The following is a 57,671-nucleotide window of genomic DNA, read 5'->3' on the forward strand; positions in this document are numbered from 1 at the left end:
GCCAGATTTGGGTGGAAAGCGAGCCTGGTAAAGGTGCAACGTTTAATTTTTCTTTACCATTAGCATAAACTATCAGTGCTTAAATAAATGAGGGGGCTTAGCGCCTGTTTAAAATTAAATAAAATATTTCATATGTCATTCTGAGGGATAATTTATTGTATAAAATCAATATAAGTGACGTAGAATTGTTTTCTCTTGTCCTACGGCGCAGTCTTGCCTCGGCTCACCGCCGCCAAAGGGCTCTTTCTTTTTGGCATCAAAAAGAAACAAAAACTGCCGGCTGAAAATTTTTCTTTCGAAGCTAGTAGTTTGGCTTAGGCAGTGCAGCCCGAAAAATTTGTTAGGCCGGATTTAAGTAGAACGGGGATACCGTGCTATGGCCTAGCTGTATGGAAATGCAAAAATAGTTAAATGCCGATTAATAATAATTTATAAAATAACGTCAATTGTAGCGTAATCGAGGACCATTTCAACTCCCAAAAAAGGTCGTCATTATAAGGAGGAACGACGAAGCAATCTATCATGCTAGTAATTTTTGCTATAAAGATTGCTTCGTCGGCTGAAAAAGCCTTACAGCAATGGCAGCGCAATAATAACTAGCGTAAGTGTAACCAATCATTTGTATTAGTAGTTGCCAATTAATTATAATCAAAGGGTTATTTGGTTTTGAGTCAAAGCTAACAAAGCCTTAATCACTTAAGATGTAATTATAAAGTGAAACCTACAGTATAAACCTGTTTTTTATAGACACTGGGAGACATGCCCGTAATTTTTTTAAAGGACTTAGAAAAGTAGGAGAGATTATCAAATCCGGTTTGTGTTGCAATATCCGAATAGGCAAGCCTGCTGGTGGCTAATAAATATTGTGCCCGTTCAATCCGTTTTTCAAGAATATAGGTAACTGGCCGCTGGCCGGTAAAAGTTTTGAATAAACGGGAGAAATAATCAGGGTGCTGATTAACACGCGAGGCCAGACTGGTTACAGATAGTTCCTGCTGTAAATTTACAAGGATATAACCTACTGTTTCAGCTATTTTGGCTGGCGCATGTCGTTCCTCATGTTTTCGATGTAACTGTGGTTGGAGTAAACGTCCCATCAATTGAAGTAATATGCCCTGTGTTTCAAGGTAACTGGCTAAGCCCTGCATATTGTTCAATTCCTGGTATTCTTTATAGAAAATATTTTTCTCGTAAATTTTTGGGTCATCAGATCGGTTAATGCCACGACCAGGATTTATTTCGAGCAGCCGCTTAAAAAGATCAATGTCCATCTGTGTTGCCTTAATTTTTGAAACATTGCGGCTTCGCGCAAATAGAGAAGTGCCATTTGCAGATTCTTCAAAAAACTGTACAAAATATTGGCTCAAATATCCGTTGCAATGCAGATTACAAAGTGTGAAACTGGGTATTATATACAGATATCCCGGTTCGAGTTTTAAAGATCCCGACGGGTCAGATACCTCACCATTTCCATCATCTATATAATAAATCCGGAAATATGGACTGATCACGTTCAGGTAATTCCATTTTTCAGTTAATTTCACATAATCTACATTGAGCAGCGAAAAGGTATTTTGCAGGACTCTTTTGATCATTTTCTAAATGTCGGATTTTTACAATAAAAAGTCTAATTTATTCAAAAATAGGTCGGATAAGATGTTTATTTTTGATTATAATACCAAGTATAAACCTTTAGGGAGGCAGGAGTCTTGCAATTATCATCATCTGATTATTGCTGCCAGATATTTAGCAGCCCGATCTTCACAATATTGAAACCGGAATAGTAGCTTTTAAATGATCACACAATGAAAAAAAGAATATTCTTAAGCATCATTACAATTTCCATGTTGTTAAATGCACAAGCTCAGCAAAAGACCACTACTACTGAGCAAGGTAAATTCAGCCCTACCGATGAATCCTTACAACAGTATAAATATCCCGACTGGTTCCGTGATGCCAAATTTGGTATCTGGTCGCATTGGGGTCCTCAGGCGGTTCCTCGTCAGGGCGATTGGTATGCCAAAAACATGTATTTACAGGGTAATAATCAAAATAAATATCATGTAGAACATTATGGAACACCATCCAAATTTGGTTACAAAGATATTATTCCGCTTTGGAAGGCAGAAAAATGGAATCCTGAACAATTAATGGCGCTTTATAAAAAAGCGGGTGCCAAATATTTTGTAAGCATGGGTTCGCACCATGATATGTTCTTTTTGTGGAATTCGAAGATACATAAATGGAATTCGGTAAATATGGGGCCACATAAAGATGTAGTTGGACTTTGGCAGAAAGCAGCAAAAAAAGAAGGTCTCCGTTTTGGGGTTTCTGAGCATCTTGCTGCAAGTTTCAACTGGTTCCAGCCCAGCCATGGGTCGGATACAACCGGCCAGTTTGCCGGTGTTCCGTATGATGGCCGCGATCCTCAATATTCAGACCTGTATCATTTACCTGCCGACTCGAGCAATATCAAAGAATGGTTGACCAATAATCCTGCATGGCATAAAAAATGGTTAGAATATGTAACTGAACTTATTGATCTCTATCACCCTGATCTGCTTTATTCTGATAGCAAAGTTCCTTTTGAAGAATATGGACGTAAAATGGTGGCACATTATTACAATCAGGATATGGTTAAAAATAAAGGTAAACTGGAAGCAGTTTACACGCCTAAAGAAGCTTCCGGAGGTAAGTGGGCCCAGGATGTAGAACGTGGTGTGCTGGATTCAATCAGCCCTTTTCCGTGGCAGACCGATACCTCAATTGGCGATTGGTATTACAGAACCGGACAACGTTACAAGAGTGCAAATGGAATTGCCCAGCTTTTAATTGATGTAGTCAGTAAAAATGGAAATTTACTGATTAATGTTGTACAAACACCGGAAGGAGATTTAGAGCCTGATGTAATCAAAATAGTAACGGAAATAGGCGAATGGACCAAGACTTATGGAGAAGGAATTTATGCTACAAGGCCTTGGAAAGTCTACGGCGAAGGACCATCTACAATTAAATCGAACCAGAAAAAAGGCGTTTTCGGCGGATTGACAGACACCCGTGAATACGAGGCTACAGATATCCGTTATACAACAAAGGGCCGCGACCTTTTTGCATTCTGTTTAGCTGTTCCCAAAACCGATATAAAAATGGAATTGTTGGGAAAAAATTCTAAATATCTGGATAAACCGATCAGTTCGGTTACCCTTTTGGGTAGTAAAGAAAAATTGGACTGGACACAAACAGATGGTTCACTGGTGATCAAAAAACCGAAAAATTATCCAGCCTGGGCGGTAACAGGATATAAAATAGAATTTAAGAAATAACACTATCATATTAAATCCGCTTTGGTAGAAACTGAACGCTGCATATTGGTGAGCTTGGAAGTAGTTTAATTATCATGTCAATAATTAACCTAATGGAAATTTTATAATTACAAATGAAAAGATACTGTTTGGCCCTTGATCTGGTTGATGATGAAAAACTTATCGCAGAATATGAAGCGTACCATGTTAATGGATGGCCTGAAATTAAACGAAGCATAACTGACTCTGGAATACTGGATATGGAAATCTACCGCATTTCCAACCGCTTATTTATGGTGATGGAAACACAAGACGATTTCAGTTTCGAAAAAAAGGCACTTATGGATGCTTCTAACCCACGGGTTGAGGAGTGGGAAATGTTAATGTGGAAATATCAGCAGGCACTGCCTTTTGCAAAACCAGGAGAAAAGTGGGTGTTGATGAAAAATATATTCCAGCTAAAAGGCTAACGATAATAAAAACGAACCGAGGGCCTAATTTGCCCCTCTTTATTTTCGGGACCAGTAGTTTAAGATCTCTATCAGGCGGTATGATTAAGGTGTTAACCTTTAAGCATTCCTACAAATGCCAAATCGAATCCAATAAACTTAATTTAGAGTAGGAGGAGGGTTTTAAGCGTTAATTTCAAGCCTATATCCTTTAGACCGTATCACAACAATGTTGATCGCAGGATCGGCCTCTAGTTTTTTTCTAAGTTTTGATATAAACATATCCAGGCTACGCCCTACAATAACACCTTCGTCTTCCCATATTTTTTTCTGCAGCCGGCTTCTCTCTATAAGTTCGTTAGGAGACCGCGCGAAGATGAGCAGTAACCTGGTTTCAGTTCCGGTTAATTCTATCATCTTTTCGTTTATGGTGAGTTTACGATTTTTCGCATCAAATAAAACCGACCCCAACGTAATCATGTTTGGATGCTGATCATCAATGGGTAAAGCTCTTCGCGGTTTAACAGATCTGAAAAAAATAAAACCAACAAAAGCTAAAAATGGCAGGCTGCCCAAAAGATATCCATTCTTTGTGGTATTTATGCCTGTCGGTTTCAGTTTAATGTCAATCATGTAACGTGCTTTTGGCTGTTTTCTTCCTATGCAAGCTATAATTTCATCTTTTTTATTTTTGGATATCGCGTAAGCATAGGCTACGCTGGAGTCGCTAAAGTTCAAAACTTTAACAACATAATCATCCGCCAGCGGGTCATTGGCCAACAAACGTTTAGTGGTATTCACCAGGGAGATGGGGTCGAAAGTAAACTCCTTCTCAAATCTGATCAGGTACTCATTTTCAGCGACCTTTTTTATCGGAAGTACCCTTGATGTGCTGTCGCCCGACTGCAAAAGTAGTTCATGTCCGATCCTGCGTAGCAAAACTTCTCTTCTGGCGAAATCAAAGTCCTCGCTGCCAGTCATACTGAAAGCTGCACCGGTGACAGCGATAAATAAAACCAGCATGAATCCAAATAGATATTTACCTTTCCCGTAGAAGTAATTTCGGCTATCAAGCATAGTGTCAGCTTTTTATTTACAAAGTTTACATTTTTATTTACAATTCAAATGTCTCAAGCCGGAAAATGTCATAGTAATTTTGCTGCATCAACTTTGGTAGCATATGAAAAAATAAAAGTATGTTATCTGATTTGACTTATCAACAGAATCTATATGTTATTTAGTAAACCCCAAAAATCATGAAAAAATTAATTTATGCATTGATGTTACCACTGGTTGTGGTGAGCGGACTAGTATTTGCTAATCGTGAAATCAAGACTGAAACTGCTAAGAAGCCGTCCTCAAAGTCGCTTTCTGTTGCGGAAAGGAAAGCCGAAAGGAAAAAATGGGAGGCTACACCTGACGGTATAAAGTACAAAAAATGGGAAGCTTCTCCAGCAGGTAAAAAAGTGCTTGCCGGTGCCGCTAAAATAAGGAAGCATATAAATACTTTCACCAATATGGAGGCAGTTGTAAGCTCTCTTTCTCTTCCGCCAGGATCAAGATTAGGTTTTGGTGTCATGGCCAGGATTAACGGTGAGGATTATATTGTAAAATTTGAGCCGGAAAAGTCTCAACTCGAGCAATTGCATAGTCTGAAAGTTAACGACAAAATAATAATTAGAAGCCACAACGTATCTCATGCACCTAAGTATTCATATCCAATAGTGTCGTGCGAATATGTAGAGCGTGATAATAAAGTGATTTTTAAACGTGTTCCCCGAAAAGGAGGTTGCTGAGTAAAATATCTACATTGTTGTTAATGATTGCTTTTAATATTTCTTCTATGGGAAAGCTCAGCAAAAGCATCCATAAAAAGTAATTACATAAGATTTTGAACGGAATTGTTTTAGATTAAAGTTAACATCGTGTACATACCGGGAAGAATGTTTTGAAAAACTTTCTTCCTGGTTAACCTATCGAATGGGACACATCTGTGCATTTTAGAGCACAATTATCTAAAACGCTTTGCTGTTTTCTGTTCTGTAGATGAAAAATAATCGTGCTGGAAAATTGCCAAATCAATTTTAAATATTTTTATCTCATATTCGTGATATATTGTATATTTGTTCAGCCATATCATGTATCCCAACATTTGTGCTTCAGATTATTAACCAGACTAACAATATGAAAAAAGTAATTCCACTTACCGAATTATCTAATGAAGAATTATACAAGAAAAAACAGAGCATAAAGGGCGCATTAATTGGGCTTGGTTTGGTAATGCTTGCCGCATTTCTGGTTTTAATTTATCTTGTTATTACGGCTAAAACGCCAAAAGTTCTGGCAGCTATTCCCATATCCTGCATGCTGGCATTGTTACCAGCCTTTATTAGCCTTCGCCAGATTAATACTGAAATTAAAAACCGCAATTCAAAATAACCAATTCTATGTCATCCGATTGCCTGAATTGTACCGCTCCGGTAACTCAGAATTTCTGCCCTAACTGTGGGCAAAAATCTTCTACGCACCGCTATTCCATTAAACATTTCCTGGCTCACGATTTTGTTCATGGTATATGGCATGTTGATAAAGGTATTTTATTTACCCTTAAAGCGCTTTTTACCCGGCCTGGCCACAGTGTACGCGAGTTTATCCAGGGTAAGAGGGTTCCTTATTTTAGTTTTGTTACGCTCATCTTGCTTATCTTGACGGCATCAGGTCTAATTGCACCGTATAGCCATTTTAATATGTCTGATCTGATGCCTGAGGGAGGCAAGGCCGCGATGAGTAGTACTGAAAAATTTATCTCCGAACATCCAAAGCTGATATTGATCGTAACCATTCCCATTTATTCCCTTTTATCTTTTTTATGGTTCAGGAAAGCGAAGCTTAATTATTCCGAGCACCTGGTGTTAAATTCAAACCGTGTTATTGTAGAACTGATTATGGGCCTGCTTATTTCGGTGGTTACTATTTTTTATACCGATACCAAAGTGATTGTTTTTTTACTTATGGTGTTGGTTTGGTTTTAGGGCTTTTTTATAGCATCTGGTTTTATTATCAGTTTTTTTCTACTTTTAGCTATAGTAAAACAGCCTTGATTTTAAGAAGTATCCTTGTTCCGGTATCGTACAATTTATTAACCTTTATAATTGGAATCGTTTTAGCCATCATTTCAAAGCATTGAATTTATTTCAGCATCTTTCCTGCTAAATAGAAACCTCTTTCAGGCTAATAATTGGTCCATATTTTGATAGCTTAATTTATGATTAATGTTAGCCCCGAAGTAAAGCAAAAAGCGCAATTATTTCTCTCAAGGAACCAGAAAATTGCTGCTGTTAAGATAGTTAAAGATCACAGTGGCTGTGGTTTAAAAGAAGCAAAAGATTATGTAGATGCTTTGGAAGAAGGAGTACAGCAACCAATAAACAATCCGGCAGATCTGGATGCAGAGCTATTGGTTATTTTAAGTCAGGGCAATAAGTTAAATGCCATTAAACATTATAAGGATGCAACGGGCGCAGGCTTGGCCGAAAGCAAAGATTATGTTGAAAAGCTAATGCAGTTTAAGCCTGGCAGCAATACGGTGCAACAAAGCAGGGACACCGATATTAAAAATATCATCTCTGATAATTCCGGAAATAACCAAAATCCACTCAAAAATTTTTTGATAAAACTGGCGCTCATTATTTTGATTGCAGCAGCTTTAACCTATCTCATGTTTAAAATTTAGCAGCAACATAGTGCAATATTTCTGTTAGAATTTAAATGTGGTGCTCAGAAATCTTATCTTGATTTCACACACACAAATAAATCTTAAAAATATGAAAATCACATTAGACACAAAATCCCTTTTGCTGGGATTCTTGGGCGCTGGCTTAATGTTTACGGCCATCAGTTTTAAAAACGGACAAGATCAAACCGGGGGTAGGTACCACACAGAAGTAAATGCCAATAATATGGTCGTGATCCTGGATAGCGAAACCGGAAATTACATTATTGCCCCTCCGGTAGAGCAAACTGGAAAAACGACTTGGATAAAAGGCGAGTTTAATAAAACATTTAGTACGGCGGTAGACAATAAAAGAGAGCCGAAACAGTAAAAGTTTTATTGTCGCAATAGATCGTCATTGCGGGCGAACATTCAGCAATCTTTATCTTAAAGTCGTCATTTCGACCGTAGCGGAGAAATCTATTTCACAATAGCTTAGATCTCTCTGCTCTGCGGTGCTTCGGTCGAGATGACGATTTTTTATTGGTATCTTATCAATGCGCTGTGGCTCGCAAACCAATTTTTTATTTCACCATTTATGAAACATAAGTTCATTTAAGCTTATATGTTCTTAAATGTCTTATATGGTTAGCTTGTATTTGTTTTTTAGTAGATATTCACTAAGGCGATCGTCATGCAGGTTTAGAACACTACATCAGGTGATAATGATCATCAAAAACCTCCATCACCGATGCTTTTATACCAAAGAATGCCAGTTTTTCACAAAACTCATTGCTGATATCTTTTGCAGAAACAATGCGGATTACTTTGTCGCAATCTTCCAGATCGATAGACCATTCTGAAATATTCTGCAACCCTGCAACGGCCAAAGCAATTAAATTGGTATCGCTGCCCGATTCTATAATGGTAGAAATGATGGTGATGTATCTGGACATATTTAGGAATGATTAAGGATTTCAGGATCAATTCATAGCTGAAACTGATCTTTTGTAAATGCAAACGTAAGAATAATTTGCAAACAAACCAAACGTTCGGTATCTTTGTTTGATGGAAAATCCCTATAAAAGAAAAAAAGAGCCTGAGGTAAGCAAACAGCTTATTTTAGCAGCAGCTGTAGAAATCGGCGCGTCAGATTGGCATCGCGTTACGTTTCAGTCCATTGCCAATAAAACGGGTTTGAGCAAGGGGGGGATTATCCATCATTTCCGAAACAAAGAAGATCTGCTAAAAGAATTGATGAACCAAAGTTTGGCAGAGCTTACCGAGTGGATTATAGAAGAAAAAAAATCATCGGGCAATGAGGAAGGGAGTTTGGCTTACCTGCGCTTTATTATTGATAAAAGTAACGATTTACATTATCGGAGAACCATGAAAATTGTGATGCAGGTTGTACTCATTAACGAGGAGTATCGCAAAACATGGGATGAATGGTCTAATCTGTATATTGGAAATGGCGACGATACCGGACAGGGCATAAAACATCTGATTATGATGCTTGTTGCCGATGGGTTGTGGTATTCGGATAATCTTGGTATTTATAACATCAGCGATAAAAATAAGCAACAAATACTGGAAACCCTCATTAATCTTTAAACTGAAATATCTTTTGCTCCCCCAGTTATCAAACTATAATTTTATGGAAGAACCCATCGAAACTACCGTTCACCAAAATAAAACTTTTACCGATATCAATTATGCTGGTAAACAGCTGCTAAAGCGAGAATTTATTAAATGTGAATTTATAAGATGCGATTTTTCTAAAAGTGATCTGAGCCATAACGACTTTGTGGATTGTGAATTTAGCCATTGTGATTTCTCTCTCACTCAGGTAAAAGGCACAGGTTTTAGTAACATTACCTTCAAAGACTGTAAAATATTGGGTATTGATTTTTCTACCTGCAATAAATTTATGTTCTCTTTTTCTTTTAGTGGTTGTATTTTAGATTATTCTGTTTTTTATGGTGCCAAGCTCTGGAAAACAAATTTTATTAACTGCTCGCTAAAGGAAGTAGATTTCGAATCAGCCGATTTAACTTCAGCTGTTTTTAATAACTGCGACCTTACCGCAACATCTTTTAATCGGACAATTCTGGAGAAAACTGATTTCCGCACGGCAAGTAATTTTTCTTTCGACCCTGCGCTGAACAAAATGAAAAAGGCCAGATTTTTGTCTGCTAACCTTTCTGGTTTATTGGATCACTTCAAACTGGATATTGAAGATTAGTCCGCTAATTTTGAATTGATTAACCAATTTCAATAATTTACCCGTTAACCAAGCTCCAAGGCATAGGCTGTTCCGGCCTTTGATTGATTCAGTACCAAAAAGCTCTGGATATTTCCTACATAAGCCATTGCACCTATATTGTCTCTGAGGAAATTATTATAAGAAACCATATCGGGCATGGCGTCGAGCAGGATTATATGCATTGGCTGTAAAGCTGTTATATTGATTTTAAGAATGGCGGTATTTCTTTGTTCTGGTCAATCAATTTACCTGTATGTAGAGCAAGTTTTATCTTTAATGATGTCTTTGTTGGTTGATTATAACAATTTCATTATCGTTAAATTTTATACTTTTGGATTATTAACCAATTACATCTGATATGTTTATGAAATTGCTTTTTAAAGCTTGCATACTTTCTGTTTTAATCTGTTCATCTATTCTGGCAAGTGCACAAACTGTTACTTTAGATTATTTTTTTAATCGTGAAACCCGAAAAAATAAAGCGGGAGAGGTAGAGCGTTTTCATTACTTGTGGAATGAGCAGGCAATGAGTGGTTTTTCCATTTTTGGTAATGTATTTAAAAAAGAAGGATTTAAATTGGATTCGCTTGAAACAGCACCAACAATAGCTAATTTAAAAGGAAGTGATGTTTACTTAATTGTAGATCCCGATCGTCCGAAAGAAAATCCTAAACCGAATTACATAGAAGCTGACCATATTGCTGCAATTTCTGCCTGGGTAAAGCAGGGTGGGGTATTGGTGATGTTTGCTAACGATAGTGCAAACGTAGAGTTACCACACTTTAATAAATTGGCTAATGTATTCGGCATGTACTTTACCAATGAAATGCAAAATCATGTTATTGATGATGCACATTTTGAAGATGGCGGCATCGTGATCAAAAATAATCCGGTGTTTAAAACGGCAAAAAAAATATTCATGAAAGATGTATGCTCGATCGACACCAAAAACGGTGCAAAACCGGTATTGAAAAATGCAGCTGGTGCAACGGTTATTGCCACTACCAGATTTGGTGAAGGAAATGTAATTGCCATTGCCGACCCTTGGTTGTACGATGAATATGTTAATGGCCGTTTACCAAAAGAAATGGGCTTCGAAAACGATAAAGCTGCCTACGATCTGGTGGTTTGGTTAAAAAGCCTCGTTAAAAAATAATCGCTTAAAGTTTATCCAGCTTAAAATAGCCCAAATGAATCTCATCTTCAGGTAATCCTGAAGATGATTTTATTTCGATATGGTATTTCTGTTTAGCCTCCTCACTTAAAATATCCTCAATTTTGTAAATATCATCTACATCAATGCCATATTTTTCGTCGATATGCGAATTGGCACCTTTTATTGAATTGGTTTTAAAAAACACCGTTTTTTTGGCATCCTGAATGGCTTTGGCCCTTTCATCATGCACTGATAGTACAATATGGTGCTGTTCGTATAATTTGTTGGATAAATATCCCCCCAGGTTGATAAAGAACAATTTATGTAGCGATGGCAGCGTATGCTCATCCCTTAATTTAATACTGATTCCGTAATCATCAACTTTGGTTACTTCCCGCCAGCCATCAATATGCAGGCTTGTACCTGTTCCTGGCCAAAATGCTTTAATTTCGGGCACAAGATCTTTTAGTGAATGGGCGATACCGAAGAAATAGTCGTGCTGCTCTACGTTTCTTTTTGGGGCTTTTGAGCCCAGTAAAATCATATATAGTTTTAAATCGTTCATAAGGTTTAATTGTTCACTGGTACATTAGTTCGATTGGTCATTCGTTCATTTAACATTGTTGATTGATTCCAAACTCCTAACTCACTCACCTTTTAACAGCATTAATCAAAATAGGTTCTTGGAGTTTTGATATTTTCTTGTTTTTAACCACAGAGAACACAAAGAAAGGCACAGAGGGCAAAGAGTTGAAGACATACTCCAATAATGTTCGTCATCTCGACTGTAGCGCAGCGAAATGGAGAGATCTATCTAGACAGATTTCTCGACTGCGTTGCACTCCGCTCGAAATGACGGTAACCCGAGGGGATTTACGAGGAGAAAATAAACTATGCTCAGGATGACAACCGGGAAAGAGTATTCCCTCGCGTTTCGTGCCTCCATGGCAATCAATTCCATCATCTCTCTTACATTTTCCATCGATTTAAAACAATTTCCTTTTTTTAGGATTGTATAAATTATAAATGGATATAGAAACATCAAAAAAGAAAATTGCCATTATTGGTGGCGGCCCGAGCGGTCTGTTCATGTATAAAAGATTAATTGAATCTAAAGCTCTCAATTTCGAAATAGAGATATTCGAACGTAAAGATTATTTAGGAGCGGGTATGCCTTATAGTGCTGAAGGAGCAAATGTAGAACACATTACTAATGTGTCTGACAATGAAATTCCAATCATATATAACTCCATTGAAGAGTGGGTGAAAATAGCACCTAAAGAAATTTTAGAAAAATTCGATATTAACGCCGATAAATTTAACGAGTATAAGGTATTGCCCAGATTGTTTTTTGGCGAATATCTTTCCGCTCAGTTTAAGTTATTAAAAGAGGTTGCAGAAACTAACGGGATTAAGACCAATGTGCATTTAAATTGTATAGTAGAGGATATTATCGATTTACCTGCCGATAATCAGGTAGCGGTAAGTGTTAAAGGACGTGATCAGGCTCATTTCGATCATGTAATTATCTGCACTGGTCATAATTGGCCAAAAAAATATGAAGGTAAAATTCCTCATTATTTCGATTCACCATATCCACCTAAAAAAATTGCTTTAGAACTGAACCACGCCGTTGGCATTATGGGCTCTTCGTTAACTGCCATTGATGCCTTAAGAACCCTGGCGCGACAAAACGGAAATTTTTCCGATAATGAAGATGGAACCTATTCGTGCCATTTAAAGAATAAAGGTTTTAAAATCGTGATGCACTCCAGGAGCGGGCTTTTACCAGCGATTAGGTTTCACCTGGAAGATTCGCATTTAGGGAAGGACGAAACGCTAAGTAAAACCGAAATCCAAAAAAGCATTAAGGTAAATGAGGGCTTTTTGCCTTTAGATTTTGTATTTGAGAAGAATTTTAAAGAGATGTTCATTGAAAAAGATCCTGTTTTTTATGAAAAGATCAAAAACATGAATCTTGAGCAGTTCGTAAGTACGATGATGGACTATCGCGAAAAAATGGAACCATTTGATCTCTTCAAAAAGGAATATGAAGAAGCAGAAAAATCGATTGAGAAGAGAAAATCAATCTATTGGAAAGAGGCACTTGCCATTTTAAGTTTTGCGATGAACTATCCGGCAAAATACCTTTCAGCAGAAGATATGGAACGCTTGCAAAAAGTGTTAATGCCACTTATATCCATTGTAATTGCATTTGTACCCCAAAGTTCGTGCAGGGAACTGTTGGCCCTGCATGATGCTGGAGTATTAAGTATTGTAGCTGTTGGCGATGATGCAGAAGTAAAACCCTTAAAAACCGGGGGGGCAGATTACCATTACAAGGTAGATGATAAAAAGGTTACTGTCCATTTCGATACCTTTATTGATTGTATTGGTCAACCCCATCTTTCTTTTGATGATTTTCCTTTTAAAAGCTTAATTAAAAATGGCACCATAAGTCCGGCAAGATTAAAATTCCAGTCGGCTGCTATTGGAAAGGAAGAAATGAAGCATAATGATTTAGTGACCAAAAAAGGCGATAATTACCTTTTAACTGTTCCAGGTATCACCATCAACGATTATTTTCAGGTGGTTGATGATACTGGGCAGGCGAATAAAAGAATCTATATCATGGCCGTTCCATACATTGGTGGTTATAATCCCGATTATTCCGGTATCGATTTCTCTGAAGCAGCATCTGGAGCGGTGTTGGATCGTATTTTGAGCTAAAAATCCTTATCTATTTGATGTGTTCTTTTATAAATGCCTGAGGATTATAAAACCTTTCGTTAAGCTGTTTATTATTAAAGGTTAACCAGCTTGCGCAACCATAATCATCAAATTTTTTCCTGATTTCTAAATGGAGATGGTGATAATCGCCGCCATACTTTTTACTTTCCTGTGGTGTAAATAACCTGGCGAGTTTAGTGTTTTGATCAACATTTTGTCCGTTGCTAACATAAACCTCTTTAAGGTGTTTGTAGGAGGTAAACATCGTTTGGCCATTAGGGAGTTTATGCTTAACGACCACAGTGCGTTGATTTTCGCCTAAATGTACAGAACAAACTATTCCATTCGCCATAGCGTAAACATTAACCAGTTTCGCTTTTGGCTGGGCAGGATTAATATCAATGGCGGTATGGATATGACCTTTAACATAACTATCCCGATGATCGCCAAAAATGCTGATGATTTTAATGTTATTTACTTTTTTTCGGTTAGTCACATCAAAAGGTAGAAACCATTGATCGGCTGTTTTTGCAGGAGCAGTATCGGTATAATAGGGTTTCCAGCGATCCCGATCTTTTTCAATGGTCGGTGTTTCGAATAATAGTGTCGATAAAAAGATAAATAATAATGTTTTCATACCAGGGAGTAATTTAATGGCAAGATAATGATTTTATTGATATAAACTATTTTTATAGTTTAAAATAATTAGACCGTCATTGCGAGGAGGAACGACGAAGCAATCTTAATGCTCACGCTAGTAGCGATGGTTGTAAGATTGCTTCGTCGGCTGAAAAAGCCTTCTCGCAATGACGAACCTTTTCGTGGTGGCAGATGTTACCATCTGTCACGGAGAGAAATTTATTTGATCGTCTGGATTTACTCAAAGTCAGATGGAAACCTCTGACTTCACATTACGCCAAAAGATTCTCTTTCAAAGCTTCTGCCGTAGGGTTAACCAACGTACCAATCAATTCCGGTACCGGAACATCGGTGCTTTCGCTATAGCCATGGGTTAACAGTCTAACACGGTTAATACACACCCTGATAAATTCGGGTACAAACAAATCGAATTTTTGAAATTTAGGAGCAAGCTCGGGGTTTTCCTCTTGAAATGCTAAAATTACATCTGCCACCTGGCGCCAGAATTGCTTTTCATCCATGCCAACATAACTGTGGAAAATATTGCTTAGGTATCTGAAAAGGGCATCAAATATCCCCGATAGGATAAATAAAGGCGCCAACTCATCGTTAATTTCCCTTAAAACATCTACCAGATCATTCGGTAATTTTGCTTTCGATTCTTCTGTTAACACAATTTCTTCTACAAAATCTTTAATGATAATCCGCTCCGGTACACTGTTTTTCATTACCAAAATGGTGTTTTCGCCATGTGGACTGAAGAAAAAAGCATGTTTGTAAAAAATCCTTAACACTGGTTTAAGATAAGCCGATAAATAAGCGTTTAACCAGGTTTCGGCAGTTAAACCCGATTTTTCGATCAGGGCCTCAACCATGCTTTTTCCATTATCATCTACATAAAGCAAACTCGCCATAGTCATGATGTTTTCGCCTTCTAACAAGTAGTTTTCAGCACTCTCTCGCCAGATTGCACCTAAAAACTCCTGGTATTGATATGGTGAATCGGGTATTTCGCTATATTGGGGATGCGTGTAAGCAACTGTAGCCACCTCGCCTAAGAGTACAACGCGGGTTTGTTTTAAATATTCATCACCCAGTAACATGTCTTTTGCCCACTGTGTTACCTTTGGTGCAATAGCCAGTTTTTTAGGCGAAAGTCCTCTGAAAATGGAGGTGTTTAAAATAGAGATGGCCATTTTTACATAATGTTTTTTAGGTTCACTTACATTAAAGAAAGTACGGATACTGTTTTGACACATGTATTCATCCTTCCCAATACCAACTGGAATAATCAATTGATGGGCAATGTCATGTGCAAGCTGCAATACTATTTTGTTATTCCATTGCCATTCGTGCACGGGGATGAAAAAATAATCTTCAGGCTGCAGCTGCTGTTGGATTAATACCTGATTAAAGTCGTGAACCTGTTTTAAACTCAGTTCTTCATTGTAAAAGGAAAATGGAGAAATACTTTCGATACTTTTAAAGGCTGCCCTTGATTTATGAACAGCCAACCAGGCCAATTGTGTTTTCTGTCCTGCTTCTGGCGCATATTTACCCTGATCGCTATGGTTAAAACCGATGCGTCCTTTATTAATGGTGGCCCATGGATGACCGTCCATCTGGTGTTCGATGGTCTGGTAATCGGCGTTGGCCAATTCATCAGCAGTTAAACGACCTTTTTCGTGAATATATGCATCCGCATATAACGTATTTAAAGTTTCTTCCACAAAATGGGCCAAGGTAAAAGGTTTAATTCCAAAAGTTTGCTGTAGTTCTGTATAAAATGCCGGGGCGTTGTTAACGATTACACTTTCTCCGTTTACAAACTTTTTGATGCTTTGTTTGTCGATGTGCAAATAATCTAAAGTACGTTGCTGACCTGAAAAAGTATAATAGATCTCCTCAGAATCTGTTGCAAGATGGAAATCAGAATTTCCTTGCTCGTCTGTATTGATCAGCGTTGGTTCTGCTAATTTCTCGTGCATCAACTCCACGATTGATTTTGCAATATAGTTTAGGTTTACCTTATCCCAAACTTCTTTTTTTAAAGGTTTTATATGATTGAAATTGTTGTAATTCATGGTATTTAATTTTTTAATAAATGTTGGTCCCGATTTGCAATCGGGATCTAATGTGCTCCGGATTTTAAATCCGGTTCTCTATGGTCGGGATTACAAATCCCGACCAGCATGCGTACTAACCTAAAGTTTAAGGCGTTTCGACAGGCTCAACGTGACAGTCACGGATGAAATCCTGAGCCTGTTCAAGAACCTCTTGCTCGCCATTTACGCTAAACTGTTGAAAAGCAATCCTTTTTTCAACAGGATAAATTTCGAAACCTAATATTGCATTAATAATAGATGCATTGCGGTAGGCACCCATACCCAAATCAGGGGTTACAAAACCATGTGTATGCAATTCGGCATTTTGAACAAAAATTTCGTTCCCGTTTACATCGATAGCGTAGTTGCGGTGTACCTGAAAAAGCCCTTCTGCATTACGTGCGATGCGATCATTTATTGCGGATAAGAAACCTGGCTCGTTGTACTTGTAACCGGTTGCCAATACAACAAAATCTGTTTCAACAGTAAAATCCTTTTCGCTTTCGATATGAAAAAAATCGAGCTCGTATTTGCCATCTGCTTTTACCATTAAATTGTTCAGCTGGCAATTGGGCATCAATTCGGCATTGATTTTCTCGCCATCAACACTCAATTCGTACAGTTTATCGAAAATCTGGTTAATCAGTTCGAAGTTTATTCCCTTGAATAAGGAATTTTGCTTACCCAATAATTGTTTGCGTTTGGCATCGCTGAGGTTGTAAAAATGGTCTACATACTCTGGAGAAGTAAGTTCCAGTGTCAATTTCGAATATTCCATAGGAAAAAAGCGATCTGGACGTGTAAACCATTTCAGTTTTAAGCCATTTTCTGTTTCAGGCAAAAGATCGTAGAAAATTTCAGCGGCGCTTTGTCCTGAACCAATAATCGTTACCGTTTTTTGATTCAACAACGTGTGTTTGAACTTTAAATATTCTGAAGAATGTATGGTATTTTTATGCTCAGCTGGCCTAATAAAATCAGGCACTTTCGGTGTTGTGCCTGTTCCGAGTACGATTTTTTTAGCCAAAATGATCTCTCTGGATCCTGTTGCCTGATCAGTTTTTTCTACCTGATAAACACCATCAACGTAATTTACACTGATTACTTTCTGTCCGAATTGGCAGTTTTGCAGATGGTTAATCGCCCATTTACAATATGCATTATATTCCTTGCGTAATACAAAGAAATCTTCTCTGATATAGAATTTATATAGACGATCTGTTTGTTTAAGATAGTTTAAAAAGCTGTACGGACTGGTTGGATCGGCCATAGTAACGAGGTCGGCCATAAATGGAACCTGTAAGGTTGCATCGCTTAGCATCATGCCCGGATGCCAGTTAAATTCGCTTGCCTGATCTAAAAATAAGGTAGATAAGCTATTGATTGGGGCACATAAAGCCGCCAAACCTAAATTGAAAGGACCGATTCCGATCCCAACAATATCGTATATTTTCTGTTCCTGCATTATATTTCCTCCGTTTCAAATTGTGCTGTTTTCATCATGGCATAAGTTTTGGCTTCAGGAAATTTATCCCAGTACCAATCGCGGTAACAGAAAGTTAGGTTGGCCATTTTATAAGGCATTTGGATCACTTTTTCTAATTTAAAACCTAGTCTGGTTACAAAAATGTGCATCGCACGACTTTCCACTGCTGCTTCACCGATGCATTTACCTACTTCGGGTTGTTCAAAAATGAAATCCATTAAGGCCTGGCCTGTCTCGAAGCTGAATTTTTTATCCTTATCGGTTGGGGCAATCAATAAATGTGCTCCGTAATCGGTAGTTAACGCATCGTAGCAGGCACCCACACCATCACGCATTGGCCAATAAGGCTCAATCGTAAAGGTGGGTTCGCCATTTATTTCGCCAATAAAACTGTGTGATGAATCGTTTGGCAACAAAGTTCTATAGAATAGTTCCAAACCGCTAATTGGCCCATCCATTTTCCAGATTGGTTTCGCATGCTCCTGGTTAAACCAATCGTGAACCATTTCCAGATCGCGGTCGATATTAAAGGGGCGGATGTTGATCGTCACATTTTCCTTTGGAAAAAACCTGCTGTACAATACCTCATTGGTTTTTGGTTTGATTAGATTTTCGGAGAAGAAATATTTAGACAGTGGATTTGGAAACTCACGGTAAATAGCCGGATTATCGATTGGCGCACTGGCTTCATCAATATTGCAAAGATTGGTCAGCAGGTTACCTTTTACTTCCCAGCTGCGGCGGTTGATGATATAATCAACTAAACCTGTAGTATCGCTGTTTTCGAATTGTTTAAACTCCAGATAAACGAGATCGATTAAGGTTTTTTCATCTGCGAGGTCGTTGCTTGCAAGGGCATTTACTACACCTAATATATTGTTGATGAGTAGATAATAGGTGAGTTTAGGGATAATGTATTCGTTTGGCACAATCGAACCACTTTCTGCGGCTATACCTGGATAAACAGCTTTTAGTTCCTCCGCTTTGGCTTCACTAAAGAAATAACCCTGGTTATCCCTGAAATAAAGTTTGGCAGGATAATAATCTTTATCTAGTTCTACCATCACATTTTGCTGGTGGAACTCAAAAGCCATCCCAAAATTGTTGTACAGGCCAACAATCGGAGTTACACAAAGGTGGAGGTATTGTTTAAACCAGTTTACAGCCGTATGGGCAAGCGCTTTATTTTTGCTGATGGATGCCTCCTCGATTACATGGACAATCCTCGGTTTTTGGCCCAATAAACCATCCTGACAAAGCGCCGCCAATAAACTTACATTTTTGCCAGCATCTTCTCCTTTGAATGGATTATGCCTGATGCTGATGTTAAATCCATCAATGGTTTCACCTTTATAATTTACGGTGATAAAAGCAGGGTCGGTAATGAATTCAATTTCAGGGAACTCGGCTTTGGCTGCTTTACCGTATTCGGTTTTTAACAATTTGCTTACATCGTAACCACGGTGAAGTTCCCGGAACAGGTTAACCCGTTCTGAGTTGGTTATTTTTACGTGCAATGAAAATTTAAGCATCCAATCACTCGATGCATTGTAGACCGTTCTTACGGAAGATGTCGGAGTATACAATTCTCCGAAATGCCCCAAAAAGAACAGCAGGTTTTCTTCCTGCATCGCTATTACCGTAGGGAGGGTAAGCAAATATTCAGCTTCCCAAGGGTGCATGGGCACTACTTTATAATTTGGGTGTTGATCCAATAAAGCTATGACCTCAGCATTTTCGCTATCTAAAAGCTCAATCCTGAAAAGATCGGTCATATCGAAACCTTCTGCATTTTTCTCACTGATGTTATCTGCTACTATTAAAAAATACGCCAGCTGGAACTTTCCCTGTGTTTCTGGTGAATATTTAAAAAGTTCATCCTTTTTGTTAAACCCAGATCTTCCTTTGGGTAGGGGATGGGCGTTGTGACCTAAAATTAAGGACTGCTCGGCCTCAATAAAGCTCATTTTTGCAAAATTTACAGGTTTACCGTTTTGCTTAAAATAAGAGAGAAATGCTTCAAGGTTTTCTACACTGTTGGCTAAACGTTGATTTACGATATCAGCATCTGCATGCGGAAATTCGTCTGCACTGAATTGAATGGCCAGTTCCATAAACCTGTAAATACTGATCGGCTTGATCACATCAGTAGTAATATTCCGCTCAATTACCGGAAAATTAAATACATGGCGGCCACTATCGGCATAAAATTTTAAAGGTGCATATACTTCGAAGCCAATTGCCGTAAAGTCAAACCTGATATGCAAACGATCGCTTGTTGTAACCAGGTAACTGGCTAAAGATTCGTCATATTTAGGGATACCTACATAGCGGCTCCAGTTGGTAAATTCTCTACAGTAACTGTTTAGAAGCGCATTAAAATTAGTTTCTTCTGAAATCTGCTGAAGCTTGATTGAGTCTAACGTATTCGTTTCCATGTTTTTTAATGATTTTAATAATATTTTCAATATCGCTGATGGTAGTTAGCGGGTTAAGTAGGGTAAATTTGAGGTAGAACTGTTGGTTAATCTTGGTGCCGGCAACTAAAGCTTTGCCTTCATTGAACATTGCTTTTTTGATATATTGATTCATAGCACACACATCTAAACGCAGGTTTTTTGGGCGGTAACGGAACACCAGGGCACTGATGTCTGATTCGTTCATCAACTCGAAATCGCTATCTGAATGTAACAGACAGGCAATTTCGGCTGCGGTTTCTATAATCGTATCAAAATAGCCACCCAGTTTGTTTCTGCCCATCATTCTGAGTGTAAACCAAAGTTTTAAAGCATCAAATCTGCGGGTGGTTTGTATTGATTTGTTCACTTGGTTCGGCAAACCATCTTCATCATGGTCCTTTGGGTTTAAGTAATCAGCATGGTGCGTAATCAGGTTGAAAAAGTTTTTATCGCGTACTAGAAAACCGCTGCTGCTTACGGGCTGGAAGAATGATTTATGATAATCAACCGTGACCGAATGGGCCAGTTCGATCCCGTTCAACAGGCTTCGGTATTTATCAGTTAGCAGCAAGCCACAACCATAAGCTGCATCGATATGGAACCAGGCGTTGTATTTTTTGCTTATCGACGCAAGTTCTTTAAGCGGATCAATATTGCCGAAGTCGGTGGTGCCTGCCGTACCTACAATGGCAATAGGAATATTGCCCAGAGCAATTTCCCGTTTAATGGCATCTTCCAGTAAAATGGTATTGATCCTGAAACTGCGGTCGGTTTTAATCTTGATCACCGATTTTTCGCCCAAACCTAACAGTGCAGCATTTTTCTGGATGCTGAAATGTGCCTTTTCTGAAACAAAAATCCTAAAGCGTGAGGCTTCCGGTGGCAAACCATTTAATTTGATATTGTGGTTCAGGGCGGTAATAGAATAATGATCCCTTGCCAATAAAAGCCCCATTAAATTGCTCTGTGTACCGCCGCTGGTAAAAATACCGTCGGCTTTTTTGCAGTAACCAATTTGATCGCAGGTCCATTCGATTAGTTTTTGTTCAATTAAGGTACCGCCGGCACTTTGATCCCAGGTATCAATGGACGAATTGATGGCCGAAATCATCACCTCGGCAGCTACTGCCGGGATCACAATAGGGCAGTTTAAATGGGCAATATAAGCTGGGTGGTGAAAGGCAACCGCATGGCTGGTATAAAGCTGTTCAACTTCTTTAAGCAAAGCATCGTAGTTGTCGTGTGTTTTTTCAAATTCAATCGAATCAAACAGCGGCCTTAATTCCGATGGCGATATGCCACTAAAAGGTTGTTGATTATTGTTGAGAAATTTTTTTACCGCCTGGGTAACTTTTCCTACTGCATGCAGGTATTCTGCTTCATTTTCGTGGTGAAAGATTTCCTTGTTCGGACTTTCCGTAAGGAAATCAATTAGTTCATGTTTTTCTAGGTCTGATGTAAACATTAGTTTTTCAATTTTTCAAGGATTAAAGGTTTAAGTGGCAATAAACATCTGATCTTTTTAAGCCGATATTTCATTAATAACTCTGGTTAGGTGAAATTAAGCATGAGCTGTTTTTTATTAAAAACTCCGATTGCTAAGGTATATTTTTATTTAGATTGATTAAAAATAATATTCTAAATATTTTCAACATGTTGTTAGTAAGTAGGTAATGGATAGTTTTTGAAATATTTTAAAAATCTATACAAATAAATTTTTAATTAAGTTTATTTGGATTTGATCTAAATAAATGATTGCTTTGCGCAAAAAAATAATAACCCTTAATAAAACCAAATAAATAAAAATGAAAAATCTATACTTAATTGCAATCTTAATCTGTGGATTTATCTTTAGCGGTAAAGCACAAACGGTTACCGGAAAGGTAATTGGAGAAACTGCACCGCTTGCGGGAGCAAATATTAAAGTTGAAGGCAAAGATGCCTCGGCTACAACAGGTGCCGACGGTAGTTTCGAACTGAAATTAACCGAAGGATCTTACAAATTACAGGTAAGTTATGTAGGTTATACCACCATATTACAAAAAGTGAGTTTGGCTAAAAATCAAACAGTTAACTTAACCCTTAACTTAAGTCCTACATCAAACATGCAGGAAGTAGTCGTGGTATCGTCACGTAAACCGACCAGAATCAGCGAAATACCGGGTACTGTTTGGGTAGTAGATGGCGCTAAAATCCAGGAACAGGCCAGAGCCGGAATCCCACTTAAACAAGCTTTGGCGCAATTGATTCCGAGTTTGGATGCAGGTCCAGAAGGGCGTACTAACTACGGACAGAACCAACGCGGCAGAGATGCATTGGTGATGATTGATGGGGTATCGTTAAACAGTACCCGTGGCGTAAGTCGCCAGTTCGAATCAATAGATCCTTTCAATATCGAAAGAATTGAGGTTTTATCCGGAGCAAGTGCGGTTTATGGCGGTGGTGCAACAGGGGGTATCATCAATATCATTACCAAGAAAGGACAGGATAGTCAGCCAAGTTTTACTACAGAGCTTGGTGTTCGCAGTGGTCTGAAAGAAAAAAGCGATCACGATGTACGTGTGGCACAAGCTATTTCTGGCGGGAGCAAGGATTGGAATGGGCGCATTGGTATGGCTTTCCAAAAAAACAATGCAGCCTATGGCGCCGATGGAAAGCAGATTTTTACCGACATTACGCAAACCGATTTACAGTATAACCAATCGTTTGATCTTTTCGGGAGTACCGAATTTAAATTAACTGATTACCAAAAGTTATCGGTGAATGCCCAATATTACAATTCAGGTTACCGTGGTGATAAAGATCTGTTTTTAGGAGCCAATTATGCAGGACTGAGAACAACACCAGCCCTTTTGGAAATGAGAAATGGCTACTCATCAGACGTTGATCCAAAAACAAGCAGGGCGAATATCAATGCCAATTATCAGGCAAGCGACATTTTAGGAGGACAAACGCTTTACATACAGGCAGCTGCTAGAAATGAGCAGTTCAGCTTTCACCCATTTCCAGGACAAGCGTTAATACCTGGCGCACTTTATAGCGGTTCATCTATCCAAAATACTAATTATAGTGCTTTAAAACTGGTATTGAATAAAGATTGGAACAGACTGAATCTTACTTACGGTATTGATGCGGATAACGAGAATTTTAACGCACAGCAGGCTTTGTTTGATAGAGCAAAAGCCTTCGCATCTGGTGGTTTAAACAATACTACCGTGGCTACTATTACACGTTACCCAAACTTTAGGGTAAATGGTTTATCTGGTTTTTTACAGGCGCAGGTTAAAGTAACCGACTTCTTAAGCCTTTCGGGAGGTGTGCGTCAGCAACGTATGTTTGTTAAAGTTGGCGATTTTGTAGGCACCACTGCTTCTGTGCCTTTGGCTTATGGTTTTGGCAGAACTGCTACGGCCATTGCTGGTGGTGAAAACCATTACGATGTAAACTTATTAAATGGAGGTTTAGTATTTAAAATTAATACTGCTCAACAGGCATGGGTTAATTTCTCGCAAGGTTTTAACTTAGCAGATCCGGCTAAATATTACGGACAGGGTACTTATACCTTAGTAGGTACCAACTATAATTTAGGCAACTCAATTAATGTTGGAAGTTCTCCTTTAACAGGTATCAAAACAGAACAGTACGAAGCAGGTTACCGTTACCGCACAGGTGTATTTAATGCACAGGTAGCTGGTTTTTATGCCTTATCTGATAAAAACGTAAAAACCAATAGTACATTCAATATTGAAGTTTTCGATGAAAATGTTAGAAATTTAGGTGTTGAAGGTTCATTATCATTAAACCTGAAAAATGGTTTTGAAGTTGGCGTAAACGGTTTGTACATCAAAACACAAAAACAAAATGCTGATGGTACCTGGTCATTACAGGATGTAACTGTTGCAAGTCCATCAAAAATTGCAGGTTATCTGGGTTATAACGGAAAAGTTTTTGGTATAAAAGCCCAGGCTTTCCACTCATTTGATTCGAAAGGTTATGCTACAGTTGGTAATGTTGTGGTGCAAAATGAGTTAAAAGGCTTCACTACCGTTGATTTATTGGGATCTGTAAAGTTATTTACCGGAAGTTTATCATTCGGTGTGCAAAACCTGTTGAACAAAAATTATCAGACCATTTGGAGTCAACGTTCGGTATTTTTATACCAGGCTTTGGCTAAACCGGAAACATTTTATTATGCTGGCCGCGGCCGTACGTATAATTTAACGTATACGCTTAATTATTAGATTCGATTTTTTTCGGTCGTCATCTCGACTGGAGCGCAGCGAAATGGAGAGATCTATCTAGGCAGATTTCTCGGCTTCGTTGCACTTCGCTCGAAATGACGACCTTTTTTAAGGAAATCGTCAGCGATGAGGATTATCTTATTTCCGCTTCAGCTCAATCACTGTGATTTCCGGCCAGATCCCAATCCGCCCTGAAAAGCCCAGAAAACCGAAGCCTCTATTTACATTCAAATATCTTTCATTTTCGGTTTTGATGCCCGCCCAATGTTTATAACGGTATTTTACCGGGCTCCACTTAATGCCAAAAGCTTCGATACCGAACTGCATGCCGTGTGTATGTCCGGCCAATGACAGTTGGATTTTAGAAGGATAATTTTTTACCTGTGCATCCCAGTGTGAAGGATCATGTGATAACAGGATTTTAAAATCGTCGACATTTGTGTTTTGCAAAGCTTTGTTTAGGTCTCCACGCTCTCCAAAACCGACCCCCCAGTTTTCTATCCCGGCCAATATAATTTTCTCGCCGTTTTTATGTAATTCAATATGCTCATCCAGCAAAAGTTTAAAACCCAGTTCTTTATGATAAGCTTTCAATTGGTTCAAATTTTTGATTTTATCCGCTTCGCTTGGCCATTTAATGTAATCACCATAATCGTGGTTACCTAGAACAGAAAACTGTCCGAAAGGGGCTTTGATCTGCGAGAAATGACCGATGTAGGGCACAATTTCTGAAGAAGCATTATTTACCAAATCTCCGGTGAAAACAAACAGGTCGCTTTTTTGGGCATTAATCATGTCGATACCTTTTTGCACCGCTTTAGGGTTGGTAAAACTTCCGGCATGTATATCAGAAATTTGTGTTAAGGTAAAACCGTCAAAACTGGCAGGCAGATCATCGAAATACAAAGTATGTTTAATTACGCGGTAAGCATATTTTCCCTGGGTAATACCATAAGCAAATAAGGCAATGGTTAAACAGAACATCACAAAGGCAAAATCTACCCAGTAATTGCTACGGCCTAACAGGTGGAAACCTCCAGGCTGAAAATTAGTAGCCAGCGCGATTAATAAGCGGTAAACATCGCCTAGCAGCAGAAAAAAAGCAAAGACAATTTCTGCAGCAAAAATGATCAAAAATGCGTGACTGACAATCTGGAAAAACTTATTGATGCCCTGAATCCGCATCTGCTGAATGGCGAAAAATAAGGCGAAAGTTAAACCTATAATAAATACCCAAAAAATTGGACTCAGTAAACTTGATTGATTGATGGTGCCCAGGCCAGATAATACGTACGCATTTAAGGCAAAAAATATAATTGCAACTATTAGGAGTGGCAATAGATTGAGTTTTCTTTTCATTATTAAAAATCTGTAAATCAGAATAGAGGGTAAAAATAGAATTTAAACACCTATAATTACCTACTGTTACGGTTGGCGGTTATTTTTACGTTCGTTTGATTAAAGCAATTTCTGTTATTATGCGTTATATTTATAAATATCATAGCATGTTGAATCAAAATCAACTTCCTATTGCATATTTTATAATTTACTTTCTTTTATTAGCTTTGTGCGAATATGCTGTCCAAAAAAACAAAATATGCCATTAAAGCGCTTGTTGCGCTTGGTAAAAATTTAGATAAACCACCAATGCAGATTTCGAAGATTGCAGAGGAGGAGCATATTCCGAAAAAATTCTTAGAACAAATTCTGCTCGATCTGCGTAATGCTGGCTTTTTATACAGCAAAAAAGGTGCAGGCGGCGGTTATAGCCTAAATAAAAAACCCGAAGAGATTTTATTGGTACATGTAATGCGTGTAACCGATGGTCCTATCGCTATGGTTCCATGCGCAAGTTTAAACTTTTACCACAAATGTGATGAATGTGTAGATGAGAAAACCTGTGGTATCAGAAGTGCCTTTATTGATGTAAGGGATGCTACGCTTAAGGTTTTAACCGAAACGAGCATTGCAGATGTAATCGGGCGTGAGGATAACCTTAAGATCGGTATCGTTAATTTATAAGTTTTTAACTTTCTGCTAACGATCCGTCACCCTAACCTGTAGCGGAAAGCTGCGACGTAAATTATTTCAGGGTTTTTTTGTTGTTATATCAAACTTGCGAGGTCTTAAACCAATAATGCTTTTAGAAAGCAGGTTTCTGTACGTTTCGGTTACGATAGTCCTGCTATCGCTGCAAGTCTTCGCTCGTGCCTCGCTGTGGGCTTTCCGCTATATCAGGTTTAATCGGCAAAGACTTCCGAAGTTTAAAAGGGATACAAGCTCAGGCCAACTTCGGAAGTCTGGTGCAGGTAAACGATAAAGCAGCGTTAGGGATAGTAAGGGTTCAGTGCCGATCCTTCATCGGTACCGGAGCGAAGCGCAGCCCTGAAAAGCCCGACCCTTGCGCCAGCTTGGGGAACGCCCAAATCAGTTAACAATTTTCAATTTGCAGTTTTCAGTTACTCTTGTTTAAGAATTTAATTTACAGATTTCTCCATTTCGCTGCGCTCCCAGTCGGAATGACGTTTTTTCTATGTAAATTTTTTCAAAATAAATTACTACTATTCCTATATACTTTATATATTTGACGTATGAACTTCATTTTTATACCTAACAAGTTAATTGCTATGCAAATGATGTATTGTTGTAAAACCCAATAACAGGAGCCTACAGATAATTTTAAGTATAAAATATGGAATGCTTCTCGGTGACTGAGAAGCATTTTTTGAATAAAGCTAACAACACATATGCAAAGTTTCAGAACAGAACTCGAAAATCCGATTGTCGAGCAGGACATCATCGATTTAGAGAATAAGATTAAAGCTTTCAGGGATGGAACCATTCACGACGAAAAGTTTAGGAGCCTCCGCTTGGCCCGTGGCGTTTACGGACAAAGACAACCTGGTGTACAAATGGTGCGTATTAAATTGCCTTTTGGTAAGGTGACTTTTAAACAGTTATTGCGCATTGCCGATATTGCGGATGAGTACGGAAGTGGCAATTTACACTTAACCACCCGTCAGGATATCCAGATTCATTACGTGAGTTTAGACCGTACACCAGAACTTTGGGCAAAATTAGAGCAGGATGATATTACGCTGCGCGAGGCCTGTGGAAACACGGTGCGTAATGTAACCGCTTCTCCAAATTCGGGCATCGATGCGGAAGAGCCTTTTGATGTTTCGCCTTATGCACAAGCAGTATTTGCTTACTTTTTGCGTAACCCGATTTGTCAGGAAATGGGCCGTAAGATTAAAATCTCCTTTTCTTCGAGCGATAGAGATACTGCGTTTAGCTACATTCACGATTTAGGTTTTATTCCAAAAATTAACGAAAATGGGGAACGTGGATTTAAGGTTTTATTTGCTGGTGGTTTAGGTGCACAACCTTTTTTGGCTAATGCCGTTCAAGAATTTTTACCTGAAGATCAGTTAATTCCTTTTACCGAATCTGTGCTTCGTGTATTTGATCGTTATGGCGAACGTACCAACCGTAACAAAGCACGTTTAAAATACCTGGTTCAAAAATTAGGTTTAGAAGAAGTTTTACGTTTGGTTGCCGAAGAGCGTATTGCCAATAAAGTAAAAACCTTTAAAATAGATATTAATACAATACCTCAGGCAACGTTACCTTTAGAACAAGAATATCCTGCGGTAGAAATATTAAATGAAGCCCATTACAAACATTGGTTAGCCACTAACGTAATTGAGCAAAAACAGGCTGGGTTTTATGGCGTGTATGTAAAAGTTCAGGTGGGCGATATCAAAACCGATAAAGCACGGGCTTTTGTTGATGCCATCAGGTTATATGTGGCTGATGAAATCAGGATTACCCAAAACCAGGGATTGCTGTTAAAGTTTGTACGCAAAGAAGCATTACCTTCACTATACTCGGCTTTAAATAAAATTGGTTTTACCACAGCTGGCTTTGATAGTTTAGCCGATATTACCACTTGCCCAGGAACCGATACCTGTAACCTAGGGATTTCCAATTCAATGACCTTAGCTGAAGTTTTGGAAGAGGTGATTTATACTGATTTTCCTGAGTTTATCTACGAGAAAAACATCAAGATTAAAATAAGCGGTTGTATGAACTCTTGCGGTCAGCATGGTTTGGCAGAGATTGGTTTCCACGGAAGTTCAGTAAAAGCTGAAGGAAAAGTGGTTCCGGCTGTACAGGTAATGCTGGGTGGTGGAACCGTAGGTAACGGAGTAGGCAGAGTAGCAGAACGAGTAATTAAGGTACCATCAAAAAGGGCAACGAGTGTTTTACATTTCATTCTAAATGATTTTAAAGCCAATAACCTGGAGGATGAGAATTTTCATCAATATTACGATAGAAAAGGTAAAGACCATTTTTATCAGCTTTTAAAACCTTTGGCCGATTTAACCAACCTACAGACAGAAGAATTTGTAGACTGGGGACACGTAGAAGAGTTTGTAACGGCAATTGGTGTAGGCGAATGTGCTGGTGTAGTGATCGATTTAGTGGCTACTTTATTGTTAGAAGCTGACGAAAAATTTGATTGGGCAAAGCAAAACTTAGATAAAGCTTCTTATGCCGATGCTATTTATCATACCTATAGCACTTTTGTAAGTGCAGCAAAATCTTTATTGTTAGATAAAGGCGTAAACAGCAGTACGCAGGTTGGCGTAATCCGCGAATTTGATAACCATTATGTAGAAACCGGCGAATTTAATTTACCGACCAATTTCTCTGACCTGGTTTTACAGATCAATAAAAACGAACCAACAGCTGAGTTTGCACAAAAATATTTCGAAGAAGCCAATCAATTTTTAAATCAGATTAAGGAAAAAAGAGCGGTATTGGTGAAGTAATTGAAGGATAGAATTAGAGAATGATTGAGTTAAAGAATGATGATAAACACTTGCTATTAAACATTCACTCATTCAAAATTCAATAATTCCAAATTAAATATAAAGATGAGCGATCAGAAATTAAATATAGAATCAAAAATAACCCTTTTAGGCGCAGGTCCTGGCGATCCTGATTTGTTAACGTTGAAAGGTGTAAAAGCATTACAAACTGCAGATGTGGTATTATATGATGCCTTAACAAACGAAGCTTTATTGGAGCATGCTCCGGCAGAAGCCATTAAAGTTTATGTAGGAAAACGTTCAGGTGAGCATTCTTATCCTCAGGATACCATCAATAAATTAATGATCGATTATGCCTTAAACTATGGTCACGTAGTACGTTTAAAAGGTGGCGATCCATTTGTTTTTGGCAGGGGATATGAGGAGCTGGATTATGCCGCATCGTACAGCATTCCGGTAAGTGTAATTCCGGGTATTTCGAGTTCTATTGGTGTACCTGGTTTGCAGCAGATTCCGGTCACGCACCGAGGCATGAGCGAAAGCTTTTGGGTAATCACTGGTACTACCACTTCTGGCGAAGTTTCAGCAGATATTTACCAGGCAGCACAGTCAAAAGCCACGGTATTGGTACTGATGGGGCTTAAAAAACTGTCAAAAATTGTAGAGATTTTTAAAGCGGCTGGCAAGCATCATTTACCAACTGCAGTGGTGCAGAATGGATCGGCAAAAGATGAAAAATTAGTAGTGGGCGTGGTAGAAACCATTGAAAGTTTAGTGCAGCAAGAAAATATTAAAGCTCCTGCTTTATTAATTTTTGGAGAAGTTGTATCATTACATCCATCATTTAAGAAATTAATTAAACAATATGCAAGTATTGCCTAACCAACCTGATAATGCAGCGTCTTTTTCGGAAGAAGAAAAAGGTAACCAGCTCTTTCCGGTTTTTGTAAAGCTGAACAAGCTGCGTACATTATTAATTGGTGCAGGAAATATTGGGTTAGAGAAATTAACCGCGATTGTAAATAACAGCCATAGTGCTACCATTACTATTGTGGCAGAGCTTGTATCTCCAGAAATTTATACGCTGATCGCAAATTATCCGCTCATAAAAATTAAGCAGAAAAGTTTTGACATAGACGACTTGAACGATATTGATATCGTTTTTGCGGCAACCAATAACAATATTTTAAATGAAGAGATCAGAAAGGTTACGCATGAGCGTGGTTTGTTGATCAATGTGGCAGATAAGCCAGAACTATGCGATTTCTACCTGGGATCAATCGTTCAAAAAGGCGATTTGAAGATTGCCATTTCTACAAATGGAAAATCGCCAACCATAGCAAAACGTTTAAAACAGATTTTAAATGAGGGTTTACCAGCAGAACTGGACGAAACCTTACAGAATATGAGTGCCTTGCGCCAAACCTTAAACGGCGATTTTTCAGCAAAGGTTAAAAAACTGAATAAGGTTACCAAAAGTTTAATTAATCCTAGAAAAAGTTTTGCCGAGCGGAACATTAAATGGTTAATCTGGATGGCATCAGTTTTACTGATTGGAGCAATTGGTTTTTCTTTATGGAATACCGAGCCAGAATTTCAGACTTTCCTAATCAATATCGATCCTTTATTCTATTGGTTTTTAGGCGCCGGATTTTTATTTGCATTAATTGATGGCGCAATCGGTATGTCGTACGGGGTTACTACTGCCTCATTTTCGCTGGCCATGGGTTTACCTCCTGCATCAGCAAGTATGGCGATCCATATTTCTGAGGTAATGAGCAATGGAATTGCAGGCTGGATGCATTACAGAATGGGGAATGTCAACTGGAAACTATTCAAAATTTTAATTATTCCAGCCATAATTGGGGCGGTTTTAGGTGCCTACATCTTGTCGTCACTCGAGCATTACAGCGCTTATGTGAAGCCTATTGTAGCGGTTTACACCTTGTTTTTAGGCGGAGTTATTTTAATGAAAGCCTTTAATATCAAGCGTAAAAAAGCCGATCAAAAAATTAAAAAAATTGGTTTATTGGGTTTTGTTGGTGGTTTTATAGATGCAGCCTTTGGCGGTGGCTGGGGCTCGATCGTATTATCAAGCTTAATTGCAGGCGGCCGGCACCCCTTATTTTCTTTGGGAACAGTAAAAATCAGCCGCTTTTTTATTGCCACTTTAAGTTCCCTTACTTTTTTCACCATGTTGGGTGGCAAACACTGGGAAGCCGTTTTAGGCTTAATTATTGGTAGTGCAATCGCATCGCCGATTGCTGCAAAAGTATCCAACAGAATTTCGGCTAAAACCATTATGGTTGCAGTGGGGATTATTGTGATGATTGTGAGCTTGCGCAGTGTGATTATGTTTATTTTAAAATTAATTTAGTGATGGAGAACCTAGAGGAGATAAAGGCAGCACTGGCAGGTTTAAGTACAGTAGATAAATTGAAATTTTTGGCAGATCAATATGCCGGCCGTATTATTTTTTCGACTAGTTTTGGTTGGGAAGACCAGGCGATTACCCATTTAATTTTTGCCAATAATATTCCAATTAAGGTTTTTACTTTAGAAACCGGACGTTTGTTTCCAGAAACCTATTACGTTTGGAACCGCACCTTGGAAATTTACAACAAACCCATTCATGCCTATTATCCTCAAAACGAATTGTTGCAGGATATGGTCAATACAAAAGGTCCCAGCAGCTTTTATGAGTCGGTAGAAAATAGAAAAGAATGCTGTTACATCCGTAAAATCGAACCTTTAAAAAGAGCATTAAAAGGTAATGAGATATGGGTAACAGGCATCAGGGCCGATCAGAGTGCCAACCGTGAGGATATGCACGATTTAGAATGGGATAAAGGGAACCAGTTGATTAAATTTCACCCTATTTTCGATTGGACTTTAGATGATGTGAAAGCATACATTAAAGAAAACAATATTGTATACAATACGCTGCATGATAAGGGTTTTCCGAGCATAGGTTGCGCGCCATGTACAAGAGCAGTACAGCCAGGCGAAGATTTTAGGGCCGGAAGATGGTGGTGGGAAGATCAGAGCAAAAAAGAATGCGGTTTACACGCAGCTTCTTGAGGGAAGAAGTAAGATGGGAGATGGAAAATGGGGTTCAAACCTCCCAGCAATTTAACAACAACAACAACAAAGACAACATTTGATAATGAGTACATATAATTTTGATTATTTAGATGAACTGGAGGCAGAGGCGATTCACATTTTACGTGAAGTAGCAGGTCAGTTTGAAAAACCGGCCCTGTTATTTTCGGGTGGAAAGGATTCAATTACTTTAGTTCGTTTGGCAGAAAAAGCTTTCCGTCCGGGAAAATTTCCTTTTCCTTTAGTACATATTGATACAGGCCATAATTTTGAAGAAACCATCACTTACCGCGATCAGATGGTAGAGCGAATTGGTGAAAGATTAATCATCGGTTCTGTGCAGGAATCAATAGATCAGGGTAAAGTTGTAGAGCAGACCGGTAAAAATGCCAGTAGAAATGCTTTGCAAACCGTCACCTTGCTTGATACCATTGCAAAACACCAGTTCGACGCCTGCATTGGCGGTGCGCGTAGGGATGAAGAAAAAGCAAGGGCTAAAGAACGAATTTTTTCTGTTCGTGATGAATTTGGCCAATGGGATCCAAAACGCCAACGTCCTGAACTTTGGAACATCTATAATGGTAAAATTCACAAAGGAGAAAATATCCGTGTATTTCCGATCAGTAACTGGACAGAATTAGATGTTTGGAATTATATCCGCAGAGAGAAAATAGATCTTCCAAGTATTTATTTCTCACACGAACGCGATTGTATCACTAGAAATGGACAATTGATGGCTGCTTCGCCGTTTTTAAACATGGATAGTGATGATATTGTAGAACGTAAACAAGTGCGTTTCCGTACAGTGGGCGATATGTCGTGTACTGCTGCGGTAGAATCGGATGCTACTTTAATCGATGACATTATTTCTGAAATCAGTGCTTCTAAAATTTCAGAGCGTGGTGCCCGTATGGATGATAAAGTTTCTGAAGCCGCAATGGAAGACAGGAAAAAGGGGGGATATTTTTAAATTGAGTATCGAGTAGCTAGTAGCGAGTATCAAGATTGGATGCAAACTAAAAAACTTAACCTTTAAATAAACTAAGTATGAGTATGGAATTGATAGACTGCAATATGTCTTGATACTTGATACTAATATCTTAATACTATAAGCATGAACATATTAAAATTTTTCACAGCAGGCAGCGTAGATGATGGTAAAAGTACCTTAATTGGCCGTTTGTTATACGATACAGATTCTATTTTAGCCGATCAGTTAGAAGCTTTACAGAGCTCGAACCGCAAAAATGACGATGGATCAATAGATTTAGCGATCTTAACCGATGGTTTAAGGGCAGAGCGCGAGCAAGGCATCACCATTGATGTAGCTTATAAATACTTTCAGACCGAAAAACGTAAATTTATTATTGCCGATACACCTGGGCATATTCAATATACCAGAAACATGGTCACAGGTGCTTCTACAGCCAACCTGGCGATCATCTTAATCGATGCCCGTAATGGTGTAGTTGAACAGACCATCCGCCACTCCTATATTGTTTCCTTACTGGGTATTAAACACGTAGTAGTTTGTATCAACAAAATGGATATGGTTGGCTATAACGAAACGGTTTATAGTGCAATTATAGAAAAGTACAAAGTTTTGGCTCAGCAATTAAAGATGTCCGATGTAACCTATATTCCGGTAAGTGCATTAAAAGGAGATAATGTGGTGCAGACATCTGAAAACATGGATTGGTATGAGGGCGAAAGTTTGCTGCATTTCTTAGAGAAAGTAGATACCGATAGCTTAGACAAATCGCAATTGGCCCGCATGCCTGTGCAATGGGTGGTTCGTCCGCAAACAGAAGAATTGCACGATTACCGCGGTTATGCCGGACGTGTATTGAGCGGAACCTTTAATTTAAATGATAAAGTTACGGTATTGCCAAGTGGTGCAAGTTCTACCGTAGAGAAAATCGATTTTTTTGATCAAACGCTTGATGCCGCGCACGCTGGCCAATCGGTTATCATTCACTTAAAAGATGACGTTGACATTAGCCGTGGTGATACCATTGTAAATGCATCGGCTTTGCCACAGGAAACAAAATTAATTGAGGCTGATCTTTGCTGGATGGATACCCGTGCGTTGGATACCTCGATAATGTACAACATTCAGCATAATAGCAAAATTACTAAATGTAAAATCAGCGAAATTCTGCATAAGGTAGATATTAACTCACTAGAGAAACATGCTGCAGAAGAATTTAAACTAAATGATATTGGCCGTGTGATTGTTAGAACCGCCGATGCTTTGGCATTTGACCTATACGACGATAACCGTGCAAATGGTTCTGCTATTTTGGTCGATACGCGTACTAACTTAACCGTTGGTGCTTTAATGTTCAGGGCAGCAGTTGAGTAAGATGGAAGAGGTAGAATGGAAAATGGATAAGGGAAAATGAAAATCGACGGGATCTTTATTTTATTCATTGATCCTACGATCCTGAAAATATCGATGTAGAGAACCACAACCAAATATAATAATGGAAGCTTTAGGGAAAAATCTAAAGTGAAAGCAATTTCGACGGGGCGCCAGATGGTAGCCCCGTTTTTCTTTATAAAATTTTAAATGTCAATTATATTTTTTATTTAATAAGTTTACTTATTATATTTGCACTTATTAAATTATTAATTATGATACAGAAAACATTTTCAGTTACAACTAAAGTAATCAGTAAAGAACAAATCTGGAAACTCATGTCGAATGTAGATGAGTGGAAAAATTGGGACAGTTCCGTAGAAAACTCAAAACTTAAAGGCAATTTCGAATCGGGTTCGGGCTTTTTATTTAAACCAAAAGGTGGACCAAATGTTAACATCAAACTTGTTGAAGTTAAGCCTGACGTTTATTTTAAAGATGAAACCATTTTTCCGCTGGCAAAAATGAATGGTGAGCATTGGTATGAAGAAACACCTGATGGTTTAAAGATTACCACCACAATGACCATGAGAGGCGCATTAGCTTTTTTATGGAATAAAATAGTGATGAAAGATATTGTAGCAAACCTGGAAAGCGATATTCATCAGCAGATTAAAAATGCCTCGAAAAATTAAAATGGAAAACAACGAAAGATATTGGATCGTGGTAGCTTCCAAAGACCATGTAAAAAGAGGTGTAAGCGGAGGTTTTATGCAGGCTAACCATGGTAAGCTACCCCCGCTAAAAAGATTAAAGCCCAATGATTGGGTAATTTTTTACTCTTCAAAACAATCAATGGGTGGAGAAGAAAAGTGCCAGGCTTTTACAGCAATAGGCCAGGTTAAGGTAGGCGAACCTTATCAGTTTGAGTATTCAGAAGATTTTAAACCCTTCAGAAGAAATATAAATTTTATGAATTGTAACGAAGTTTCGATATTGCCACTAATTCCGGAACTTCAGTTTATAGAAAATAAGAAATCGTGGGGTTATCCTTTCCGTTTTGGATTTTTTGAAATAAAGAAAGCGGATTTCGAATTGATTAATAAAGAAATGTTAAGAAAAGATGCCGGATAAAAGTTTTAGTGTTAAAAGTGCCGATGATAGTTCGGGCTTTTTGTTATGGCAGGTAACGGCCTTATGGCAGCGGGGAATAAAAAAAGCGCTGGAGGTACATAACCTAACCCATTCTCAGTTTGTTTTATTGGCAAGTTTGCTGTGGTTATCTGGCGAGAAAGAAAATGTTACGCAGATAGATTTATCTGCGCATAGTAAAATCGACCCAATGACAACCTCTACTGTGCTCCGTACCTTACAGAACAAGGGGTTTTTGGCGCGTAAAGAGCATAGTACAGATACAAGGGCAAAGATTGTTCAGCTTACCGATAATGGCGTTTCGGTAACAAGGCTTGCATTAAAAACGGTTGAAAAGTTCGATGTTGATTTTTTTTCGGTATTGAAAAGTAAGCGACTGGATTTTAATGCGCTTGTGATCGATCTTATTGCTGAAAATAAATAGTAGAACTTTGATTATGGAAATAATTAAAACCTTTCATCTTCTTCATATATTGTATAATACAACCCAATTACAAACCACATGAAAAGAAATCTTTTATACCTCGTTTTTGCTACTGTTCCATTTGTTTTTGCCTGTAACCAATCAGAAAAGAAGACTGATACCGCAAAAAAGGATTCCGTGATCAATCAAACCTGTTATGCGGCTTTCTTCGAAAAAGACAGCGCAGCCATGATTGTGAAAACCATGGCATCTGGTAAGGTGACAGGATCCTTATTGGTAAAATATGCTGATAAACCTGAAAATAATGGTAAAATCGACGGTAAGTTTAATGGTGATACCTTATTGGTTGATTATCGCTTTAATACCGGTAAAGATTCCACCAAAGCTTTTACCAATCCATTGGCATTTTTAAAGAAAGATGGTAAACTCATTATGGGCGTTGCGCAGATTGAAACTACGCTGGGCAGGTCATATTTCGTTAAAGGCAAACCCATTAATTACGAAGCTGGCAAGTTTACTTTTGCCGAAGTGAACTGTAAATAAACTCCCGATTTGTCATCATGCGGTATCGTCATTTCGAGCGGAGTGCAACGCAGTCGAGAACCACGGAGTGCTCAGCGAAGCTAAATCTGTCTCATAGATCTCTCCGTTCCGCTATGCTTCAGTCGAGATGACGTTAATAAAATTATTTTAAAATAAATTACCTACAATTCCCATAGACTTTATATATTTGTGTAATTAAACAAACGTATAACGAGCATAAATTTTCTGTTATGATTTTGAATAAAGTAGAAAAAGCGAACATTGAACCCAAAATTACTTTAATAGGTGCTGGTCCTGGCGATCCGGATTTATTTAGTTTAAAAGGTGTTAAAGCATTAAAAACAGCTGATGTTGTTTTGTATGATGCAAATGTGAACGAAGCTTTATTGTGTCATGCGCCAGATGGTATTCCGAAAGTTTATGTGGGCAAACGTTCTGATGATGAATCTTTCTCTCAGGACGCAGTAAACAAGCTGATTATTGATTATGCTTTAAACTATGGGCATGTGGTACGTTTAAAAAGTGGCGATCCGTTTTTCTTTGCAAAAGGATATGAGGAAATAGATGCTGCAGAATCGTACAGCATCCCAACCGAGATTATTCCAGGTATTTCGAGTGCAACCGGCGCACCGAGTTTGCAAAAGATTCCGATGATTTATAAAGATCTTAGTGAAAGTTTTTGGGCAGTAACCGGAACAAATGCCAAAGGAGAAATTTCTGAGGATTTATTCATTGCGGCAAAAACCAAAGCAACAATCGTTGTTTTAAACGGAATTGAAAAAGTAAAGGAAATTGCAGCAATTTTCCAGGCAGAAAATAAAAATCAGTTGCCTGTAGCCGTCATCCAGAATGGATCTACCCCACAGGAAAAAATTGCGATTGGTATAGTAGATACCATTGCAGAAATTGTGGAAGATAAAAAAATTGATGCACCTGCACTATTGGTTTTTGGAGATGTGGTATCCTTACATCCTCAATTTCAACCCATCCGCGATTTTTACGAAATCATCGCCGAAGAATATTAGATATTTTAAACCAAAAAAATATATTTGTTTTGTTGTTAAACCGCTTATGGATTTAAGCGGTTTTTTTATTTATATATAATCAAAATCCAGATCATCTCATTCAAAAATGCCTCAGCGTGTATCTGAGACATCAGCGGGAAACCATATACGCAAATATTCTCCCGCAGATTAAGACGATTACCGCTGATCAATTTTTAAAGCAGCCCAATGTCATTAAGTTAAGCCTTCGGCTTAGGTACGCATAATTTAACCACAGATAAAAAGGATGCACACAGATATAAAAATCCTTGTTCATCTGTGTACATCTGTGGTTAAAACCTTAACTTAATGACATTGAGCGGAAGCACGGAGCGCAGAGAGGACTTGTAGCGTAAAGCATGGCTGCCGGTCGCCTTAAAAAACCGAGCATTCACTTTCTCATAAAAACCTCTGCGTTTATCTGCGAAATCAGCGGGAAACCATATACGCAAATATTCTCCCGCAAATTAAGACGATTACCGCTGATCAATTTAGGTTTGGATGTTTTAAAGCAGCCCCTTGTTTCTAAGCCTGATTGGAGCGGAAGCCCGAAACGAAGTGAGGACTTACAGCGGAAAGCAGGGCTGCATACTGCTACGAAGAACTGAACATTCACTTTCTCATAAAAAACTCTATGCATATAAAGTCGTCACCCTGAGTTCATTTCAGTATTTGTAATACAGCTATCGGATCGAGATAACGATTTTACCCTTAAATAATCAACTAAAAATATAATTTACATTATTTGCAAAGCTCAAAACAATTAGTAACTTACTTGGGTTATCTACACCAAATAGTTGATGGAAATTATACATATAAGCGCCGAGTGTTACCCTGTTGCAAAAGTTGGCGGTTTGGCTGATGTGGTAGGGGCTTTACCAAAATATCAGAATAAACTGGGCCATATTGCCAAAGTGGTTGTGCCTGCATACGATACCAAATTTATCCGTGAGAGCGAGTTCGAAGTAACTTATGATGCATGGGCAAATTACGGTAATCACCACTTTCAGTATCGCATTTTAAAAGAAAAAACCAATAAGTTAGGCTTTGATTTATACGTGATCCATATCCAGGGTTTAACAGACCGCCCGAATGTATATGGTTACAGCGATGATACGGAAAGGTTTGTTGCCTTTCAGATTGCCGCCCTCGATTGGATTGTACAATGGGAGCACCGTCCGGATATAATCCATTGTCACGACCACCATACCGGTTTAGTTCCGTTTATGGTTGCCAACTCCATAAAATATAAGCCGATTAGTGGCGTTCCAACGGTTTTGACCATTCATAATGCACAATACCAGGGTCAGTTTGGCTGGGATAAACTGTACTATTTACCAGCATTCGATTTATGGAAGGGTGGTTTACTGGGCTGGGACGATGCCATTAACCCTTTAGCTTCGGCCATTAAATGTGCATGGAAAGTAACCACGGTATCGCCAAGTTACCTGGATGAAATGATGAGTAATGCCCGTGGATTGGAAAGTTTGTTAAGGCAGGAGCGCTGGAAATCGGTAGGCATCTTAAATGGAATCGACAGCGAGGTTTGGAATCCTGAAACTGACCCGATGCTGAGCAAAGGTTACAATTTAAAAACAGTTGAATCAGGGAAATTGGCAAACAAAACAGCACTCTGTGATGTTTTTCAATTAGATCCTTCTAAGCCACTATTTACTTTTATTGGTAGATTAGTTGATGAAAAGGGAGCCGATTTATTGCCCGATATTTTTTATACAGCTTTACAACAGCATGGCGACAATATAAATATTCTGGTATTGGGATCAGGTGATGATTGGGTGGAAGGCCGGTTAAATCAATTGAAAGACATTTTTACAGGTAAATACAATGCTTATATTGGTTACAATGAGCAAGTTTCGCATGAGATGTATGCTGGTGCAGATTTTTTGATCATGCCATCGAGGGTAGAGCCTTGTGGTTTAAATCAGCTTTATGCATTAAGATATGGAACTGTTCCGATTGTGCGCCGGATAGGGGGATTGAAAGATACGGTAACAGATATAGGTGATAACGGTTTTGGGATTTGCCATGATCAGACCAGTATTTGGGATGTTACCCACGCCATTAACCGTGCTGTTGAATTGTATCATGATAAAAAAGCTTTTAAAGCCGTTAGAAAAACGATGATGAAGATAGACCATTCGTGGGATAACGCAGCATTAAATTATATAGAATTATACCAAATATTAAAATAAGCTTAAACATGACCGATAAAGTTTTAGGCGTTATCCTTGGCGGTGGCCAGGGCTCTAGATTATCGCCACTAACACAAACACGTTCTAAACCGGCAGTTCCAATTGCTGGTAAATACCGATTGGTAGATATTCCGATTTCAAATTGCTTAAATTCCGGTATTCACCGAATGTTTGTGTTAACCCAGTTTAATTCAGCATCGCTAAACAAACACATTAAAAACACCTATCACTTTAGCCATTTTAGTACGGCTTTTGTTGATATTTTGGCTGCTGAACAAACTGTACAAAACTCAGGTTGGTTCCAGGGTACAGCAGATGCCGTTCGTCAGTGTATGCATCACATTGTTTCGCACGAATTCGATTACATCTTAATTTTATCCGGTGATCAATTGTACCAGATGGATTTTAAAGATATGATCGAAAAACATATCGAAGCCAATGCTGAAGTTACTATTGCCACTATTCCGGTAACGGCAAAAGATGCAACAGATTTTGGTATTTTAAAGGCCGACGAGGAAAACATGATTACCTCTTTTATTGAGAAGCCTAAAACGGGTTTAGAGGACTGGGTTTCGGATACAGGACAAGAAATGCAGGGCGAAGGACGGAACTTCTTAGCTTCGATGGGTATTTATGTTTTCAACCGCGAGTACCTGATCAATATTTTAAATGAGAACGAAGAGGAAAAAGATTTCGGTAAAGAGATTTTGCCAAGAGCGATTTCTCAGAGCAGGGTTTTAAGCTATCAGTACGAAGGTTATTGGACTGATATTGGAAATATTTCATCTTTCTTTGAGGCCAATTTAGGACTGACAGATGAAATCCCTAAATTTAATATGTTCGATAGCAACCATGCTATTTTTACCAGGGCTAGGATGTTACCTCCATCAAAAATTTCGGGAACTACTTTAGATAAAACCATTATCGCAGAAGGCTGCATTGTTCAGGCCAGCAGGGTAGAGCATGCCGTTTTAGGGATCAGGTCGAGAATCGGAAAGGACACGGTAGTTACCAATGCTTATATTATGGGAAGCGATCGCTATCAAACGCTTGAAGAAATTCAGGAAGAAACCAATAAAGGGAATTCATTAATTGGTATCGGAGATCGCTGTCATATCAATAACGCTATTATTGATAAAAACTGTCGCATAGGAAACGATGTTAAAATTAATGGTGGCGACCATTTAGAAGACGGCGACTTTGAACTTTATGCTGTTAAAGACGGTATTGTTGTGATCAAGAAGGGTGCAGTAGTACCTAGTGGAACGGTGATTTAAGATAATCATAACTCATTAATTAGGCCAGTCGCGATTTTCGGGGCTGGCTTTTTTATTGCCTGATTGTCATGCTAAGCGCAACGAAGAATCTTTTATCAAACCTCCAAGGTTTTAACATACTCTCAACTAAGGAAATTGCGAATATAAACCAGTAACTGATTTGGGCATTCCCCAAGCTGCCGCAAGGGTCGGGCTCAGGGCTGCGATTCGCTCCGGTACAGTTAGGTATAATTTAACCACAGATAAAAAGGATGTACACAGATATAAAAAATCCGTGTTTATCTGTGTACATCTATGGTTAAAAAATCCTTAACTTAATGACATTGCCCTAACGCGGAGTTATCGTGATCTGCACCAGACTTCCGGTTTAACCAGAGCTTTGCACCTTTTAAACTTCGGAAGTCTTTCCCAAATAAACCTGATAAAGTGGAAAGCCCGGAGTGAGGAACGAGCGAGTACTTGGAACGATAGCAGGGCTGTAATAAGCGATTGAAGCAGGACTTTACATTTCCAAAAAAAACAAATTCTTAATCATTTTAACGGCTTTTTTAAATTTTCTCCCTAACTTTTTTCCCATCGGCTTGTTAGTAAAATAAACAAAAAATATAGTCTATGGCCGAACAGCACCTTTATGAAACAGGAATTATAGGAAATTGCGCTTTCATTGCACATGTAAATAAAAATACTGATATATCTTGGCTTTGCTGGCCCCGTTTTGATAGCCCTTTTGTATTCGGGAGTTTATTGGATGAAAAAAAAGGAGGCGAATTTTCAATTTTACCTCAGGGCGAATTCAGTTCAAATCAATATTATATCGAAAATACCAATGTTTTAAGGACAGAAATCACAGCTGAAGATGGAAAATACCGCATTACCGATTTTGCTCCACGTTTTCGCTTATACGATCGTTATTTTAAACCACTAATGTTGATCAGAAAGATCGAACCTTTGGAGGGTAATCCACGCATTACCATTAAATGCGAGCCGGTTTGTGACTACGGAAAAGGTAAAATGAAATCTAGCCGGGGCAGTAATCACATTGATTATCTGGGCTGTGATGAAAATATTCGTTTAAGCACCAATGTGTCGCTTACCTATATCATCGATGAAAAGGCATTTGTATTAAATGAGGCAAAATACCTCGTTATGACTTATGGACAAAACCTTGAAGCGCCTGTTGTGAGTACGGCTGAAAATTTTCTTCGTGAAACCATTTCTTATTGGCGCTTATGGATTAAACACTCGTCAATAGCGGGTTTTTACCAACCGTTTGTTATCCGATCAGCCTTGGTTTTAAAAATTCACCAATACGAAGATACTGGGGCAATTATTGCCGCAAGTACAACCAGTTTACCAGAATCGCCTGGGAGTACAAGAAACTGGGATTATCGCTATTGCTGGTTAAGAGATTCACATTATGTATTAACTTCACTTAACCATATCGGTCATTTTGAAGAAATGGAGAAGTATTTTAATTACCTTTCTGATATTTCGCACGCTGAAGATACACGCTACCAACCTTTATACGGTATTGCAGGAGAAAGGCAAATTACCGAGCATACGCTAAGTCATTTGGAAGGTTATAAAGGCGAACAACCCATCAGGATAGGAAACCAGGCTTACGAACATATTCAAAATGATATTTATGGACAGGTTCTAATTTCGATGTTACCGCTTTATACCGACCACCGTTTTGTTTTTTCTGAACGCAGCGATTCAGTAAAGTGGATTGAAAGTGTACTTTCTAAAATTGAACGCACCATTGACGAAAAGGATGCCGGAATTTGGGAATTCAGAAATATTGCCAATGTACATTGTTACAGTAACTTATTTCAATGGGCAGGAGCGCAGGCGGCTTTAAAAATGGCTAAAACTATAGGGAATGAAGATTTTGAAAAGCGGGCAAATGTTTTAATCGACAAAGCTGCGGCACACATTGAAGCTTGTTATGATCCGGAAAGGAAGGTTTATACCAATGCCGTTGGAAGTCCGCATTTGGATGCCAGCACTTTACAATTGATTATGATGAATTATTTGGATCCGGCTTCAGATCGGGCGAAAGATCATTTAATCGCTTTAGAAAAGGAGTTAAAAACGGAAGACGGATTATTTTACCGATACTTACATGCTGATGATTTTGGAAAGCCGAAAACAACATTTTTAATCTGCGCTTTCTGGTATGTGGAAGCGTTAGCTTGCGTTGGCCGTACTGATGAAGCGATTAAGGAATTCGAAAACATCATTAAATATTGTAATCACCTGCTTTTATTTAGCGAAGATGTTGATGCTAAAACAGGTAGCCAGTGGGGAAATTTCCCGCAAGCTTATAGCCATGTGGGTTTAATGAATGCGGCTTACCGTATTGCGATTAAACTGGATAGGCCAATATTTTTGTAAGATTGTAAAACTATCGTCATCTCGACTGGAACGCAGTGTAATGGAGAGATCTATCTAGCAAGATTTCTCAATATAGATTTCTCGACTACGTTGCACTTCGCTCGAAATGACGATTTATTTCGTAAAAAAACTTTGACAACTTTACGCGCACAATGCATATTAAAAGTTGTCAAAGCTATTAAAAAAAATGTCTGTGGGGACACAGACCTTGGAGTTAGATTTCAATGAAAGTATCGTCATCTCGATCCGATAGCTATCGGATGGAACGCAGTGTAATGGAGAGATCTATCTAGCAAGATTTCTCAATATAGATTTCTCGACTGCGTTGCAATTCACTCGAAATGACGATTTATTTCGTGAGAAAAAGCTTTGACAACTTTAATGTGTCCAATGCATAATAAAGTTGTTAAAGCTATTATAAAAAGGTCTGTAGGGACACAGACCTCGGAGTTAGATTTCAATAAATTGTCGTCATCTCGACTGTAACGCAGTGCAATGGAGAGATCTATCTCAACAAATTTCTCGACTACGTTGCACTTCGCTCGAAATGACGATCATAATTAATGACGCTACGTCGAAATTAATTCCGCTCTACAAACTCTTCCTTCACCAAACTCCAAAGCAGCTTTCTAACCTCTCTAAAATCATTGAGGTAATACTTTGCTTCCGAAATGTTATTGCCAACTTTTATGGTAAATGCGTCATCTGGTAATACCCGGAAAATATCTTCATCGGTATGGTCGTCGCCAAGCGCCAAAATAAAATCTGGTTTCTTATCGTAAAGCCAATTTAAGGCAGCTTTACCTTTGTTAACCTCCATGTTTTTAAACTCAATTACCTTATTGCCCGGCATCAATTGCAAGCCCTTGTCTGCAGCAAGTATTTTCATGTGGCTGATAATTTCATTAGCCCTTAAATCGCCTAACCCTTCTTCTGCTTTTCGGTAGTGCCAAACTAAGGAGTAACTTTTTTCTTCAATGAACGATCCTGGGGTGCGGTCTGTGTAGGTTTCTAATAGAGTCTTTATTTCCTGTTTCCATTGGTCGGTGAGTAATGGAAGGCTGTTCCATTTATCTCCGTACGATTTTTGCCAGGCTCCATGCTCTGCAATCAGGTCTACCTTTAAATGTCCAAACCACTGTTCCAAGGTTTCGTTTCTTCTTCCGCTTATAATCACCACTTTGTTGGCATTATCAATGGTTAGGTTTTCTATTAAATCATAAAGTTCATCATCTGGTGAGGCATCATCAATATTTCCGGTAAAATCTACCAGTGTACCATCATAATCCAAAAACAGTACCCGATCGGTTGTTTTGGCATATTTTGCAGCAATTACTTCATTAATGGTATTTACCGCATGCTTCGTTAGTAACGATTTTTGAGAATCTTTCACTTCGTTTAATCTTAAAATAAAATTGTTTACCCAATGTTTCACATTGAATTTTTCTACGATTGCCCGCATGGCTATCATGCGTTGCTGTTGCTCATCCAGAGGCATTTTTAATGCAGTTACAATGGCCTCCATAATGTCGCCAAGGTTGTTCGGATTAACTATTACGGCATCGGTTAATTCTTTAGAAGCACCGGCCATTTCGCTTAATATGAGCACGCCGTCGTTATTGTTCCTACTGGCAATATATTCCTTGCTGACCAGGTTCATGCCATCGCGCATTGGCGTAACCAAACAGATATCTGCGGAGGCATAAAGTGCCGATAACACCTCAATAGGGAAGGAACGGTAAAAATAATTCACCGGAATCCAGTTAATAGATCGGTAACGGGCATTTAAATTACCTACAAACTGATCAATCTGATCCCTTAGCTCACTATATTGAGGTACCGTATCGCGAGAGGGTACGACAATCATAAAAAGTTCTATTTTTCCTATATACTCGGGATGGACCTGAAGCAAAAGTTCTAAAGCTTTTAACCGTTCTAAAATACCTTTGCTATAATCCAGGCGGTCGATAGAAAGGATTACTTTCATCTCTTCTTTTCCAGTCCTGAAATAATCAATTTCTTTTTTCACCTTTTCGGTAGCAGTTAAGCTCGAAAATTTATCATAATCAATTCCCATCGGGAAAGCTTCTACCACGATCTGCCTTTCGTTGCTATTGAGTACGTTTGATGATGAATTTACGGGGAGTAGGCGTGTTGCCGTGCTAATAAAGTGGCGAACATCATCAAAAGTATGGAAACCGATTAAATCAGCACCTATAAGCCCATTTAAAAGTTCTTCCCTCCAGGGGATTAACCTGAATATTTCGTATGATGGAAAGGGGATATGCTGGAAAAAACCGATGGTAGCATTAGGAAGTTTTTCTCTTAAAATTCCCGGTAGAAGGAGTAATTGGTAGTCTTGAATCCAGATTTTATCTTTTCTGCCCAATACCTGCATGGCACTTTTTGCAAATTTCTCATTAACAGATTGATAGCAGTCCCAATAACTTTGTTCGTAATGTGCGTAAGTAACCAGATAATGGAATACTGGCCACAATACTTCATTTGAAAAGCCTTCGTAATATAAATTGATTTCGTTTTGGGTGAGAAAAACCGGATAGAGGTTTAATGCAGCGAGTTTTTGTGTAACTTCTTCCTGACGTTCTTCCGGCACCTCGATTCCGGGCCATCCGATCCAGATGGAGTTGCCTGATTTGTACACGTCGCCAAGACCGGTCGCAAGGCCGCCCTCGCTGGGAATAAACGTGTATTCGTCGTTCTCTTCGATGATTTTAACGGGTAGTCTGTTCGATATTATAACTGTCTTCATGCTTGTATTTGATGTATCTATATCATTAAAAGCATATCAAATTGGTTTTGTTTGAATTTTTAGGTCAAAAAAACATTCAAATGATTAAACGTAGTTAAATACCAATGAAAAAGTGGTACCACTTTCAGGAGTAGAAATTACTTCAATACTGCCTCTATGCATCTTCATAATGTTGCGGCTAATCGTTAGTCCAATGCCAGATCCGTTTTTCCTGGTGGTGTAAAACGGAACAAATATTTTTTCCAGATCACCAGCATCAATACCTTTTCCATTATCGGTTACATCAATATACAGTTTAGTGTTTTCTAAACGGTAATTTACATTGATATAAGGCATTTCCTTATTTTCGACTGCATAAATGCTGTTTGTAATCAGGTTGATTAATACTTGCTCTACTAATTTCAGATCCAGCTGAACGGTGATTTTTGAGGAAGTCTGTTCTACATCTAGCACCACATTTTTAACTTTTGCAAATGGCTGCATTAAAACTTTAATGTGCTTTAATATTTCACCAATGGTGTGCGATTCGAGGTTTGGAGTAGGCAGTTCGGCAATTAAGCGATAATCTTTTACGAAATCCAATAAACCCGATGAACGCCTTTGGATGGTCTGTAGAGCTGTTTTAAGGTCGTCCATTTCATCCTCGGTCAAGTTATTTTTATCGGTTACCATTTTATTGATCGTATCCGATAATGAGCTGATGGGCGTGATGGAATTTAAAATTTCATGAGAAATTACGCCAATTAATCTATTCCATGCTTCAGTTTCTTTTTGCTCAATTTCATCTTTAATGTTTTGAAAACTGATAATGGTATAGTTTTTCCCGTAAAGGTTTAAGGGGATTACCTCTGTTGATAATTGGATCAGTTTATCCTGGATTTTTAGTTCCAAAAACCGCTTTCCGCCCGTTAAAATTTGCTCTATTTCTGTTCCAAATGCCGGGAGATGCTGTTTCAACCGATGCCAGTACTTATAAGCGGGTACACCTAAAAGGCTTGACGCAGCCTGGTTGAAAAAGGCAATTTCCTCATCTTTTTCTTCTTTTGTGTTGTTCACTACGATTACACCCACAGGAACCTGTTCTAAAATGGTTTTGATCAGTTGAAACATGGCTTCCTGTTCTAATCTGATCTGCTTGTGCACCTGTAAAATATCACTAAACGATTCGTATAATTCAGGAAAGCTTCCCCTCGTTACTTTATTTTTAAAGTTCAAGGTATGATCTCTCGTTTTAACAGCTAAGATAAAACGGTTAATATCCGATCGAATCTGATTGATATAATAGTAAAGGGAAATAATAGTACCAAAAAAAATCAGTGCAACTCCTATTATAGTAAACCAGAGTTGAGTATTTTTAATCAGGTAAAACAGGAGATAGCCGAGTAAATTGATAATCAGCAGGCGGAATATTAAACGGAAGGTAAAACGTTGGTAAAACATGTTTTTAAAGCTGAAAGCTTAAAGGCGAAAGACTAAAGCTTTAAGCTTTGGTCTTTTAGCTTTCAGCTTAGATTCCAAATTTCTCAATTCTTCTATACAATGCTGCGCGGGTTAAACCTAGTTCGGCGGCGGCTTTTGATATGTTTCCCTTGTGCTTGTCGATGGCTTTTTGCACCATCATTTTTTCCATATCCTCAAGTGCCATTTCGTCGGGCATTGAATTGTTCTGTGCAAAACGCTGTGGACTCAACTGTAAATCATCTTCCGAAATTTCGTTTCCGTCGCTCATAATTACTGCACGTTCTAAAACATGCTGCAATTCGCGCACATTGCCCGGCCATTTATAATTTAAAAGTACATCTTCTGCTTTATGACTTAATTTACGGATTTCTTTGTGATATTTTGAACTGAAAACCTGCATAAAATGATTCGCCAATAATAAAATATCGGTTCCACGTTTCCGTAATGGTGGCAATAAGAGTTCAACAGTATTGATCCGGAAAAGCAAATCCTGCCGAAATGTATTTTTTGCTACCATTTCGTTTAGTGGCATATTGGTGGCGGTGATTAAGCGAACATTTACTTTACGTTCTTTACTTTCGCCCAAACGGGTAACCGTACGGTTCTGTAAAACGCTTAATAATTTGGCCTGAAGCGGTAGTGTTAAATTTCCAATCTCATCTAAAAAAATTGTTCCTCCATCTGCCAGTTCGAAACGTCCGGGTTTATCCTCTTTTGCATCGGTAAAAGCACCTTTGGCATAACCGAAAAGTTCACTCTCGAACAAATTTTCATTCAAGGAACCCAAATCAACATGCATAAAAACCTGATTCTTGCGCTGCGAGTTTCCGTGGATTTCATAAGCAAAAACCTGTTTTCCGGTACCATTTTCTCCTAAAATTAACACATTTGCATCAGTAGGTGCAACTTTAACCAAAGTGGCCTGTAGGTGTTTTATACCATCAGCCTGACCAACGATATTCTCAAAACCACGGGTAAGGTCTTTTTGCAAGGAAGAATGTATTTTTTCGAGTTTTTTAACTTTTCTGGTCGATTCCCGTAGTTTTGAGGCCGAAGAAATGGTGGCGAAAAGTTTTTCATTTTCCCAGGGCTTTAAAATAAAGTCGGTGGCTCCTTTTTTAATTGCTTTAACTGCAAGTTCAACATTTCCAAAGGCTGTCATTAAAATGACTACATAATCTTTATCAATAGATAAAATGTGTTCGAGCCAATATAATCCCTCACGACCATCACTTGCACCTTTTTGATAGTTCATATCAAGAAGGATGATGTCTACTTCATTTTTACTTAGTAAAACATTGATTTCTTTAGGCGATTTACAGGTAATTACCTGCTTTACCTGCTGCTTTAAAAACAAACGGGCACTAAGCAGGATATCGTCGTCGTCATCGATAATTAAAACTGTGGCGTCTAACATAAATTTAAATTTGATGTGCTAAAGTAATAAAACTGTCCGCTCCCGCACATCAACTGTCCGATAATGAACAGATAAAAATAATAAAAACTTGTAATTTATTGATTTATAGAATTTTAATTGTGGTTTTGGATTTTGGCACAAGCTTGGCATAAGGGAAATCGAACAGTACAACCGAACACATGGATAAGAAAATAGAGAAAAAAAGATTTAGCACTAAGACCTTGTTAATTATAGGTGGAGCAATTGCTTTTGTTGCAGTTGTAATTTATGGCTATACTTTGTCCCTCAAAAAAGTTTACAGTGCCGATGCCGATAAATTAACCATCAGTAAAGTAGAATATGGCGATTTTGAAGATGTGGTGCTATTAAATGCCAGTGTAGTTCCTTTAACTTCAGTAATTGTAAGTTCATCTGAAGGTGGTACAGTTGCTGAAATTTTTACTGAGAATGGAGCTTCGGTTGTAAAAGGAACGCCATTATTAAGAATCTCCAATTCAAATGCCATGTTGAGTTATACCTCTAGTCAAACTGCTGCTACTGAACAGATTAATCAGTTGCGGAAATCGCGGTTGGATTTAGAGCAAAATCAGCGGGTTTTAAATCAGGATGTTTTAGATGTAGAAAATAGTTTAAGAACAGCAACCCGTCAATATAGATTAGATAGCTCACTTTTCGCCAAAAAAGTAATTACGCTACAAGAATTTAACAAATCGAGTCAGGATTTTGAATATTACCAGGGCAAGCTTAAAATTGTGCGTCAGGCAGTTAAACAGGAAAATCAAAGCCGTAAAATGCAACTGGCACAGATTGATCAATCGATGGGGCAAATGAACGAAAGTTTGGAAATGATCCGTAAAAACATCGAAAATATGACGATCAAAGCTCCGGTATCTGGTAAATTGTCATCTTACGATCCTGTGATCGGTAAATCATATAATTCTAACGAAATGATTGGAAAGATTGATGTGTTGCAAGGTTATAAACTTCAGGCAGGAGTTGATGAATATTATATTAATCGTGTAAAAGAAGGACAAACCGCTAGCTGTGAGTTTAATGGTAAAACTTATAACTTAACCGTAAGTAAAGTAATTCCAGAAGTTACTGCGGGCCAGTTTCAGGTAGAAATGGTATTTAAAGGTGCTTCACCCGAAGGTTTACGCCGTGGTTTATCATTACAGACCAAATTGACCTTATCGGATAACAGCAAATCATTGCTTCTGGCGCAAGGACAGTTTTTTCAAAGTACCGGCGGTTCATGGGTATTTGTGATAAATAATGGCAAGGCAATTAAGAAAAATGTTAAAATCGGTCGGAAAAACTATCTGTATTATGAAATTTTGGATGGTTTGCAAAAAGGCGACGAAGTAATTACTTCATCTTACGATCAGTTTAACCAGTACGATCAGGTGGAGATTAATAAGTAGAGCGCGTGGCGGTTAGCGATATGCAATAATTAATGATCAATAAATTAAAAATAATCGATAACCCAATTTGCGATTTTTAGAAATAGAGAATAAAGTTAACTAATAATAATTACTCCGGTCTTGATACTTGATACTCATTACTTGTACAAGTCTTGATACTAAATACTTGATACTAGAATAACACTTGATACGATGATTAAAATAGAAAATCTGGAAAAAGTTTACAAAACAGAAGAAGTAGAAACTACTGCACTTAAAGGAATTAACCTTCACGTGGCAGCAGGCGAATTTGTTTCCATCATGGGGCCATCAGGTTGTGGGAAATCTACCCTGTTAAATGTAATGGGTTTATTGGATAAGCCTGAAAGTGGAAGCTACAAATTTATCGATACAGAACTTTTAACGCTTAATGATAGAGAGCGTTCAAATTTCCGTAAAAGAAATATGGGATTCGTTTTTCAGAATTTCAATCTGATTGATGAATTAACTGTTTTCGAAAACATCGAACTGCCCTTAATTTATAATAAAATTCCTGCCGCAGAACGCAAGAAATTGGTGAACGAAATTATCGAAAGAATGAATATTGTAAACCGTAGTGGTCACTTTCCGCAACAATTATCGGGTGGACAGCAGCAGCGTGTAGCAGTAGCAAGGGCTTTGGTAACCAAACCAAAACTGGTTCTGGCCGATGAGCCTACAGGAAACCTGGATAGCTCGCACGGTAATGAAGTAATGGAGTTGCTTTGCGAACTAAATGAAACCGGAACTACCATTGTAATGGTTACCCACTCTAGTCATGACGCCAGTTTTTCGAACAGAATCATCAACCTGAAAGATGGACATGTAATATCGGAGAAGATCAATAAAAGCAGGAACGAAGAACTCATATAGAGGCTTAGGGTAAAAGGTTTAAGGCGTAAGGGTTAGTCCACCTTAAACCTTCAGCCCTAAACCTTACACCTAATAAAAAAAGATTTTAGTTTAGTTAATGATAAGTCTGCCCAAAAATCTTCCTGGATGGGAAGATTTGGGAAGGCGAAATAGTAAAAAACACCAGATAGGCATTTTGAACGCCACACGCTAACCACCTATCTCCAAACAATAACAATATGTTCAAATTAAACCTTAAAATAGCCTTACGTAACCTCTGGAAAAACAAGGGTTTCTCTTTGATTAACATCGGGGGTTTAGCCATTGGCTTAGCCAGTTGTATGGTTTTGTTACTTTATGTTGCTTACGAGTGGAGTTATGATAAACAATTCTCCAATCACGATAAAACGTATGTAGTTTATCAAAACATGGAGGCAAATGGTAAAACTTTTAGCTGGGCGTGGACACCAAATGTGATGGCTAAAGAAGTGCAGGAAAAAATCCCTGGCGTTAAGTATGCCACTCACACTACTTATCCGAGAAAACAATTAATTACCGTTGGTGATAATAAAATAAATAGCAGTGCAATATTTGCCGACCAAAATTTTATTAAAATATTGGACTATAAATTTCTTGAAGGTAATTCAGCACAGGTTTTAAAAGATGTAAATACCATCATCCTCACCAAATCTTTTGCAAAAAAGTTATTTGGAAATGAAGATCCTATTAATAAAATGGTAAAGCTGGAAAATCAGGAAGCATTAAAGGTTGAAGCGGTAATAGAAGATGCACCAGCAAATAGTAGTTTAACTTTTGAGTGCATCATGCCTTGGGCATTATTCGAAAAAAGAGAAACCTGGGCAAAGGAAGGCAATTGGGGAAATAATATGTGTTTAACGCTTGTTCAGTTAAAGGATAATAATTTTTTTACTGCTGCAAATGATTTGATGCATGGTATTTACAAACGCAATCAAAAAGATAATACGGCCATAGCTTTACTGCATCCTTTAACCAAATGGCACTTATACGATGATTTTGTTAACGGTAAATCGGTAGGTGGAAAAATAGACCAGCTTAAAATATTCTTATTGCTGGCCTTTTGCATTTTGCTAATTGCCTGTGTAAATTTTATGAATTTATCTACAGCACGCTCAGAGCGTAGGGCAAAAGAAGTTGGCGTTCGTAAAGCAATCGGATCAACACGTAAATCTTTAATTAATCAGTTTTTTTTAGAATCCCTGCTCATCACATTTATTGCCACCGTTTTAGCCTTTATCTTAATTGAGGTGAGTTTGCCATATTTTAATAGTTTGTTAGATATTAAATTAACAATAGATTATCATAATAGCCTGTTTTGGTTAACACTAGTGGGGCTAATGATTTTAACCGGATTAATTGCGGGTAGTTATCCGGCGCTTTATTTATCTTCTTTCGAGCCAATAAAAGTGTTAAAAGGTTTCACCCTTAAATCAGATTCATCCACTTCGGTGAGGAAAGTACTAGTGGTGGGCCAATTCGTTTTTGCTGCAAGTTTAATTATCTGCACAGCAGTAATTTATCAGCAACTTAATTATGTTAAAAACAAACCTATTGGTTATGATCAATCCAATTTAATTCAGATAGCAGTAGTTGGCAAAATGAACGATGCAGCTAAGTTAGAATTGCTTAAAACACAACTTATAGCAGCTGGGGTAACAACTAATGTTACTTCTTTTAGTGCAGATCTTACTGAAGGTGTAGATAATACAACAGCTGTAGAATGGGAAGGCAAAAATCCGAATGAGAAAATTTCTTTTAATCATAGAGCAATAGGATATGATTTTGTTGAAACTATTGGCACTAAAATGATTAGTGGCAGGGAGTTTTCTGCGAAATTTCCTAATGATACAACTAGCGTATTGCTAAATGAGGCAGCTGTGAGAATGATGAAATTAAAAAATCCAATTGGCAAAGTAATTACTTTCTGGGGAGATAAAAAGCTAACTGTAGTTGGTATTGTAAAAGATTTTGTGGTAGAAAGTGTTTATCAAAGAGTAAGCCCAATGATTTTTAGGGTAAATAGAAAGTACGATGCTAGGGTTATCATTGCGCGTTTAAATCCAAATCAAAACATCAGTTCATCACTGGCTAAAATTGATGATTTAGTAAAGCAAATGGAGCCTAATTATCCTGTTAACCGCAAATTTGTGAACGAATCATTTGAAGTGAAATTTAAAAATGAAAAAATTCTAGGTTCACTTTCAAACTGGTTCGGTGGTTTTGCCATCTTCATTTCTTGTTTAGGCTTGTTGGGATTAGCGCTTTTCATGGCCGAGCAACGCAAAAAAGAAATCAGCATCCGTAAAGTTTTAGGCGCTAGCACAGCCAATATCCTCACGTTATTGAACAAAGATTTTATCAAACTGGTTGCCATTGCAAACCTGATCGCATTTCCGTTGGCTTATATTATTATCAATAAATGGCTTTCGGGCTACGAATACCGTATTTCGGTTTCCGCCCTACCATTTATTGTGGCTATAAGCCTATCGGTGATTATAGCAATACTTACTGTAAGTGTGCAATCGGTTAAAGTGGCGAAAGCAAACCCGATTGATGCACTTAAATATGAATAAGCCATGCGCTTAGCGTTTGGTGATCAGCGTGGATTTACCGCTAACTGCCAAACGCTTTACGCTAAACCTCAAAAATATGTTTAGACTTAACTTAAAAATTGCACTGCGTAACCTTTGGCGAAACAAGGTGAGCTCCTTTATTAACGTAATTGGGCTGGCCATTGGCTTGGCTGCCTGTTTAATGTTGCTCTTGTATGTTACTTACGAATGGAACTTTGATAAGCAGGCTAAAGAATCGGCTAACGTTTTTACCACTATGACCAATATTCCGGGCGATAACGGTAAGATTTCCGGAACTTTTGAAGGCTCAACCACTGCTTTCGGTCCGGTAATTAAACAAAGTTTGCCAGAACTGAAGTACATGGCGAGGATGGATTATGGAGGTAAAAATTTAATTGCCAACGGACAGAACGCCTTTAAGCGTCAATCTAAATTCGCCGAGCCTGATATCTTAAAAATGTACGATTATGAATTTATTTATGGCAACGCGAGCACAGCGTTAAGTAATCCAAATTCGGTTATTTTAACTGAATCTACCGCTAAAGTATTGTTCGGAACAGCAGATGTATTGAATAAAAGCGTACGTTTTAAAGATCTTTTGGATTTGAATATAACCGGTGTAATTAAAGATCAACCTGATAATAGCTCCAATAAGTTTGATTATTTAATGCCCTGGTCTTTATATGAAACGATTGATGCAAGCGCCAAAGATCTAAACTGGAGCAATTTTAGTTTTGTAACACTGGTGATGTTAAAAAATGGCGCAAACTTAGATTTGGTTAACCAAAAAATTAATCAGATAGAGAAAAAAAATAATATAAATAATGAACAATCACAGGTGCTGTTCCCATTGGCAAGGCTACATTTATATGGTAAGTTCGAAGATGGCAAAAGTATAGGTGGTTCAATAGAACAGATTTATCTGTTTGTTGGACTCGCTTTTGGAATTCTTTTAATAGCCTGTATTAATTTTATGAACATGGCTACAGCCAAGTCCGAAAAACGCGCAAAAGAGGTTGGCATAAAGAAGACTATTGGCGCCAACCGTAGTTCGTTGATTGTACAGTTCTTAACCGAATCGATGATGTTGACACTTATTGCGGTGATTTTTTCGATTGCCATCCTCGAGATCTTTTTGCCAGCTTTTAACAACCTGTTGAATATTAAATTGAATATCTCTTATTTCAACAGTACCAGTTGGATAGGCATTATTGGAATTGTTTTAGTCACCGGATTAATCGCGGGCAGTTACCCTGCATTTTACCTCTCGTCTTTTAACCCCATACAAACCTTAAAAAGAAAAATTAAGTCAAAGGGGTTCTTTTCGGTGAGTTTAAGGCAGGTATTGGTAGTAGGGCAGTTTTGTTTTGCTATTATCCTCATTATTTCCACTTTAGTTATCTACAAACAGATCCAGTACATTAAAAACAGACCGGTAGGATTTGATGTGAACACTTTGGTAGAAATGCCGCAGGATGGGGAACTGAAAACAAAATATGAGCTGCTGCGAAATGAGCTCCTAAAATCTGGGGCGGTTACCTCCATGTTCCAATCATCGGTTAGCTTGTCGCATCATGGTCGAAATTTTGCAGGTATCGAATGGGAAGGAATGTTGAAAGCGACAAACAATCAAATGTTTAACCAGGTAATTACCACTTACGATTTTATCAAAACCAATGGCATCAAATTAACTAAGGGGAGAGATTTTTCGGAGAACTTCGCTTCAGATACAAGTGCTGTGATGGTAAGTGCCTCGGCAGTGAAAATTTTTGACTATAAAAATCCGGTGGGCAAAACAATTACCATTTTTGGCGATAAATTTAACATCATAGGTGTTTTCGACGATTATGTCTGGGATTCGCCTTATAAATCAAATAACCCGATGGTGGTGTTTTTCGATAAGAAACAAACGGGAAACATTACGATGCGTCTAAATGAAAATAACAGCCTTCAAAGTAATATTGAAACCATCAGCAGGATTACAAAAGCTTTAAACCCAGCTTACCCTTTAGAGATTAATTTTTTAAATAATGTTTACGCTGAAAAATACAATGCCGAAAAAACTTTGGGCATTCTTTCTAACCTTTTCGGCGGACTGGCCATTTTTGTTTCCTGTTTAGGCCTTTTTGGTCTCGTAGCTTATAGTGCTGAGCAAAGAACAAAAGAATTTGGGGTACGCAAGGTGCTAGGTGCGTCTTTACTTAATTTAATGCAACTGCTGTCGCTCTCTTTTGTAAAGATGATTGTAGTATCCATCATTATAGCAATCCCTTTAAGTTACTTTTTAATGAATAAATGGCTGATGAAATTCGAATTTCACACCGAAATATCATGGTGGATTATGCCGATAGCCGGGTTTGGTACTTTACTAATGGCATTGATTACCGTAAGTTTTCAGGCTTATAAAACTGCAAGAGCAAACCCTGTAAATGCACTTAAATACGAATAAACCATGCGCTTAGCGTTTGGCGATCAGCGTGGATTTACCGCTAATCCCCAAACGCTTTACGCTAAACCTCAAAAATATGTTTAGACTCAACTTTAAAATAGCCTTGCGTAACCTTTGGAAAAACAAGGGTTTTACAATGATCAATGTAGGTGGCTTAGCTATCGGCATGGCCTGTTGTTTGATGTTACTTCTGTACGTTAACTACGAATGGAGTTTCGATAAGCAATATAAAAATGCTGATAAGGTATATATTGCTGCATTAAATTTAAAGTTTAACGGCAAACTGGCTACTACTATGGCTGTTCCGAATAAACTAGCCAAAGCCGGCGCTTCAGAACTGCCTGGCATTAAAAGTGCAGCCCGCATATCGATGAATAACGGAGAGAAGTTGTTCAGCCGTAATCAACATAATTTTAAACTTTCAGGGATGAATGTTGATCCGGATTTTTTAAAGATCCTCGATCACAAATTCATCTATGGAGATCCAAATACGGCTTTAAACGAACCAAATAATGTATTGATCAGCCAATCTACTGCTAAAAAACTATTTGGCGGGGAGAACCCGATCGGACAAAGCATTAAATATGATAACAGGATCAGTTTAAAAGTGACAGCCGTTATAGAAGACCTTCCCAAAAACCAGAGTATGCAATATGATGTGTTGCAACCATGGGCTTTTTTTGAACAGGAAAATCCTTCGCAAAAAGAAAATGCATGGGGAGCCATTACCTGTTTAACTTTATTTCAGCTTAAGGATAATGCTTCCCTGGAG

Annotated in this window: 47 protein-coding genes (2 of these 47 running past the window's edge); 33 read left to right on the forward strand and 14 right to left on the reverse strand. The window is 38.2% G+C overall.

Features of this window, described 5'->3' with window-relative positions:
- Positions 1-68, forward strand: partial view of a PAS domain S-box protein gene (locus KYH19_RS03615; protein ID WP_219077587.1) — the 3' end only. It extends 1,897 nt beyond the left edge of the window; only the last 68 of its 1,965 coding nucleotides appear in the window; the start codon falls outside the window, past its left edge; it ends in the stop codon at positions 66-68.
- Between the two features lie 639 nt (positions 69-707).
- On the opposite strand, the gene KYH19_RS03620 is transcribed toward KYH19_RS03615, so the two are convergent.
- Positions 708-1,595 (reverse strand): AraC family transcriptional regulator, encoded by an 888-nt coding sequence (locus KYH19_RS03620; RefSeq protein WP_219077588.1) that lies wholly within the window; start codon positions 1,593-1,595, stop codon positions 708-710.
- A 210-nt stretch (positions 1,596-1,805) separates the two neighbouring features.
- Here KYH19_RS03620 and KYH19_RS03625 point away from each other — a divergent pair, with 210 nt between their 5' ends.
- A complete protein-coding gene (locus KYH19_RS03625; protein ID WP_219077589.1) occupies positions 1,806-3,323 on the forward strand; it encodes an alpha-L-fucosidase in 1,518 nt (505 codons plus the stop codon).
- 113 nt (positions 3,324-3,436) lie between these two features.
- The gene (locus KYH19_RS03630; RefSeq protein ID WP_132394810.1) at positions 3,437-3,772 is read left to right on the forward strand and encodes an L-rhamnose mutarotase; all 336 of its coding nucleotides are present in this window, start codon (positions 3,437-3,439) and stop codon (positions 3,770-3,772) included.
- A 162-nt stretch (positions 3,773-3,934) separates the two neighbouring features.
- On the opposite strand, the gene KYH19_RS03635 is transcribed toward KYH19_RS03630, so the two are convergent.
- A complete protein-coding gene (locus tag KYH19_RS03635; RefSeq protein WP_219077590.1) occupies positions 3,935-4,828 on the reverse strand; it encodes a winged helix-turn-helix domain-containing protein in 894 nt (297 codons plus the stop codon).
- 179 nt (positions 4,829-5,007) lie between these two features.
- Between KYH19_RS03635 and KYH19_RS03640 the strand changes: the two genes are divergently transcribed.
- The 5 genes from KYH19_RS03640 (at position 5,008) to KYH19_RS03660 (ending at position 7,854) form a co-directional block, all read left to right on the forward strand.
- A complete protein-coding gene (locus KYH19_RS03640; RefSeq protein ID WP_219077591.1) occupies positions 5,008-5,547 on the forward strand; it encodes a hypothetical protein in 540 nt (179 codons plus the stop codon).
- Positions 5,548-5,935: 388 nt separating this feature from the next.
- The gene (locus tag KYH19_RS03645) at positions 5,936-6,190 is read left to right on the forward strand and encodes a hypothetical protein (protein WP_219077592.1); all 255 of its coding nucleotides are present in this window, start codon (positions 5,936-5,938) and stop codon (positions 6,188-6,190) included.
- Between the two features lie 8 nt (positions 6,191-6,198).
- A complete protein-coding gene (locus tag KYH19_RS03650; RefSeq protein WP_255562541.1) occupies positions 6,199-6,783 on the forward strand; it encodes a DUF3667 domain-containing protein in 585 nt (194 codons plus the stop codon).
- 233 nt (positions 6,784-7,016) lie between these two features.
- Entirely contained in the window at positions 7,017-7,484 is a 468-nt protein-coding gene (locus tag KYH19_RS03655; protein WP_219077593.1) for a ribosomal protein L7/L12, read from the forward strand.
- 91 nt (positions 7,485-7,575) lie between these two features.
- Positions 7,576-7,854 carry a hypothetical protein gene (locus tag KYH19_RS03660; RefSeq protein WP_219077594.1) on the forward strand — a complete coding sequence of 93 codons (279 nt, stop codon included), beginning with the start codon at positions 7,576-7,578 and terminating at the stop codon, positions 7,852-7,854.
- A gap of 319 nt (positions 7,855-8,173) precedes the next feature.
- Here the strand turns inward: KYH19_RS03660 and KYH19_RS03665 are convergent, their stop codons facing one another.
- On the reverse strand, positions 8,174-8,419 hold the full coding sequence (locus tag KYH19_RS03665; RefSeq protein WP_219077595.1) for a hypothetical protein: 246 nt from the start codon (positions 8,417-8,419) through the stop codon (positions 8,174-8,176).
- Between the two features lie 112 nt (positions 8,420-8,531).
- Here KYH19_RS03665 and KYH19_RS03670 point away from each other — a divergent pair, with 112 nt between their 5' ends.
- Together KYH19_RS03670 and KYH19_RS03675 are read left to right on the forward strand one after the other, a co-directional pair.
- Positions 8,532-9,077, forward strand: coding sequence for a TetR/AcrR family transcriptional regulator (locus KYH19_RS03670; protein ID WP_219077596.1), 546 nt, complete (start codon positions 8,532-8,534; stop codon positions 9,075-9,077).
- Between the two features lie 43 nt (positions 9,078-9,120).
- Positions 9,121-9,708 (forward strand): pentapeptide repeat-containing protein, encoded by a 588-nt coding sequence (locus KYH19_RS03675; RefSeq protein WP_121282715.1) that lies wholly within the window; start codon positions 9,121-9,123, stop codon positions 9,706-9,708.
- Positions 9,709-9,752: 44 nt separating this feature from the next.
- On the opposite strand, the gene KYH19_RS03680 is transcribed toward KYH19_RS03675, so the two are convergent.
- Positions 9,753-9,911 carry an Lrp/AsnC ligand binding domain-containing protein gene (locus KYH19_RS03680; RefSeq protein ID WP_219077597.1) on the reverse strand — a complete coding sequence of 53 codons (159 nt, stop codon included), beginning with the start codon at positions 9,909-9,911 and terminating at the stop codon, positions 9,753-9,755.
- Between the two features lie 182 nt (positions 9,912-10,093).
- Here KYH19_RS03680 and KYH19_RS03685 point away from each other — a divergent pair, with 182 nt between their 5' ends.
- Entirely contained in the window at positions 10,094-10,885 is a 792-nt protein-coding gene (locus KYH19_RS03685) for a DUF4350 domain-containing protein (RefSeq protein WP_219077598.1), read from the forward strand.
- Positions 10,886-10,889: 4 nt separating this feature from the next.
- On the opposite strand, the gene KYH19_RS03690 is transcribed toward KYH19_RS03685, so the two are convergent.
- Entirely contained in the window at positions 10,890-11,450 is a 561-nt protein-coding gene (locus KYH19_RS03690) for a DUF1543 domain-containing protein (RefSeq protein WP_219077599.1), read from the reverse strand.
- Positions 11,451-11,911: 461 nt separating this feature from the next.
- Here KYH19_RS03690 and KYH19_RS03695 point away from each other — a divergent pair, with 461 nt between their 5' ends.
- Positions 11,912-13,615: an FAD/NAD(P)-binding protein gene (locus tag KYH19_RS03695; RefSeq protein WP_219077600.1), complete on the forward strand. Its 1,704-nt coding sequence runs from the start codon at positions 11,912-11,914 to the stop codon at positions 13,613-13,615.
- Between the two features lie 10 nt (positions 13,616-13,625).
- Here KYH19_RS03695 and KYH19_RS03700 read toward each other — a convergent pair whose 3' ends face one another.
- The 5 genes from KYH19_RS03700 to KYH19_RS03720 all read right to left on the reverse strand — a co-directional run bounded on the left by KYH19_RS03700 (position 13,626) and on the right by KYH19_RS03720 (position 21,769).
- A complete protein-coding gene (locus KYH19_RS03700; RefSeq protein WP_219077601.1) occupies positions 13,626-14,252 on the reverse strand; it encodes a M23 family metallopeptidase in 627 nt (208 codons plus the stop codon).
- Between the two features lie 274 nt (positions 14,253-14,526).
- A complete protein-coding gene (locus KYH19_RS03705) occupies positions 14,527-16,338 on the reverse strand; it encodes an IucA/IucC family siderophore biosynthesis protein (RefSeq protein WP_219077602.1) in 1,812 nt (603 codons plus the stop codon).
- A 127-nt stretch (positions 16,339-16,465) separates the two neighbouring features.
- A complete protein-coding gene (locus KYH19_RS03710) occupies positions 16,466-17,824 on the reverse strand; it encodes a lysine N(6)-hydroxylase/L-ornithine N(5)-oxygenase family protein (protein WP_219077603.1) in 1,359 nt (452 codons plus the stop codon).
- On the reverse strand, positions 17,824-20,283 hold the full coding sequence (locus KYH19_RS03715) for a GNAT family N-acetyltransferase (protein ID WP_219077604.1): 2,460 nt from the start codon (positions 20,281-20,283) through the stop codon (positions 17,824-17,826). The genes KYH19_RS03710 and KYH19_RS03715 overlap by 1 nt, the downstream gene beginning before the upstream one ends.
- A complete protein-coding gene (locus tag KYH19_RS03720; RefSeq protein WP_219077605.1) occupies positions 20,228-21,769 on the reverse strand; it encodes an aspartate aminotransferase family protein in 1,542 nt (513 codons plus the stop codon). The genes KYH19_RS03715 and KYH19_RS03720 overlap by 56 nt, the downstream gene beginning before the upstream one ends.
- A 340-nt stretch (positions 21,770-22,109) precedes the next feature.
- Between KYH19_RS03720 and KYH19_RS03725 the strand changes: the two genes are divergently transcribed.
- Positions 22,110-24,545: a TonB-dependent receptor gene (locus tag KYH19_RS03725; protein WP_219077606.1), complete on the forward strand. Its 2,436-nt coding sequence runs from the start codon at positions 22,110-22,112 to the stop codon at positions 24,543-24,545.
- Between the two features lie 138 nt (positions 24,546-24,683).
- On the opposite strand, the gene KYH19_RS03730 is transcribed toward KYH19_RS03725, so the two are convergent.
- Positions 24,684-25,904 (reverse strand): metallophosphoesterase, encoded by a 1,221-nt coding sequence (locus KYH19_RS03730; protein ID WP_165902698.1) that lies wholly within the window; start codon positions 25,902-25,904, stop codon positions 24,684-24,686.
- Positions 25,905-26,120: 216 nt separating this feature from the next.
- On the opposite strand from KYH19_RS03730, the gene KYH19_RS03735 reads away from it, so the two are divergent.
- From KYH19_RS03735 to KYH19_RS03805, 15 genes are all read left to right on the forward strand, one after another.
- On the forward strand, positions 26,121-26,567 hold the full coding sequence (locus KYH19_RS03735; protein ID WP_029275042.1) for an Rrf2 family transcriptional regulator: 447 nt from the start codon (positions 26,121-26,123) through the stop codon (positions 26,565-26,567).
- A gap of 725 nt (positions 26,568-27,292) precedes the next feature.
- Positions 27,293-29,383, forward strand: a complete 2,091-nt coding sequence (locus KYH19_RS03740; protein ID WP_219077607.1) for a HEPN domain-containing protein — start codon at positions 27,293-27,295, stop codon at positions 29,381-29,383.
- A gap of 105 nt (positions 29,384-29,488) precedes the next feature.
- The gene (gene cobA, locus KYH19_RS03745; protein WP_132401214.1) at positions 29,489-30,265 is read left to right on the forward strand and encodes a uroporphyrinogen-III C-methyltransferase; all 777 of its coding nucleotides are present in this window, start codon (positions 29,489-29,491) and stop codon (positions 30,263-30,265) included.
- The gene (locus tag KYH19_RS03750) at positions 30,249-31,760 is read left to right on the forward strand and encodes a TSUP family transporter (protein WP_219077608.1); all 1,512 of its coding nucleotides are present in this window, start codon (positions 30,249-30,251) and stop codon (positions 31,758-31,760) included. Before cobA (KYH19_RS03745) ends, KYH19_RS03750 begins: the two co-directional genes overlap by 17 nt.
- Positions 31,761-31,762: 2 nt before the next feature.
- Positions 31,763-32,464: a phosphoadenylyl-sulfate reductase gene (locus KYH19_RS03755; protein ID WP_219077609.1), complete on the forward strand. Its 702-nt coding sequence runs from the start codon at positions 31,763-31,765 to the stop codon at positions 32,462-32,464.
- A gap of 85 nt (positions 32,465-32,549) precedes the next feature.
- Positions 32,550-33,455, forward strand: a complete 906-nt coding sequence (gene cysD / locus KYH19_RS03760; RefSeq protein WP_219077610.1) for a sulfate adenylyltransferase subunit CysD — start codon at positions 32,550-32,552, stop codon at positions 33,453-33,455.
- A 144-nt stretch (positions 33,456-33,599) separates the two neighbouring features.
- Positions 33,600-34,850, forward strand: coding sequence for a sulfate adenylyltransferase subunit 1 (locus tag KYH19_RS03765; protein ID WP_219077611.1), 1,251 nt, complete (start codon positions 33,600-33,602; stop codon positions 34,848-34,850).
- A gap of 272 nt (positions 34,851-35,122) precedes the next feature.
- Positions 35,123-35,542 (forward strand): SRPBCC family protein, encoded by a 420-nt coding sequence (locus KYH19_RS03770; protein ID WP_219077612.1) that lies wholly within the window; start codon positions 35,123-35,125, stop codon positions 35,540-35,542.
- 1 nt (position 35,543) lies between these two features.
- Positions 35,544-35,981, forward strand: coding sequence for an EVE domain-containing protein (locus KYH19_RS03775; RefSeq protein ID WP_219077613.1), 438 nt, complete (start codon positions 35,544-35,546; stop codon positions 35,979-35,981).
- Positions 35,971-36,423 carry a MarR family winged helix-turn-helix transcriptional regulator gene (locus KYH19_RS03780; RefSeq protein WP_219077614.1) on the forward strand — a complete coding sequence of 151 codons (453 nt, stop codon included), beginning with the start codon at positions 35,971-35,973 and terminating at the stop codon, positions 36,421-36,423. Before KYH19_RS03775 ends, KYH19_RS03780 begins: the two co-directional genes overlap by 11 nt.
- A gap of 78 nt (positions 36,424-36,501) precedes the next feature.
- The gene (locus KYH19_RS03785; protein WP_132401190.1) at positions 36,502-36,966 is read left to right on the forward strand and encodes a hypothetical protein; all 465 of its coding nucleotides are present in this window, start codon (positions 36,502-36,504) and stop codon (positions 36,964-36,966) included.
- Positions 36,967-37,196: 230 nt separating this feature from the next.
- The gene (gene cobA, locus KYH19_RS03790; RefSeq protein WP_193422344.1) at positions 37,197-37,991 is read left to right on the forward strand and encodes a uroporphyrinogen-III C-methyltransferase; all 795 of its coding nucleotides are present in this window, start codon (positions 37,197-37,199) and stop codon (positions 37,989-37,991) included.
- Positions 37,992-38,809: 818 nt separating this feature from the next.
- Positions 38,810-40,222, forward strand: coding sequence for a glycogen synthase (locus KYH19_RS03795; RefSeq protein WP_219077615.1), 1,413 nt, complete (start codon positions 38,810-38,812; stop codon positions 40,220-40,222).
- Positions 40,223-40,230: 8 nt separating this feature from the next.
- On the forward strand, positions 40,231-41,499 hold the full coding sequence (locus KYH19_RS03800; protein ID WP_219077616.1) for a glucose-1-phosphate adenylyltransferase: 1,269 nt from the start codon (positions 40,231-40,233) through the stop codon (positions 41,497-41,499).
- A gap of 612 nt (positions 41,500-42,111) precedes the next feature.
- Positions 42,112-43,896, forward strand: coding sequence for a glycoside hydrolase family 15 protein (locus KYH19_RS03805; RefSeq protein ID WP_219077617.1), 1,785 nt, complete (start codon positions 42,112-42,114; stop codon positions 43,894-43,896).
- 580 nt (positions 43,897-44,476) lie between these two features.
- On the opposite strand, the gene KYH19_RS03810 is transcribed toward KYH19_RS03805, so the two are convergent.
- The 3 genes from KYH19_RS03810 to KYH19_RS03820 all read right to left on the reverse strand — a co-directional run bounded on the left by KYH19_RS03810 (position 44,477) and on the right by KYH19_RS03820 (position 49,544).
- Positions 44,477-46,666 carry a bifunctional alpha,alpha-trehalose-phosphate synthase (UDP-forming)/trehalose-phosphatase gene (locus KYH19_RS03810; RefSeq protein WP_219077618.1) on the reverse strand — a complete coding sequence of 730 codons (2,190 nt, stop codon included), beginning with the start codon at positions 46,664-46,666 and terminating at the stop codon, positions 44,477-44,479.
- Positions 46,667-46,750: 84 nt separating this feature from the next.
- Positions 46,751-48,106: a PAS domain-containing sensor histidine kinase gene (locus tag KYH19_RS03815; RefSeq protein WP_219077619.1), complete on the reverse strand. Its 1,356-nt coding sequence runs from the start codon at positions 48,104-48,106 to the stop codon at positions 46,751-46,753.
- A gap of 67 nt (positions 48,107-48,173) precedes the next feature.
- Positions 48,174-49,544 carry a sigma-54 dependent transcriptional regulator gene (locus KYH19_RS03820; RefSeq protein ID WP_219077620.1) on the reverse strand — a complete coding sequence of 457 codons (1,371 nt, stop codon included), beginning with the start codon at positions 49,542-49,544 and terminating at the stop codon, positions 48,174-48,176.
- Positions 49,545-49,723: 179 nt separating this feature from the next.
- Between KYH19_RS03820 and KYH19_RS03825 the strand changes: the two genes are divergently transcribed.
- The 5 genes from KYH19_RS03825 to KYH19_RS03845 form a co-directional block, all read left to right on the forward strand.
- Positions 49,724-50,968: an efflux RND transporter periplasmic adaptor subunit gene (locus KYH19_RS03825; protein WP_219077621.1), complete on the forward strand. Its 1,245-nt coding sequence runs from the start codon at positions 49,724-49,726 to the stop codon at positions 50,966-50,968.
- Positions 50,969-51,160: 192 nt separating this feature from the next.
- Positions 51,161-51,859 (forward strand): ABC transporter ATP-binding protein, encoded by a 699-nt coding sequence (locus KYH19_RS03830; protein WP_219077622.1) that lies wholly within the window; start codon positions 51,161-51,163, stop codon positions 51,857-51,859.
- Positions 51,860-52,077: 218 nt separating this feature from the next.
- Positions 52,078-54,450, forward strand: a complete 2,373-nt coding sequence (locus tag KYH19_RS03835) for an ABC transporter permease (protein ID WP_219077623.1) — start codon at positions 52,078-52,080, stop codon at positions 54,448-54,450.
- A gap of 76 nt (positions 54,451-54,526) precedes the next feature.
- Positions 54,527-56,899, forward strand: coding sequence for an ABC transporter permease (locus tag KYH19_RS03840; protein WP_219077624.1), 2,373 nt, complete (start codon positions 54,527-54,529; stop codon positions 56,897-56,899).
- A 76-nt stretch (positions 56,900-56,975) separates the two neighbouring features.
- On the forward strand, positions 56,976-57,671 hold the 5' portion of the coding sequence (locus tag KYH19_RS03845) for an ABC transporter permease (RefSeq protein WP_219077625.1). It continues 1,686 nt past the right edge of the window; 696 of the gene's 2,382 nt are visible here — the first part of the coding sequence; the start codon lies at positions 56,976-56,978; its stop codon lies off the right edge, out of view.

The organism is Pedobacter sp. D749 (genome assembly GCF_019317285.1).
Classification (GTDB): Bacteria; Bacteroidota; Bacteroidia; order Sphingobacteriales; family Sphingobacteriaceae; genus Pedobacter.

Excerpts from the sequence above, each read along its gene's own strand:
- KYH19_RS03715 (WP_219077604.1), bottom strand. The coding sequence starts at position 20,283 with ATGGAAACGAATACGTTAGACTCAATCAAGCTTCAGCAGATTTCAGAA.
- KYH19_RS03655 (WP_219077593.1), top strand. The coding sequence starts at position 7,017 with ATGATTAATGTTAGCCCCGAAGTAAAGCAAAAAGCGCAATTATTTCTC.
- KYH19_RS03700 (WP_219077601.1), bottom strand. The coding sequence starts at position 14,252 with ATGAAAACATTATTATTTATCTTTTTATCGACACTATTATTCGAAACA.
- KYH19_RS03650 (WP_255562541.1), top strand. The coding sequence starts at position 6,199 with ATGTCATCCGATTGCCTGAATTGTACCGCTCCGGTAACTCAGAATTTC.
- KYH19_RS03660 (WP_219077594.1), top strand. The coding sequence starts at position 7,576 with ATGAAAATCACATTAGACACAAAATCCCTTTTGCTGGGATTCTTGGGC.
- KYH19_RS03805 (WP_219077617.1), top strand. The coding sequence starts at position 42,112 with ATGGCCGAACAGCACCTTTATGAAACAGGAATTATAGGAAATTGCGCT.
- KYH19_RS03795 (WP_219077615.1), top strand. The coding sequence starts at position 38,810 with ATGGAAATTATACATATAAGCGCCGAGTGTTACCCTGTTGCAAAAGTT.
- KYH19_RS03840 (WP_219077624.1), top strand. The coding sequence starts at position 54,527 with ATGTTTAGACTTAACTTAAAAATTGCACTGCGTAACCTTTGGCGAAAC.
- cobA (WP_193422344.1), top strand. The coding sequence starts at position 37,197 with ATGATTTTGAATAAAGTAGAAAAAGCGAACATTGAACCCAAAATTACT.
- KYH19_RS03720 (WP_219077605.1), bottom strand. The coding sequence starts at position 21,769 with ATGTTTACATCAGACCTAGAAAAACATGAACTAATTGATTTCCTTACG.
- KYH19_RS03725 (WP_219077606.1), top strand. The coding sequence starts at position 22,110 with ATGAAAAATCTATACTTAATTGCAATCTTAATCTGTGGATTTATCTTT.
- KYH19_RS03685 (WP_219077598.1), top strand. The coding sequence starts at position 10,094 with ATGAAATTGCTTTTTAAAGCTTGCATACTTTCTGTTTTAATCTGTTCA.
- KYH19_RS03830 (WP_219077622.1), top strand. The coding sequence starts at position 51,161 with ATGATTAAAATAGAAAATCTGGAAAAAGTTTACAAAACAGAAGAAGTA.
- KYH19_RS03635 (WP_219077590.1), bottom strand. The coding sequence starts at position 4,828 with ATGCTTGATAGCCGAAATTACTTCTACGGGAAAGGTAAATATCTATTT.
- KYH19_RS03695 (WP_219077600.1), top strand. The coding sequence starts at position 11,912 with ATGGATATAGAAACATCAAAAAAGAAAATTGCCATTATTGGTGGCGGC.
- KYH19_RS03765 (WP_219077611.1), top strand. The coding sequence starts at position 33,600 with ATGAACATATTAAAATTTTTCACAGCAGGCAGCGTAGATGATGGTAAA.
- KYH19_RS03645 (WP_219077592.1), top strand. The coding sequence starts at position 5,936 with ATGAAAAAAGTAATTCCACTTACCGAATTATCTAATGAAGAATTATAC.
- KYH19_RS03820 (WP_219077620.1), bottom strand. The coding sequence starts at position 49,544 with ATGTTAGACGCCACAGTTTTAATTATCGATGACGACGACGATATCCTG.
- KYH19_RS03775 (WP_219077613.1), top strand. The coding sequence starts at position 35,544 with ATGGAAAACAACGAAAGATATTGGATCGTGGTAGCTTCCAAAGACCAT.
- KYH19_RS03730 (WP_165902698.1), bottom strand. The coding sequence starts at position 25,904 with ATGAAAAGAAAACTCAATCTATTGCCACTCCTAATAGTTGCAATTATA.
- KYH19_RS03630 (WP_132394810.1), top strand. The coding sequence starts at position 3,437 with ATGAAAAGATACTGTTTGGCCCTTGATCTGGTTGATGATGAAAAACTT.
- KYH19_RS03835 (WP_219077623.1), top strand. The coding sequence starts at position 52,078 with ATGTTCAAATTAAACCTTAAAATAGCCTTACGTAACCTCTGGAAAAAC.
- KYH19_RS03770 (WP_219077612.1), top strand. The coding sequence starts at position 35,123 with ATGATACAGAAAACATTTTCAGTTACAACTAAAGTAATCAGTAAAGAA.
- cysD (WP_219077610.1), top strand. The coding sequence starts at position 32,550 with ATGAGTACATATAATTTTGATTATTTAGATGAACTGGAGGCAGAGGCG.
- KYH19_RS03670 (WP_219077596.1), top strand. The coding sequence starts at position 8,532 with ATGGAAAATCCCTATAAAAGAAAAAAAGAGCCTGAGGTAAGCAAACAG.
- cobA (WP_132401214.1), top strand. The coding sequence starts at position 29,489 with ATGAGCGATCAGAAATTAAATATAGAATCAAAAATAACCCTTTTAGGC.
- KYH19_RS03705 (WP_219077602.1), bottom strand. The coding sequence starts at position 16,338 with ATGAATTACAACAATTTCAATCATATAAAACCTTTAAAAAAAGAAGTT.
- KYH19_RS03780 (WP_219077614.1), top strand. The coding sequence starts at position 35,971 with ATGCCGGATAAAAGTTTTAGTGTTAAAAGTGCCGATGATAGTTCGGGC.
- KYH19_RS03810 (WP_219077618.1), bottom strand. The coding sequence starts at position 46,666 with ATGAAGACAGTTATAATATCGAACAGACTACCCGTTAAAATCATCGAA.
- KYH19_RS03620 (WP_219077588.1), bottom strand. The coding sequence starts at position 1,595 with ATGATCAAAAGAGTCCTGCAAAATACCTTTTCGCTGCTCAATGTAGAT.
- KYH19_RS03680 (WP_219077597.1), bottom strand. The coding sequence starts at position 9,911 with ATGCATATAATCCTGCTCGACGCCATGCCCGATATGGTTTCTTATAAT.
- KYH19_RS03675 (WP_121282715.1), top strand. The coding sequence starts at position 9,121 with ATGGAAGAACCCATCGAAACTACCGTTCACCAAAATAAAACTTTTACC.
- KYH19_RS03785 (WP_132401190.1), top strand. The coding sequence starts at position 36,502 with ATGAAAAGAAATCTTTTATACCTCGTTTTTGCTACTGTTCCATTTGTT.
- KYH19_RS03710 (WP_219077603.1), bottom strand. The coding sequence starts at position 17,824 with ATGCAGGAACAGAAAATATACGATATTGTTGGGATCGGAATCGGTCCT.
- KYH19_RS03740 (WP_219077607.1), top strand. The coding sequence starts at position 27,293 with ATGCAAAGTTTCAGAACAGAACTCGAAAATCCGATTGTCGAGCAGGAC.
- KYH19_RS03750 (WP_219077608.1), top strand. The coding sequence starts at position 30,249 with ATGCAAGTATTGCCTAACCAACCTGATAATGCAGCGTCTTTTTCGGAA.
- KYH19_RS03625 (WP_219077589.1), top strand. The coding sequence starts at position 1,806 with ATGAAAAAAAGAATATTCTTAAGCATCATTACAATTTCCATGTTGTTA.
- KYH19_RS03825 (WP_219077621.1), top strand. The coding sequence starts at position 49,724 with ATGGATAAGAAAATAGAGAAAAAAAGATTTAGCACTAAGACCTTGTTA.
- KYH19_RS03640 (WP_219077591.1), top strand. The coding sequence starts at position 5,008 with ATGAAAAAATTAATTTATGCATTGATGTTACCACTGGTTGTGGTGAGC.
- KYH19_RS03800 (WP_219077616.1), top strand. The coding sequence starts at position 40,231 with ATGACCGATAAAGTTTTAGGCGTTATCCTTGGCGGTGGCCAGGGCTCT.
- KYH19_RS03815 (WP_219077619.1), bottom strand. The coding sequence starts at position 48,106 with ATGTTTTACCAACGTTTTACCTTCCGTTTAATATTCCGCCTGCTGATT.
- KYH19_RS03665 (WP_219077595.1), bottom strand. The coding sequence starts at position 8,419 with ATGTCCAGATACATCACCATCATTTCTACCATTATAGAATCGGGCAGC.
- KYH19_RS03755 (WP_219077609.1), top strand. The coding sequence starts at position 31,763 with ATGGAGAACCTAGAGGAGATAAAGGCAGCACTGGCAGGTTTAAGTACA.
- KYH19_RS03690 (WP_219077599.1), bottom strand. The coding sequence starts at position 11,450 with ATGAACGATTTAAAACTATATATGATTTTACTGGGCTCAAAAGCCCCA.
- KYH19_RS03735 (WP_029275042.1), top strand. The coding sequence starts at position 26,121 with ATGCTGTCCAAAAAAACAAAATATGCCATTAAAGCGCTTGTTGCGCTT.